General features: G+C 69.3%; 50 protein-coding genes and 1 tRNA gene (2 of these 51 cut by a window edge). 22 read left to right on the top strand and 29 right to left on the bottom strand.

The genetic code is table 11. From position 1 onward, the window contains the following. Positions 1–420: the beginning of a VTT domain-containing protein gene (locus DS837_RS15155; protein WP_149165514.1), read on the bottom strand. Its footprint begins 1,965 nt before the window's first position; only the first 420 of its 2,385 coding nucleotides appear in the window; its start codon is at positions 418–420; the stop codon falls past the left edge of the window. A 272-nt stretch (positions 421–692) separates the two neighbouring features. Here DS837_RS15155 and DS837_RS15150 point away from each other — a divergent pair, with 272 nt between their 5' ends. The 4 genes from DS837_RS15150 (at position 693) to DS837_RS15135 (ending at position 6,420) form a co-directional block, all read left to right on the top strand. Next, on the top strand, positions 693–1,403 hold the full coding sequence (locus DS837_RS15150; RefSeq protein ID WP_170295865.1) for an ABC transporter permease subunit: 711 nt from the start codon (positions 693–695) through the stop codon (positions 1,401–1,403). Then, positions 1,403–2,206 carry an ABC transporter permease subunit gene (locus DS837_RS15145; protein ID WP_149165512.1) on the top strand — a complete coding sequence of 268 codons (804 nt, stop codon included), beginning with the start codon at positions 1,403–1,405 and terminating at the stop codon, positions 2,204–2,206. Before DS837_RS15150 ends, DS837_RS15145 begins: the two co-directional genes overlap by 1 nt. After that, positions 2,203–3,933, top strand: coding sequence for an oligopeptide/dipeptide ABC transporter ATP-binding protein (locus DS837_RS15140; protein ID WP_149165511.1), 1,731 nt, complete (start codon positions 2,203–2,205; stop codon positions 3,931–3,933). Before DS837_RS15145 ends, DS837_RS15140 begins: the two co-directional genes overlap by 4 nt. A 186-nt stretch (positions 3,934–4,119) precedes the next feature. Continuing rightward, complete coding sequence (locus DS837_RS15135) at positions 4,120–6,420, top strand: mechanosensitive ion channel domain-containing protein (RefSeq protein ID WP_247889940.1); 2,301 nt, start codon at positions 4,120–4,122, stop codon at positions 6,418–6,420. A 44-nt stretch (positions 6,421–6,464) separates the two neighbouring features. Here the strand turns inward: DS837_RS15135 and DS837_RS15130 are convergent, their stop codons facing one another. Beyond that, positions 6,465–8,144, bottom strand: coding sequence for a response regulator (locus DS837_RS15130; RefSeq protein WP_247889939.1), 1,680 nt, complete (start codon positions 8,142–8,144; stop codon positions 6,465–6,467). 254 nt (positions 8,145–8,398) lie between these two features. Between DS837_RS15130 and DS837_RS15125 the strand changes: the two genes are divergently transcribed. Next, positions 8,399–9,109 (top strand): orotate phosphoribosyltransferase, encoded by a 711-nt coding sequence (locus DS837_RS15125; protein ID WP_149165509.1) that lies wholly within the window; start codon positions 8,399–8,401, stop codon positions 9,107–9,109. Positions 9,110–9,157: 48 nt separating this feature from the next. Here the strand turns inward: DS837_RS15125 and DS837_RS15120 are convergent, their stop codons facing one another. The 3 genes from DS837_RS15120 to DS837_RS15110 all read right to left on the bottom strand — a co-directional run bounded on the left by DS837_RS15120 (position 9,158) and on the right by DS837_RS15110 (position 13,585). Continuing rightward, entirely contained in the window at positions 9,158–10,984 is a 1,827-nt protein-coding gene (locus tag DS837_RS15120) for a glycoside hydrolase family 17 protein (RefSeq protein ID WP_149165508.1), read from the bottom strand. Positions 10,985–11,186: 202 nt separating this feature from the next. After that, the gene (locus DS837_RS15115; protein WP_149165507.1) at positions 11,187–11,960 is read right to left on the bottom strand and encodes a ferredoxin--NADP reductase; all 774 of its coding nucleotides are present in this window, start codon (positions 11,958–11,960) and stop codon (positions 11,187–11,189) included. A gap of 182 nt (positions 11,961–12,142) precedes the next feature. Continuing rightward, entirely contained in the window at positions 12,143–13,585 is a 1,443-nt protein-coding gene (locus DS837_RS15110; RefSeq protein ID WP_149165506.1) for a helix-turn-helix domain-containing protein, read from the bottom strand. Between the two features lie 188 nt (positions 13,586–13,773). On the opposite strand from DS837_RS15110, the gene aceA reads away from it, so the two are divergent. Beyond that, positions 13,774–15,051, top strand: coding sequence for an isocitrate lyase (gene aceA, locus DS837_RS15105; protein ID WP_145623284.1), 1,278 nt, complete (start codon positions 13,774–13,776; stop codon positions 15,049–15,051). Positions 15,052–15,720: 669 nt separating this feature from the next. Continuing rightward, positions 15,721–16,284, top strand: coding sequence for a DJ-1/PfpI family protein (locus DS837_RS15100; protein WP_149165505.1), 564 nt, complete (start codon positions 15,721–15,723; stop codon positions 16,282–16,284). 156 nt (positions 16,285–16,440) lie between these two features. On the opposite strand, the gene DS837_RS15095 is transcribed toward DS837_RS15100, so the two are convergent. Continuing rightward, the gene (locus tag DS837_RS15095; RefSeq protein WP_170295864.1) at positions 16,441–18,321 is read right to left on the bottom strand and encodes a sensor histidine kinase; all 1,881 of its coding nucleotides are present in this window, start codon (positions 18,319–18,321) and stop codon (positions 16,441–16,443) included. A gap of 340 nt (positions 18,322–18,661) precedes the next feature. Between DS837_RS15095 and DS837_RS15090 the strand changes: the two genes are divergently transcribed. The 5 genes from DS837_RS15090 to DS837_RS15070 all read left to right on the top strand — a co-directional run bounded on the left by DS837_RS15090 (position 18,662) and on the right by DS837_RS15070 (position 23,001). Then, on the top strand, positions 18,662–19,354 hold the full coding sequence (locus DS837_RS15090; protein WP_149165503.1) for a sulfite oxidase-like oxidoreductase: 693 nt from the start codon (positions 18,662–18,664) through the stop codon (positions 19,352–19,354). 226 nt (positions 19,355–19,580) lie between these two features. Next, positions 19,581–21,302 (top strand): 2-oxoacid:acceptor oxidoreductase subunit alpha, encoded by a 1,722-nt coding sequence (locus tag DS837_RS15085; protein WP_149165502.1) that lies wholly within the window; start codon positions 19,581–19,583, stop codon positions 21,300–21,302. A gap of 20 nt (positions 21,303–21,322) precedes the next feature. Further along, the gene (locus DS837_RS15080) at positions 21,323–22,165 is read left to right on the top strand and encodes a 2-oxoacid:ferredoxin oxidoreductase subunit beta (RefSeq protein ID WP_149165501.1); all 843 of its coding nucleotides are present in this window, start codon (positions 21,323–21,325) and stop codon (positions 22,163–22,165) included. Then, positions 22,162–22,695, top strand: a complete 534-nt coding sequence (locus DS837_RS15075; protein WP_103040092.1) for a ferritin-like domain-containing protein — start codon at positions 22,162–22,164, stop codon at positions 22,693–22,695. The genes DS837_RS15080 and DS837_RS15075 overlap by 4 nt, the downstream gene beginning before the upstream one ends. A gap of 99 nt (positions 22,696–22,794) precedes the next feature. Beyond that, positions 22,795–23,001, top strand: coding sequence for a DUF1289 domain-containing protein (locus DS837_RS15070; RefSeq protein WP_149165500.1), 207 nt, complete (start codon positions 22,795–22,797; stop codon positions 22,999–23,001). Between the two features lie 24 nt (positions 23,002–23,025). On the opposite strand, the gene DS837_RS15065 is transcribed toward DS837_RS15070, so the two are convergent. Then, positions 23,026–23,493: a PA2169 family four-helix-bundle protein gene (locus DS837_RS15065; protein WP_149165499.1), complete on the bottom strand. Its 468-nt coding sequence runs from the start codon at positions 23,491–23,493 to the stop codon at positions 23,026–23,028. A 191-nt stretch (positions 23,494–23,684) separates the two neighbouring features. On the opposite strand from DS837_RS15065, the gene DS837_RS15060 reads away from it, so the two are divergent. Then, complete coding sequence (locus DS837_RS15060) at positions 23,685–24,200, top strand: YciE/YciF ferroxidase family protein (RefSeq protein WP_149165498.1); 516 nt, start codon at positions 23,685–23,687, stop codon at positions 24,198–24,200. 57 nt (positions 24,201–24,257) lie between these two features. Here the strand turns inward: DS837_RS15060 and DS837_RS15055 are convergent, their stop codons facing one another. Then, positions 24,258–24,809 carry a YgjV family protein gene (locus tag DS837_RS15055; protein WP_149165497.1) on the bottom strand — a complete coding sequence of 184 codons (552 nt, stop codon included), beginning with the start codon at positions 24,807–24,809 and terminating at the stop codon, positions 24,258–24,260. 658 nt (positions 24,810–25,467) lie between these two features. Between DS837_RS15055 and DS837_RS15050 the strand changes: the two genes are divergently transcribed. Next, the gene (locus DS837_RS15050; RefSeq protein ID WP_149165496.1) at positions 25,468–25,647 is read left to right on the top strand and encodes a hypothetical protein; all 180 of its coding nucleotides are present in this window, start codon (positions 25,468–25,470) and stop codon (positions 25,645–25,647) included. A 77-nt stretch (positions 25,648–25,724) separates the two neighbouring features. Here the strand turns inward: DS837_RS15050 and DS837_RS15045 are convergent. Continuing rightward, a tRNA-Arg gene (locus DS837_RS15045) sits at positions 25,725–25,801 on the bottom strand. A 170-nt stretch (positions 25,802–25,971) separates the two neighbouring features. On the opposite strand from DS837_RS15045, the gene gpt reads away from it, so the two are divergent. Beyond that, positions 25,972–26,472 carry a xanthine phosphoribosyltransferase gene (gene gpt / locus DS837_RS15040; RefSeq protein ID WP_149165495.1) on the top strand — a complete coding sequence of 167 codons (501 nt, stop codon included), beginning with the start codon at positions 25,972–25,974 and terminating at the stop codon, positions 26,470–26,472. A gap of 198 nt (positions 26,473–26,670) precedes the next feature. Here the strand turns inward: gpt and DS837_RS15035 are convergent, their stop codons facing one another. From DS837_RS15035 to DS837_RS15020, 4 genes are all read right to left on the bottom strand, one after another. Next, positions 26,671–27,504: an ABC transporter permease gene (locus tag DS837_RS15035; RefSeq protein WP_211102238.1), complete on the bottom strand. Its 834-nt coding sequence runs from the start codon at positions 27,502–27,504 to the stop codon at positions 26,671–26,673. A gap of 8 nt (positions 27,505–27,512) precedes the next feature. Next, the gene (locus tag DS837_RS15030; RefSeq protein ID WP_038530008.1) at positions 27,513–28,460 is read right to left on the bottom strand and encodes an ABC transporter permease; all 948 of its coding nucleotides are present in this window, start codon (positions 28,458–28,460) and stop codon (positions 27,513–27,515) included. Positions 28,461–28,500: 40 nt separating this feature from the next. Next, the gene (locus DS837_RS15025; protein WP_149165494.1) at positions 28,501–30,027 is read right to left on the bottom strand and encodes an ABC transporter substrate-binding protein; all 1,527 of its coding nucleotides are present in this window, start codon (positions 30,025–30,027) and stop codon (positions 28,501–28,503) included. A gap of 88 nt (positions 30,028–30,115) precedes the next feature. Continuing rightward, positions 30,116–30,862 (bottom strand): creatininase family protein, encoded by a 747-nt coding sequence (locus tag DS837_RS15020; protein ID WP_149165493.1) that lies wholly within the window; start codon positions 30,860–30,862, stop codon positions 30,116–30,118. A 214-nt stretch (positions 30,863–31,076) separates the two neighbouring features. On the opposite strand from DS837_RS15020, the gene DS837_RS15015 reads away from it, so the two are divergent. Together DS837_RS15015 and DS837_RS15010 are read left to right on the top strand one after the other, a co-directional pair. Further along, positions 31,077–31,631 carry a hypothetical protein gene (locus tag DS837_RS15015; protein ID WP_149165492.1) on the top strand — a complete coding sequence of 185 codons (555 nt, stop codon included), beginning with the start codon at positions 31,077–31,079 and terminating at the stop codon, positions 31,629–31,631. A gap of 280 nt (positions 31,632–31,911) precedes the next feature. Next, positions 31,912–33,444: a YifB family Mg chelatase-like AAA ATPase gene (locus tag DS837_RS15010; protein WP_149165491.1), complete on the top strand. Its 1,533-nt coding sequence runs from the start codon at positions 31,912–31,914 to the stop codon at positions 33,442–33,444. 19 nt (positions 33,445–33,463) lie between these two features. Here the strand turns inward: DS837_RS15010 and DS837_RS15005 are convergent, their stop codons facing one another. The 5 genes from DS837_RS15005 to glnK form a co-directional block, all read right to left on the bottom strand. Further along, positions 33,464–34,084 carry an HdeD family acid-resistance protein gene (locus DS837_RS15005; RefSeq protein WP_149165490.1) on the bottom strand — a complete coding sequence of 207 codons (621 nt, stop codon included), beginning with the start codon at positions 34,082–34,084 and terminating at the stop codon, positions 33,464–33,466. 152 nt (positions 34,085–34,236) lie between these two features. Continuing rightward, positions 34,237–34,899, bottom strand: a complete 663-nt coding sequence (locus DS837_RS15000; RefSeq protein WP_149165489.1) for a LolA family protein — start codon at positions 34,897–34,899, stop codon at positions 34,237–34,239. 192 nt (positions 34,900–35,091) lie between these two features. Next, positions 35,092–37,617, bottom strand: a complete 2,526-nt coding sequence (locus tag DS837_RS14995) for a DNA translocase FtsK (RefSeq protein WP_149165488.1) — start codon at positions 37,615–37,617, stop codon at positions 35,092–35,094. A gap of 86 nt (positions 37,618–37,703) precedes the next feature. After that, positions 37,704–38,951, bottom strand: a complete 1,248-nt coding sequence (locus tag DS837_RS14990) for an aminotransferase class I/II-fold pyridoxal phosphate-dependent enzyme (RefSeq protein WP_247889938.1) — start codon at positions 38,949–38,951, stop codon at positions 37,704–37,706. 351 nt (positions 38,952–39,302) lie between these two features. After that, positions 39,303–39,641 carry a P-II family nitrogen regulator gene (gene glnK / locus DS837_RS14985; protein WP_149165486.1) on the bottom strand — a complete coding sequence of 113 codons (339 nt, stop codon included), beginning with the start codon at positions 39,639–39,641 and terminating at the stop codon, positions 39,303–39,305. A gap of 319 nt (positions 39,642–39,960) precedes the next feature. Here glnK and DS837_RS14980 point away from each other — a divergent pair, with 319 nt between their 5' ends. After that, positions 39,961–41,211 carry a UbiH/UbiF/VisC/COQ6 family ubiquinone biosynthesis hydroxylase gene (locus DS837_RS14980; protein WP_149165485.1) on the top strand — a complete coding sequence of 417 codons (1,251 nt, stop codon included), beginning with the start codon at positions 39,961–39,963 and terminating at the stop codon, positions 41,209–41,211. Between the two features lie 15 nt (positions 41,212–41,226). Here the strand turns inward: DS837_RS14980 and thpR are convergent, their stop codons facing one another. Genes thpR through DS837_RS14960 form a run of 4 tightly spaced genes read right to left on the bottom strand, consistent with a single transcriptional unit; the run spans position 41,227 to position 44,626 of the window. Next, positions 41,227–41,763 (bottom strand): RNA 2',3'-cyclic phosphodiesterase, encoded by a 537-nt coding sequence (gene thpR, locus DS837_RS14975; protein WP_149165484.1) that lies wholly within the window; start codon positions 41,761–41,763, stop codon positions 41,227–41,229. Positions 41,764–41,779: 16 nt separating this feature from the next. Continuing rightward, positions 41,780–42,823: an NADP(H)-dependent aldo-keto reductase gene (locus DS837_RS14970; protein WP_149165483.1), complete on the bottom strand. Its 1,044-nt coding sequence runs from the start codon at positions 42,821–42,823 to the stop codon at positions 41,780–41,782. Positions 42,824–42,836: 13 nt separating this feature from the next. Further along, positions 42,837–44,012 (bottom strand): FIST signal transduction protein, encoded by a 1,176-nt coding sequence (locus DS837_RS14965; RefSeq protein ID WP_149165482.1) that lies wholly within the window; start codon positions 44,010–44,012, stop codon positions 42,837–42,839. 5 nt (positions 44,013–44,017) lie between these two features. Further along, complete coding sequence (locus DS837_RS14960) at positions 44,018–44,626, bottom strand: arylesterase (RefSeq protein ID WP_247889937.1); 609 nt, start codon at positions 44,624–44,626, stop codon at positions 44,018–44,020. Between the two features lie 133 nt (positions 44,627–44,759). On the opposite strand from DS837_RS14960, the gene DS837_RS14955 reads away from it, so the two are divergent. After that, positions 44,760–45,494, top strand: coding sequence for an ABC transporter ATP-binding protein (locus DS837_RS14955; RefSeq protein ID WP_149165481.1), 735 nt, complete (start codon positions 44,760–44,762; stop codon positions 45,492–45,494). 168 nt (positions 45,495–45,662) lie between these two features. Beyond that, positions 45,663–48,188: an ABC transporter permease gene (locus DS837_RS14950; RefSeq protein WP_149165480.1), complete on the top strand. Its 2,526-nt coding sequence runs from the start codon at positions 45,663–45,665 to the stop codon at positions 48,186–48,188. Between the two features lie 12 nt (positions 48,189–48,200). On the opposite strand, the gene DS837_RS14945 is transcribed toward DS837_RS14950, so the two are convergent. From DS837_RS14945 to dnaK, 3 genes are all read right to left on the bottom strand, one after another. Next, positions 48,201–49,328: a diguanylate cyclase gene (locus DS837_RS14945; RefSeq protein ID WP_149165479.1), complete on the bottom strand. Its 1,128-nt coding sequence runs from the start codon at positions 49,326–49,328 to the stop codon at positions 48,201–48,203. Between the two features lie 307 nt (positions 49,329–49,635). Next, positions 49,636–50,781 (bottom strand): molecular chaperone DnaJ, encoded by a 1,146-nt coding sequence (gene dnaJ, locus DS837_RS14940; RefSeq protein ID WP_149165478.1) that lies wholly within the window; start codon positions 50,779–50,781, stop codon positions 49,636–49,638. 162 nt (positions 50,782–50,943) lie between these two features. Then, positions 50,944–53,013, bottom strand: a complete 2,070-nt coding sequence (dnaK, locus tag DS837_RS14935) for a molecular chaperone DnaK (protein WP_282187571.1) — start codon at positions 53,011–53,013, stop codon at positions 50,944–50,946. Between the two features lie 400 nt (positions 53,014–53,413). Here dnaK and DS837_RS14930 point away from each other — a divergent pair, with 400 nt between their 5' ends. Then, a complete protein-coding gene (locus DS837_RS14930) occupies positions 53,414–53,617 on the top strand; it encodes a hypothetical protein (RefSeq protein WP_035670647.1) in 204 nt (67 codons plus the stop codon). Between the two features lie 145 nt (positions 53,618–53,762). Here the strand turns inward: DS837_RS14930 and DS837_RS14925 are convergent, their stop codons facing one another. Continuing rightward, positions 53,763–54,266: a hypothetical protein gene (locus DS837_RS14925; RefSeq protein WP_149165476.1), complete on the bottom strand. Its 504-nt coding sequence runs from the start codon at positions 54,264–54,266 to the stop codon at positions 53,763–53,765. Positions 54,267–54,359: 93 nt separating this feature from the next. Between DS837_RS14925 and DS837_RS14920 the strand changes: the two genes are divergently transcribed. Further along, a complete protein-coding gene (locus DS837_RS14920; protein ID WP_149165475.1) occupies positions 54,360–55,256 on the top strand; it encodes a DUF1848 domain-containing protein in 897 nt (298 codons plus the stop codon). Between the two features lie 34 nt (positions 55,257–55,290). On the opposite strand, the gene DS837_RS14915 is transcribed toward DS837_RS14920, so the two are convergent. The 3 genes from DS837_RS14915 to hrcA form a co-directional block, all read right to left on the bottom strand. Continuing rightward, positions 55,291–55,656 (bottom strand): response regulator, encoded by a 366-nt coding sequence (locus tag DS837_RS14915; protein ID WP_149165474.1) that lies wholly within the window; start codon positions 55,654–55,656, stop codon positions 55,291–55,293. Between the two features lie 251 nt (positions 55,657–55,907). Next, the gene (grpE, locus tag DS837_RS14910) at positions 55,908–56,516 is read right to left on the bottom strand and encodes a nucleotide exchange factor GrpE (RefSeq protein ID WP_149165473.1); all 609 of its coding nucleotides are present in this window, start codon (positions 56,514–56,516) and stop codon (positions 55,908–55,910) included. Between the two features lie 64 nt (positions 56,517–56,580). Then, positions 56,581–56,592, bottom strand: the end of a protein-coding gene (gene hrcA, locus DS837_RS14905; RefSeq protein ID WP_035670634.1) for a heat-inducible transcriptional repressor HrcA. 1,029 nt of this gene lie beyond the right edge of the window; 12 of the gene's 1,041 nt are visible here — the last part of the coding sequence; its start codon lies off the right edge, out of view; the stop codon is at positions 56,581–56,583.

Raw genomic sequence — 56,592 nt, 5'->3', positions numbered from 1 at the left:
CGACCAGCGGGCCAGATCGAACAGCTCGGCAAAGTCCCACTTCAGCACATGGATGGTCAGGTCCGGGCGGGTCGCGGCCAGCCAGTTCAGCAGGTTGCCCAGCTTGTCGGGGCGGCGCGGGTGGCGTGCCTGCGGGGTCAGCCGGATGCGGGCGTCGAAGTCCCAGGCGGTCAGGTAGATGCTGCGCCGCGCCTGCCGCATCGCCGCCTTGGCGAGCGCGAAGTAATCCTCCCCATCGACGATGACCCCGACCCGCTCCGCCCGCTCCACCCGCCAGCAGGTGCGGCCCGGCACCAGCAGCGGGCCCGCGGCCATCACGGAGGACACCGGAAGCGGCGTTGCGGGGAGGGATGGCTGGGCGACGGACGGCTGGTCGGGCATGGGACGCGGCTGGACCGGGGTTCCTGCGGGGATCGGCATCGGGGGTTCACATATGGTGCGTCCGGGACGGGCTGCGACCGGCCAGGAAGGCGAATGCCCGAACAACACCGCAGCCGCCCAACCCTCCCCACCCCCCGCCGAGAGGCGAAATTCCATTGCCCGACCGGCCGGGACCTGGGTACCGTCAGGAGGAATCCATTCGTGTCCGCCATTGTCCCGTGTCTCATTTGTCATGGCCCGCCTGTTGTGATCCGCTTGTCCGCTCCTCCGTCGACTCCCCCCGTCACGGCCACCCTCCCTCGGCAGGGCCGATGCTGAGGCTCGTCCTGCGCCGGGTGCTGGCCGTGGTGCCGGCCCTGCTGGGCCTCGCGCTCGCCGCCGCCGTGGTGGCCGCGCTGGCGGGACCCGGCTGGGCGCCGGCGCTGGGCACCGTGCTGGCCGCCCTGCCGGCGACGCTGGCGCTGGTTTTGCCGGCGCTGGCGCTGGGGACCGTGCTCGGCGCCCTGCTCGGCGCGATGGGCGGAGCGGGCGGCGCCGTGCTGGGCGGGGTGGGTCCGGTCATGCCGGGCTTTCTGCTGGCCGCGGTCTTCACCGCCACGCTGGCGAAGGCGCCTTTCCTGCTGGCCCTTGCCGCCCTCGCCCTGCCCGCCGCTGCCCAGGCCGCGACGCTTGCCGGCCGGGCGCGGGCCGGGGCGGAGGACACCGTTCTGCTGGCGGCCCGTGGGCGGGGAATCGACGGCTCCGCCCTGCTCTGGCGGCTCACTCTGCCGCTCGGCCTGTCGGCGGCGGCGGGCAGCCTGCGCAGCGCCGCGGCCGGAACGGTGACCGCGGCCGTGGCGGTGGAAAGCCTGTTCGGGACCGGCTTTTCCGGTGCCGGGCGGCTGTTCGTCGAGGCGGCGCGCGCCGGGGATACCGGCATGGCCTTCGCCGCGCTCGCCGGGCTGTGCGGCCTCGCCGTGCTGCTGGGCGCCCTGGGCGGCGCGCTGCGCGGCTGGATCGACCCGCGCGCCCGGATGGCCTGATGCACGGACCCGCCGGCACCGACTCTCATTGGCGCGACGGCCCCTGGCAGAAAGCCGGGCAGCGGCTGACCGCGCATCGGCCCGCCGCCGCGGGGCTGACCGTTCTCGCGGCCCTGATGCTGGCGGTCGCGGCCGGCCTCGTCGCCGGGGGCGGCCCGGTGGGGGCGGCGCTGGCCGCCGGGCACCAGAGCCTGACCTTCGCGCTGCTCGCCGGGCTGGGCGGGGCCACCCTCGGCCTGTTCTGGGCCGCCGCCGCGGTGGCTCTGGGCGAGCGGGCGGAGCGGATGATGATGGCGCCTGCCGCCGCCCTGACCGGCCTGCCCCTGGCGCTGGTCCTGCCGCTGGCCGGCGGATTGCTGGGTCCGGAGCGCGGACTGGCGCCGATGGCGGTGGTGACCGCCCTGATCGCCGCCCCGGCGGTCGCCGTCATCGCGCGGGACGAGCTGCGCGCCCTGCTGCGCCGGGAGTTCCTGAGCGCCGCCCAGGCCGCCGGAATTCCCAACGGACGCCGGCTGCGCCGCCACATCCTGCCCAACGCGGTCCTGCCGCTCGCCGCCGCGGCCTGGACCGCCCTTCCCCGCGCCCTGATGGCGGAAAGCCTCGCCAGCCTGCTCGGCCTCGGCCTGCCGGAGGGGGTGACCGGCTGGGGAACCGCCATCGGCGCGGCGGCACGCGCGGGCGACGCCGTGGCGCTGGCTGGGCCGGCGCTGCTGCTGGCGCTGACCCTGTGGGCGCTGCACGGGGTGGGCGACGGGATGCGGCTGGCCTTCTCAACAGCCGCCACCGCAGGAGGGCGCCGGTGAGCGGAACGGACGACGGCGCGCCGCTGCGGGTGGAGGGGCTGTCCCTGCTGACCAGCCGCGATATCCTGCTCGACCGGCTGAGCTTCGCCGTCGAGCCCGGCGAGGTGCTGGCCCTGTCGGGCGGCGCCGGGGCGGGCAAGACGCTGCTGCTGCGCGCGCTGGCCGGGCTGGCCCCGAAAGGCGTCACGGTGCTGGGGGACATCCAGATCCGGGGGCGGCGCATCCTGGTCACCCAGGACGGCGCCCTGGACCCGCTTCGCACGCTGGGCGCCCAGTTCGTGGAGTTGCTGTCCCGACAGTCCGGGTTGGACGAGCGCGCCGCCCTGCGCCGTGCCGCCGAGGCGCTGGAGCGCTTCCAGGTGCCAGCCGCCGCGCGCCGGTTGGCGCTCCACCCGCACGAGCTGGGCGAGGCGATGCGCTGGCGGGCCGCGCTGGCGCTGGCCATGGCGGCGGAGCCGGCGCTGCTGCTCGCCGACGCCCCCGCCGCCGCACTCGACCCCACCCAGCGCGTCCGCCTGCTGAGCGACCTCGCCGCCTGGACGCGCGAGGCCGGGACGGCGCTGCTGCTGGCCGGACGCCCGCAACCCGATCCGGTTCCTTCCGGTCTGGCCCGCTCCAATCTGGCCGACCGCCGCCTGATCCTGGCCCAAGGGCGTCTGGAAGCGCCGGAGGAGGAGCCCGCCCCCGCCCCGCCCCCGATGGAGCCGGCGCCCTCCGGCCCGCCCATCCTGTCGGTGCGCGACCTGCGCGTCGCCTTCCCGCTGGGGCGGGGCTGGCGCGGCGAGGAGCGCTGGCTGACCGTCCTGGACGGCCTGTCCATCGAACTGGCCGAGGGCGAGACGCTGGCCCTGCTCGGCGAGACGGGCAGCGGCAAGTCGGTGCTGGCCCGCGCCATCCTGCGGCTGGTGCCGCCGGTCGGCGGTCAGGTGTCCTGGCTGGGCACCGACCTCGCCGCCGCCCCGCCGGAGGCGATGCGCCGGGCGCGGCGGGATCTGCAAATCCTCTTCCCCGATCCGCTGGCCGCCTTCGACCCGCTGATGACCATCGGCGCGCAGCTCGCCGAGACGCTGGAGTCGCTGCATCCTTCCCGCTCCGCCGCCCAATCCACAGCCGACCGCGCCGCGCGGCTGGCCGAGGCGCTGGAGGAGGTCGGGCTTCCCGCGGCGGTCCTCGACCTTTATCCCGGTTCGCTCCGTCCGGCCGAGGCGGCGCGCGCCGGGCTGGCCCGCGCCCTGCTGCCGGAGCCGCGCCTGCTGGTCTGCGACGAACCGGCGGCGACGCTCGACGGGGCGGAGCGGGCCGACTTCCTGGCCCTGCTGCAGGCGATCCGCCGCCGCCGCCGGCTGGCCCTGCTCTACGCCACCCAGGACGCCGGGGAGGGCTTGCGGATGGCCCGGCGGGTGCTGGTGCTCCTGCTCGGCCGGATCGTCGAGTCGGCGGACCGCGCGGTTCTGGCGGCCGGAGCGCGCCACCCCTACAGCCGCGCGCTGATCGCGGCGGCCGGCTTGGCCCGACCGGCGCTGCACGGCGATCCGCCCTCCCCCCTGCGCCCGCCGACCGGCTGCGCCCTGCGGCTGCGCTGCCCGCTCGCCCATGACGGCTGCGCCCAGGTCCCCCCGACGCTCGCCCCCGTGGCGCCGGGCCACCGAGTCGCCTGCCATGTCGCGCAGGACGACGCGCAAGACGGTGCTCAAGACGACGCCCAGGTTGGCGGAAAAGCCCCCTGAACCCCTGTCCGGAGCCCGCCGACGCTTCGGGCGGGGCCGCAATTCCGTCCCAAAAAGGTCTGAAACTGCGCGGGTTGGCAAGGAGGCGGGCACGGGATAACGTCGCCGGCCTTCACGCCCGCATTGCTGAAATCACGGAAAAGGACAGGGATGCTTCGCGCACGCACCCGGTGGACGGTCCCCTGCATGGGCGCACTCGCCGTCCTTCTGCTGCTTCTCGCCGGCCTCGCCGCGCCGTCGCTGGCCGCCGGCCCGGTTCCGGGGGCCGCCATGCCGGCCCCCGCCGCCGCGGCCCCCGCGGAATCCGCCGCCTCGCCCGATCCGACGCCCGAGCAGATGCAGGCGATGATCACGACGCTGGAGGACCCGGCAGCCCGCACCCGGCTGGTCGAGCAGCTGAAGGCGCTGGTCGCCGCGCAGAGAGGGCTGGAGCAGGCAAAGGCCGAGGAGGCCCCGGCGGCCAGCACCCTGCCCGAGACCATCGGCGCCAGCGCCCTGTCCTTCCTGGCCGAGCGCATGGACGTGCTGAGCCGCCAGCTCGTCCAGGTCGGCAACGTGTTCAAGGAGCTGCCCGGCGCCATCGAGTGGGCGAACCGGCAGATGGTCGACCCGTCCGCCCGCGACCGCTGGGTGCAGATCGCCATCCAGCTGACGATGATCCTGACCGCCGGTCTGGCGATCGAGCGCTTCGTCGGCTGGCTGCTCGCCCGCCCGCGCAACGCGCTGGCCGCCCGCCGGGGCACCACGGTGCTGGTGCGCTTGCCGCTGCTGCTCGGCCGCGCGCTGCTGGAGCTGGCGCCCATCGCCGCCTTCATCGTCGTCGCCTACGCCATCCTGTCGGTCAGCGAGCCGGGGCCGCGCGTCCGGCTGGTCGCGCTGGCGGTCATCAACGCCACCGTCATCCTGCAGATCCTGCTGGTCGCCGCCCGCATCCTGATCTCGCCCTTCGCGCCGTCCCTGCGGATGGTGCGGGTGGGCGACGCCAACGCGCTGCGCCTCTACCGCTGGGTCCGCCGGGTGGCCGCGGTCGGCGTCTACGGCTATTTCCTGGCGGAGGGCGCCTATGTGCTGGGTCTGCCGCTGGGCGCCTACGGGGCGCTGCTGAAGCTGCTGGGGCTGGCCATCGCCGGCATGCTGATCGCGCTGATCCTGCAGAACCGCCGCATCGTCGCCGACTGGATGCACGGCAACCCGCTGTCCGGCGACGGCGACCCGACGGCCACCGCGGAGCGCGAGGCGGAAGGCCAGGGCGCCGTCCTGCGCTCCGCCCGCCGCCGCTTCGCCGACGTCTGGCACGTGCTGGCGATCATCTACGTGGTGGTGACCTTCGGCGTCTGGGTGCTGAACGTCTATGGCGGGTTCGAGTATCTGGCCCGCGCCACCGGCACCACCATCCTGGTCGCTGTAGTCGCCCGGCTGCTGGTGAACGGCATCAACCGCGGCCTGCGCCGCGGTCTGCGCATGGTTCCGGACAGCCAGGGCGCCCTGCCGCCGCTGAAGGACCGCGCCTCCCTCTACCTGCCCTTCCTGCACCGTGTGGTGAAGACGGTGATCTGGGTCGGCGCGGCGATGATGATCCTCTACGGCTGGGGCTTCGACACGCTGGCCTGGACGGACACGCGGCTGGGCCAGCGCATCCTGCGCAGCACGGTCACCATCGGCCTTCTGCTTGTCGGCTCCATCGTCGCCTGGGAGGTGGTCAGCGCGATGATCGAGCGCTTCCTCGCCTCCACCGACCGCAACGGCACGCGGATCGAGCGCAGCGCGCGGGTGCGCACCCTGCTGCCGCTGCTGCGCAACGCCTTCCTGGTGGTGCTGGTGACCATGGTGTCGCTGATCACCCTGTCGGAGCTGGGCGTCAACATCGCGCCGCTGCTGGCCGGTGCCGGTGTGGTCGGTCTGGCCGTCGGCTTCGGGTCGCAGACCCTGGTCAAGGACATCATCACCGGCCTGTTCATCCTGTTCGAGGACAGCATCTCCATCGGCGACGTGGTGGATGTGGGCGGCGGCCATTCCGGCGTGGTCGAGGCCATCTCCATCCGCTCCATCCGGCTGCGCGACGGGTCGGGCGCCATCCACACGGTGCCCTTCAACTCGGTCAGCACCGTCAAGAACATGTCGAAGGACTTCTCCTACGCCCTGTTCGAGGTGCGGGTCGCCTACCGCGAGGACCCCGACCGCGTGATCGAGCTGCTGAAGGACATCGGCACCAGCCTGCAGACCGACGCGCTGTTCGCGCCCGACATCATGGCGCCGCTGGAGGTGATGGGCCTGGACAAGTTCCAGCCCGACTCGACCCAGCTGATCACCGCGCGCTTCAAGACCCGCCCGACCCGGCAGTGGGGCGTGTCGCGCGAGTTCAACCGCCGCATGAGGAAGCGCTTCGAGGAGTTGGGGGTGGAGGTGCCGACCGGCTCCATGCAGCTCATCGTCGGCGGCAACCACCCCGACCGCGCGCTGGCCGAGGCGCTCAGCCAAGGTTCTTAAAAAGGCCGGGGCTCGCACATGGAACGGTGCGGCCGGGGGGTGCTCTACGCCTCCGGCCCGCCGCGCTCCAGGACCGCGACGAAGGCGCTGACGACGCGCGGGTCGAAGTGCCGGCCCGCCTCGGCGCGGATCAGATCGACCACCGCTGCCAACTCCCACGCCTCCTTGTAGGGGCGGCGGTGCAGCAGGGCGTCGTAGACGTCGGCGACCGCCACGATGCGGCCCGACAGCGGGATGGCGTCGCCCGCCAGCCCGTGGGGATAGCCGGTGCCGTCGAACTTCTCGTGGTGGCTCTCGGCGATCTCCGCCCCCATCGACAGGTAGCTGCGGCCGCCGACCGGGCCGGAGGCGTCGCGCAGGATGCGCCCGCCGATGGTCGCGTGCTCCCGCATCTGGGTGATTTCCTCGGGAGCCAGCTTGCCGGGCTTGCGCAGGATCTGGTCGGGGATGGCGACCTTGCCGACGTCGTGCAGCATGCTGGCCAGCCCGATCAGCTCGCAGAAAAGGTCGTCCGCCGCGCCGCCGCAAGCGCCCTGCGCCTGGAGTTCCCGCGCGATGGCGGTGGCCCAGCGGCCGATGCGCCGGACATGCTCCCCGGTGACCTCGTCCTTGTATTCGGCCAGCTTGCCCAGGGCGTGCACCGTGGCGATCTGGGCGAGGCGGAGCTGTTCGTAGAGGGCCACGTTGTCGAACCCGACCGACATCCGGGAGCAGAAGATCTCCAGCAGCCGACGCTCGACGTCGGGCAGGCCGCCATGCCCGCCGATGAACAGCGCGACGGGGCCGGGGCTCCGGGTCTGGAACGGTGCGACGCTGTGGTCGTCGCGGTGCAGGCTGCAGCCCCGCGCCAGGGCGGCGGCGATGTCGGCGCAGGCCGCGTCCGGCAGCACGGCGCCGACCGGTCGGCCGGCGGCATCGGCGAAGACGCCGGTTCCGCACAGCACCACCGCCTCCCACGACCGGCCGTGCGGCGGGCTTTCCGAATTGGGACCTTCCGGATTGGGGCCTTCCGGATTTAGGCCGGACGGCACCGCGCACAGGAAGGCGCCGGCCGCCCGCGGCAGCAGGGCGGCGACCCGCTCCACCACGCCGACGGCGAAGCGGTCCATGGAGCGCTGCTCGAACAGGGTGCCGGCGGCGTCGACGATCGTCTCCAGCCCCTGCCGGTTCCGCTCGATCGTGTCGATGTGCTGGTAGGAGCGCAGGGCGGCCACCGTGGTGGTGAACAGCTTCTGGGCGGTCAGCTCGCTCTTGGCCTTGTAGTCGTTGATGTCGTAGCTGACGATCACCCGCCGTTCCGGCGCCTGGCCGGGCTGGCCGGTGCGCAGGATGATGCGGACCCGCCGGTTGCCCAGCACCTCCCGGATGTGGTGGACCAGACGCAGGCCGGCGTCCTCCGTCTCCATCACCACGTCCAGCAGGACGGCGGCGATGTCGGGATGGTCGTTCAGGATCGCCCGCGCCTCGCCCCCCGAATGGGCGGACAGGAAATGCAGGCGCCGCCCGTCGAAGGTCACGTCGTTCAGCACGACGCGGGTGATCGCGTGCACCTCCGGATCGTCGTCGACGATCAGCAGCTTCCAGGGAGCGGCGGCGGGGCCGGACGTCGCGGACAATGGATCTGGAGCGTCCTCGTCGGCGAACAGCAGGTCGTCGTCCTCGTCCTGGCCCCAGCCCTGGATGTCCGACATCGCCGCTCCCCGCCCCGCTCTGCCAAGCTGCATGGCTACAATTCGATTCTCTTTTTCAACGTTTGTGGCGGGCCGTGTCAACCACCCCGGCGCCTTCACACACACGACTGCAGGCGGAGGGAGGCTGCGGCGCGTTGTCTTCCTCCGTTCCGGCTACCACCAAAGCGCCCAGCCCGGCGCGTGTGGAGGGGTTGCGGCCCGCCCCGAACGGGGGATCATCGGGAGAAAGGTGTGAGGCGAAAAAAACCGAAGCTGAGAAAACAACGGGAAAACGACGGGGGCAGGGCATGATACCGGACGCTTGGGACATCGAACTGCGCGAAGGGGCCATCAGCGTGGCCCGCCATCTGATCGAAACCGGCTGCGTCCGGTACGACCCGGACCATCTGTGCCGCCACGGGTCGGGGCTGGTCAGCCCGGTTCATCTGGAGGGGCGGCGGCTGCTCTCCTACCCCGCGGTGCGCGACGAGGTGCTCGACTTCGCGCTGCGGATGATCGAACAGGAGATCGGCGACGGCGAGTTGGACGCCATCGCCGCCGCCGAGGGGGCCGGCGTGCCCTGGGCCGCGCTGATCGCCGACCGGATGGAGCTTCCCCTCGTTTTCGTGCGCAAGGAAGCGCCGGAGGGCCAGCAGGATTACAAGCACCGGATCGAAGGGCGGGTGGAGCCGGGTTGGCGCGTGCTCCTGGTCGAGCAGATCGCCGCCGACGGCCACCGCAAAGCCCGCTTCGCCCAGCCGCTGAAGGAGGCGGGCTGCGACGTGCGCGACCTGTTCGTGCTGTTCCAATACGGGATTTTCGACGAGATCCAGGAGCATCTGGCCCCGCTGGGCATCACGATGCACGCGCTGGCGACCTGGTGGGACGTGCTGGAGGTGGCGAACCGCGGCCATTACCTGGACGGGCAGGCCCAGGGCGAAATCCACGCCTATCTGCACGACCCCAAGCGCTGGACCGCGGAGCACCAGAAAGGCCGGAAAAGCGAGAAGGCGGCCTGAAGCGGGTCCTATCCCCTCTCCCACGCCAAGCGGGAGAGGGGGAACCGGTCACTGCCCGGCGATGCGGGCCCACTGGTGGCCGGCGCGGGCGGTTTCGCCACAGCGGGCGGCCAGGACGGCGGCGGCGTAGGGCACCGCCAGCAAAAGCTGAAGACCGGCCCAGGACAGCGCTTCCCAGTTCGGGCTGGTCCACACCACCTCGTGCAGGGCCTCCATGATGGGAAGCTGCCCGTAGATCAGCGACTCCATCGGAACCACGCCTTCCGCCAGCACGGTCAGCAGCGCGCCGAGCAGCAGCAGGGCGGCCAGCGCCGACTCCAGCGGCAGGCGGCGGACGGCGCCGCACAGGCCGCTCGCCGGAGCATCGGCCACCGGGGAATCGGCGACTGGGACGGCGGGGCGGAACAACCCGCCGATTCCCCAGGCGGCCAGCGCTCCCGTGCCCTCCGGGCGCCGCGTGGCGCGCATGGCGCCGAGCGCCAGCAGGCCGAGCGCCGGCAGAGCGAAGTACCCATTGGGGAAGTCGCGGTAGCGTCCGTCAAAGACGATCAGGAAGCTCCAGGCGATCCCCAACAGGGCGAGCACGACGGCGGCGGCCTTGCCCACCGTCTCCAGCCGCGACAGCGCCGGACGGCCGCGCAGCGGGGCCAGCGGCTCCAGCGCCAGACCGCCGCTGCCCAGCGCCCGCCTGGCGGCCAGCAGAACGGCCATCGACAGCACGGCCGTCGCCGCCAGCATGACGACGGACAGCGCCACGTCCTGCGGGTAGTGCTTGCCGTGCAGGGCGCCCCAGACGGCGTGGACGAACAGGGTGGACAGCGCCTGCGCCAGGAAGGCCAGAGCGGCGAAGGCCCCGGCGGTCAGCGGACGGCCGCGCAGCGTCAGCCCGATGACGAGCGCCAACGCGAGGCCGGAGGAGACGCCGAACAGCATCGGCCATTGGCGGTTCTCCACCACCGGCCCGGCCAGGGCGAACTTCGCCTGACGGTCGGCGGTGTAGAGGCCCCAGTGGCCGCCCACCGTGCCCTCCAGCTTGGCCTTCCAGCCCTGGTCGAAGGCCTCGATCACGTTGTAGTCGAAGCCTTCCTGCTCGGCGAGGCGGACGAAGCCGTTGACGAACTTGGCCTTGTTGACCAGCCCGGTGACCGCGGCGCCGCGCGACCGGCCTTCCGTCGGCCAGCCGGTCTCGCCGACCAGGATCGGCTTGCCGGGGAAGCGCTGGGCGATGGTGCGGTAGCTGCCGCGGATGCGCTCCATGGCGCCGGCCACGTCGGTCGGCACGTCCTCCCAATAGGGCAGCAGGTGGATGGTCAGGTAATCGACGTGATCGGCGATCTGCGGGTATTTCAGCCACCACTCCCACACGTCGGCGTAGGACACCGGCTGCTTCACCGCCGCCTTCACGCGGTCGATGTAGCCGGCCACCTGCTCCGGCGTCAGCTCGCGGCGCAGCAGCACCTCGTTGCCGACGATCACGCGGGTGATGACGTCCGGGTAGCGGTTGGCGAGGTCGATGAGGGAGGTGACCTCCTTCTCGTTCTTGTCGAGCCGCGACGACAGCCACGCCCCCATGGTGACCTGCATGCCGTGGCGGCGCGCCAGCTCCGGCACCACCTCCAGCCCCTCCAGCGAGGTGTAGGTGCGCACCCCCGCCACCTGCGGGGCGAGGGCCGCCAGGTCCTCGTCGATCTGCTCCACACTGGGGAAGGTCTGCGTCAGCGGGCTCTGCCCGTCGCGGAAGGGCGCGAAGGACACGCTTTTCAGCTTGCCACCGGGCGGCGGGTCGAGCGGCACCGGCTGGTTCGGCAGCAACCAGACGGCAAAATTCGCGAGGCCGGCCACGAGCAGCACGGCGAGGATCGTGATGAGGCGCATGGAGGGGATGTCTACACCAAATGCGGGATCGGCAAAACGGTCTGGCGAACCGGGTAGCTCCAGAAGGAAAACGGGCGCGCCCCCGGAGGGAGACGCGCCCGTCAAGGACCAATCCGGCCCAACCGGGCCGGCTGGAGTTGATGACGTGCCATCGTCACGATCCATCAACGAACCACGGCCCGCTTTATTCCAGCGATTCCGCTCAGCGTTCCACAAAAGCCTTTTCGATCACGTAATGACCGGGTTCACCGTTGTGGCCCATGGAGAAGCCCAGCTCGTTCATGATGCCGCTGGTCTCGTCCAGCATGGCCGGGCTGCCGCAGATCATCACGCGGTCGACCTCGCGGTCGAAGGGGGCCAGACCGACGTCCGAGAACAGCTTGCCGTTGCGGATCAGGTCGGTGATGCGGCCCTGGTTGCGGAACGGCTCGCGCGTCACGGTCGGGTAATAGATCAGCTTCTGCTTGACGTCCTCCCCGAAGAACTCGTTCTCCGGCAGGACGGTGTTGATGATGTCGCCGTACGCCAGTTCGCCCACCGTACGCGTCGTGTGGGTCAGGATCACCTTGTCGAACCGGGCGTACATCTCCGGGTCCTTGATGATGCTGAGGAACGGGGCGAGGCCCGTGCCGGTGCTGAGCAGGTACAGGTTGCGGCCCGGCAGCAGGTTGTCGGTGACCAGCGTGCCCGTCGCCTTGCGGTTGACCAGCAGCGTGTCGCCTTCCTTCAGATGCTGGAGGCGCGAGGTCAGCGGGCCGTCCTGCACCTTGATCGAGAAGAACTCCAGCGTCTCCTCGTAGCTGGCGCTGACCAGGCTGTAGGCGCGCAGCAGCGGCCGGCCGTTCACCTCCAGGCCGATCATGGTGAACTGTCCGGGATCGAAACGGAACGAGGGATCGCGCGTGGTGGTGAAGCTGAACAGCGTGTCCGTCCAGTGGTGAACGCGCAGGACGCGCTCATGAATCAGATTGCTCATGGAATCCGCAGGTCCGTTTCGGTGACCGGCATGCTGTGGCCGGTGTCGTTTCAGAAGCCAAGCCGTGCCGCATTGCAGCACATCTCTTTAACAACAAATTCGTCAACAGACCACTAATTTATACCAACAATTTTGTTGTGGCTTTTCGGTTACCACAAGACGATATTGCAAAATAAACGGCCCTACTCTCCCGCCGGCGGGGCGAAGAGATAGGGCGACAAACCACGCAGATTCTCATCGACAATCAGGCGATGGTTCAGCGGCGGGAAGGCACGCTGCGAGCAATCCAGCCGCGGACAGAGCCGGCAATTCACACCGATGGGCGTCGCCGCCTCGGTGTTTTCCAGATCCACACCGTCCGCATAGGTGATCTGCGCCGCGTGCTGGAGGTCGCAGCCCAGCGCGATGGCGAACTGCTGCGGCGGGCTGCGGAAGCCGCCGCCGGCCTTTACCACCGTGCGGGCGATGGAGAAGTAGGTGGTGCCGTCGGGCATCTGCGCCAGCTGGCTGTGAATCTTTCCCGGCGTTCGGAAGGCCTCGTAGACGATCCAGCGGGCGCAGCCGCCGCCGAAGCGCGCCAGATGGAAGCCGGCGCCGGAAAAGCGCTTGGACACATTGCCGGCGCTGTCCACCCGCATCAGGAAGAAGGGAACGCCCTTCGCCCCCGGCCGCTGCAGCGTGGTCAGCCGCTGGCAGACCTGCTCGAACGAGGCATCGAACCGGCGCCGCAATATTTCGATGTCGTATCGAACCTGATTGGCCGCCTCCCAGAAACGGGCGTAGGGCATCACCACCGCCGCCGCGAAATAGTTGGCGAGGCCAATGCGGGCCAGCCGCCGCGCCTCATCGCCGGTCAGACCCGATGCCTCCACGATGTGGTTCAGCAGGTCGCGGTGGCGCAGCAGGGCGATCTGGCAGGCGAGCTGGAAATTGCGCCCGGACGGCGCCAGCATCTCCGACAGCAGGATGCGCCGCCCGTGCCGGTCGAACCGGCGCACCGCATAGCCCATGATGTCGGAGGGCAGCAGCCGGACGCGGACGCTGTGGTTGTTCAGCAGATAGTCGGTCAGGCCCCGGTAGAGGTCGCCCTTCTCCAGCCGGCCCTCCTGCCACAGCTCCTCCGCCGCCGTCTCGAGCTCGGCGAAATGGTTGGAATGGGCCTGGAACAGGTCGCGCACCTCGTCCTGCGGGAAGGAGGAGGTCTGGACCAGATGCAGCTTCTCGCGGTCGGCCACCCGTTCCGACAGGGTCTGCAGGTCGTCGCGGCTGGTGCGGAAGGCGCGGTAGAGCGCCACCACCGCCTGCCCCAGCGTCGGGGCGACCGCCGCCAGTTCGCGGAAGTCCTGGTTCTTGATGTCGGAGCCGTCGAACAGCGGGTCGGCGAAGACCTCGCGCAGGCCGGCGACGAGGCGGCTCTCCTCGTCCTCCGCGAAGCTTTGCAGATCCACCCCGAACTGCTGGCCCAGCTTCAGCAGCAGCGGCACGGTGACCGGGCGCTGGTTGTGCTCGATCAGGTTCAGGTAGCTGGGGGAGATGCCCAGCTGCTCGGCCATCTGGGCCTGGGTCAGCCCATGGTCGCGGCGCAGCCGACGCACCTTCGGACCCAGCATCGCCTTCTTGTCCATGACCGCCCCAACTCCAGCTGAGCAGATTTACAATATTTACTGATTTACAGAGCTTTTCGGACGGCAGTTTACAAACAGACCCTTTTACAAACAAGGGCATGTTGCAAGGCAGCGAAGAGCGTTTTAGTTGTTTTGTCAGGGCAGCGCTCAAAAGCAGCGCAACGGTGACGAAAAGAAGGAAAACGACCATGTCGCTCGATGAAAAGACCAAGGCCGCTCTCCGCGCCGCGCGCTTCGAAGGCATCAAGCGCGATTACACCCAGGACGACGTGAAGCGCCTCAGCGGCTCGGTCAAGATCGAGTACACGCTGGCCGAGATGGGCGCCCAGCGCCTGTGGGAGCTGCTGAACACCGAGCCGTACATCAACACGCTGGGCGCCCTGACCGGCAACCAGGCGATGCAGGCGGTGAAGGCCGGCCTGAAGGCCATCTACCTGTCGGGTTGGCAGGTCGCCGGCGACGCCAACCTGGCCGGCCAGATGTACCCGGACCAGAGCCTGTACCCGGCCAACTCGGTGCCGGCGGTGGTCGAGCGCATCAACAACACCTTCAAGCGCGCCGACGAGATCCAGACGGCCGAGGGCAAGGGCGACACCTACTGGTTCGCGCCGATCATCGCGGATGCCGAGGCCGGCTTCGGCGGCCCGCTGAACGTCTTCGAGCTGATGAAGGCGATGATCAAGGCCGGCGCCTCGGGCGTCCACTTCGAGGACCAGCTCGCGTCGGAGAAGAAGTGCGGCCATCTCGGCGGCAAGGTGCTGATCCCGACGCAGCAGCACATCCGCACGCTGAACGCCGCCCGTCTGGCCGCCGACACCATGGGCACCTCGACCATCGTGCTCTGCCGCACCGACGCGGAGTCCGCCCAGCTCATCACCTCGGACGTTGACGAGCGCGACCATCCCTTCATCGACTTCGACGCCGGCCGCACCTCGGAAGGCTTCTTCCGCCTGAAGAAGGGCACGGGCGTCGAGCATTGCATCGCCCGCGGCCTGTCCTACGCCCCCTACTCCGACCTGCTGTGGTGGGAGACCTCCCGCCCGAACCTGGAGGAGGCCAAGCGCTTCGCCGAGGCGATCCGCAAGGAGTTCCCGAACAAGCTTCTGGCCTACAACTGCTCGCCGAGCTTCAACTGGAAGGCCAACCTGGACGAGGCGGACATCGCCAAGTTCCAGCGCGAGATCGGCGCCATGGGCTACAAGTTCCAGTTCGTGACGCTGGCCGGCTTCCACAGCCTGAACTACTCGGCCTTCAAGCTGGCAAAGGGCTACGCGGCGCGCGGCATGGCCGCCTACTCGGAGTTGCAGGAGGCGGAATTCGCGGCGGAGGCCGAAGGCTACACCGCGACCAAGCACCAGCGCGAGGTCGGCACCGGCTACTTCGATGCGGTCGCCACGGCGATCTCGGGCGGCCAGTCCTCCACCACCGCCTACAAGGACTCCACCGAGGCCGATCAGTTCCATTGATCGAAAGGCTGGGCGCGTCCGGTTCCATCCGCCGGACGCACCCGCTTTGAACGAGACAGCACTTTGCCCCCTGCAAAGTGTGAAAGGGTCATACGGCCGCCCATCGCGGCAGCCTCCCCGGCTCGGGCCGTATGACCGGTTTGCGCCGATCCTGTGGACGGTTGGCTTCGGCCCGCCGCCCCGGTGACCGGTGGTTCCCGATCCGGTGTGCGAGCCGGATCTCTTCGAACGGCTGACGCTATTGACTTCAAACGGCCGGGGGTCCGCCCCCGGCCGCTTCTTTTTGCGCCCGCTGCTTGTCACAGCCGCGCCATGACGGCATGGCTGACCTGCGCCATGCCAACCGCCACAATCGGGAAATCGTGATTAAGTCTTGAGCGCAACCGCGAAATCGCCGCGCCGGTTGCCCTTCCCCGCGGTGGGGAAGCTGCGTTGCAGTGCGGAATAAGCCATTGACTTGGGACCTCGTTGCCGCCACTTGTGTTCCATGCTCACCACAAACCGATCAGGGGCGTGACCGCCCCCCGCCGGACCTCACCTGACGAGGGCCGGCTGCGGGTCCCATCGCCGCGCAAAGCCTTGCGCGGCGTGCGCCGTTTCTTTTCCCCAACGGCGCATTCTTCGCGATGGCCCGCGCACACTGGTTGAACGATGAAAGGACAAGACAGTATGGATCAACCCCTCGCAGGAAAGAGCATTGCCATTCTCGTCGCCAACGGCTTTGAGGAACTGGAGATGACGGAGCCGCAACGGGCTCTCCTCAAGACCGGCGCTACTCTTCGTACGATTTCTCCCGAACAGGGTCTGGTGAACGGCTGGCACGGCAAGTCCTGGGGCCATTACTTCCCGGTGGACAAGCAGGTCGGTGAGGTTCTGGGGGCCGACTATGACATGCTGCTGCTGCCGGGTGGCGAGCGCAGCGTCACCAAGCTCCAGCAGAGCGCGCACACCCGCCGCATCGTCGGCCATTTCCTGGACGCCGGCAAGCCGATCGCCGCGATCGACCAGGGCATCCAGCTCCTGGCCATCCCGGGCAAGCTGAAGGGCCGCACGCTGGCCGCCCCCGAGGCCGTCCGCGCCGAGCTGGAAGCCGCCGGCGGCAAGATCAGCGACGAGGCCCTGGTGGTGGACAACGTGACCATCACGGCGCTGGGCCATGACGAGTTGGCCGCCTTCGTCGAGCAGATCGTCAAGGTCTTCTCCGAGGCCGCCGCCATGCGCAAGGCCGCCTGAGGCCAAGCCAGCTTAAGGCCAAGCCACCGCGCCTCGACAGGCTGCCCGTCTTTCCTGCGGGTTTCGTCGTGTGAGTCCACGGCCGCCGCGCGTCCAGCGCGTGCGGCCGTTGCGCGTTTCAGGGGGCGCGTTTCAGGGGGGCGCGTTTTTCAGCCCTCAGAACGGCCGCGTGCCTCCGCCGACCCGGCAGGGCGGGAAGGTCAGGCGCACGGTCGTTCCGGCCCCGAGCCGGCTGTCGATGTGGAAGGTGCCGCCGTGCAGCGCGATCAGCGCGCGGGTCAGCGGCAGCCCCAGGCCGGAGCCGCGCTCCGCCGCCCGGTCGCGGCCGTGGTTGTTCTGACCCTGGTTGCGGCCATGCACCTGCCCGAAGGCGTCCAGCGCCACCGGAATTTGTTCGGGCCGCATGCCGATGCCGTTGTCGGTGACGGTCAAGGCGATGCCGCCGTCCTCCGTCAGCTCGCCGCGCACCCACACGCGCCCGTTTTTGGGGGGGGCGAACTTGATGGCGTTGCCGATCAGGTTGGTCAGCATCTGCCGGATCTGCGAGGCGTCGCCGTGCAGGCTCGGCAGATCGTCGGGAATCTCCATGCACAGCGACACCGCCGACTCGCACGCCCGCGGCTGCATCATGCCGAAGGTCAGGTCGACCAGCAGGGAGAGATTGCAGGCCTCCTCGTGCAGGTCCATCCGCCCCGCCTCGATCCGCGCGAGGTCGAGGAGATTGTTGATGAGGTCCAGCATGTAGACGCCGGCCGCCGCGATCTGCCCGGCATACTCGCGGTAGCGCGGGTTGTTCGGCCCCATCATCTCGTCATGGATGATCTGGGCGAAGCCGAGCACGGCGTTCAACGGCGTGCGCAGCTCATGGCTCAGGTGGTGGACATAGTCGGACTTGCGCTGGTTGGCCTGTTCGGCCTCGTCGCGGGCGTCGCTCAGCTCCGCCTCGCGGGCCTTCAGGTCGGTGATGTCGGCGCGGATGCCGACAGTCCCGCCCTCGTAGGTCCGCCACTCCTCGATGCGAATCCAGCGCCCGTCGTGAAGCTGCACCTCCATCGGCGGTCCGGCGCTGCGGTGCTGCTCGATGCGCCGCTCGATCCAGCCCTCCAGGTCGCCGTCCGGCACCTGATAGACGCCCCGCTCCACCCCGCCGCGCAGCACCTCTTCGAACCGCGCCCCCGGCGTGATGAGGTCGGTGTTGGCGGAAAACAGCTCCCGATAGCGGCCGTTGCACAGCACCAGCCGGTCCTGGGCGTCGTACAGCACGAAGCCCTCGGTGATGCATTCGATGGCGTCGGACAGCAGATGGTGGGCGCGCCGGGCCGCGCTTTCCGCCTCCACCCGCTCCGTGACGTTGCGGATGCTGCACATCACACGGTCGCTGTCGGGCAGCGCGACCAGCCGCGCTTCGAAGAATTTGGTGGCCCCCCTCTGCTCTGAGGGCGGCGGCAGCGAGAAGTCCAGGCCGATGACCGTCTGCCCCTCGTTCAGCCGCCCCAGCCCGGCGGCCAGCAGCCCGGCGGCGGGCTCGGGCAGCGCCTCCTGCACCCGGTGGGCCAGGAAGCGCTCGGCGGGCACGTTCAGGTCGCCGGGGCTGGCGGCGGCGAAGTCGAGGATGGTGCCGTCGCGCAGCAGTTCGAAGCGGATGTCGGGATAGGCGTAGGACAGCGCGATGAGCTGCTCGTTCAGCCGCATCATCTCCTGCCGGGCGCCGCTGTCGGCGGGGGCTTCGGCCAGGATCAGCCCGCTCGGACGCGGCGCCGGAGCCAGCCGGAGATCCACCTCCAGCGGCAGGGACAGGGGGGCGTGGATGGTCGCCCGCACGTCCACCGTCCGCCCCGCGGCGGCCTGCTGCAGCGCGGCGGAGAAACGGCTGGACAGGCTGACCCGGACGGCGGCGGCGGGCGCGTCGCGCTCCAGGCCGATCAGCGCGCGGGCGGCGGCGTTCAGCCACAGGGTCAGCCCATCGGGATCGAGCAGCCACAGCGGCGTGGCGAGCGCGTCCAGCCATTGCAATCCGGCCATATCTTCCCGCGTCATCTCCGGCCCGCCCCTATCCAACCCGCCCCTATCCAACCCAGGGGACGCCGCATCGGCTTGCGGGATGACGGGCAGAGCGGCGGTCATGGGCGGCAACATGGCAGGTAATGCATGGCGGACATGCTATCAGAGCAAGGCAGGGCGTGAACAGGGGCAGGGCAACCGTCCGAACCGTCTATTTCCGGCCCAAGCGTGGAAAACGGGACGGAAAGGGTAGCGGTTCAGCCTTTCGCACCGCAAGAAACCGCGGGATCGGCGCTGACACCGGCGCCCATCCATGCATAAATCGGCACCGCTCACCAGAGGCATCGCTGCCGATCCACCCTTTCGGAGGGCCGCCATGGCCGACGAGATTCCTCAAGATGGCCCGCAGGACATCCCGCAGGACGGCCAGATCCGCGACAAGCTGATCGCCACCAAGCAGCAATGGGCCCGCGAGGGCCGGGGCCTGACCGGTGAGACCGCCGACCCGGCGCGCGACCGCCTGCCGCCGGGCCAGCGCTTGGTGGAAACCTGGCCGGTGCTCGATCTCGGCATCCTGCCGCGGGTGACCGAGACGACCTGGACCCTGGCGGTGGACGGGCTGGTCGACACCCCCGTCACCTGGAGCTGGGCGGACCTGCAGGCCCAGCCGCGGGAGCGCGTCGTCTCCGACATCCACTGCGTCACCACATGGTCGCGCTACGACAACCAGTGGGAGGGCGTGTCCACGCGGCACCTGCTGTCGGTCGTCCGGCCGCGGCCCGAAGCGCGCTTCATCCTCTGCCACTCCTCGGACGGCTACACCACCAACCTGCCGCTGGACGCCTTCGCGGCGGAGGACGCGCTGCTCGCCACCGGCTGGGAGGGCCAGCCGATCAGCCGCGACCATGGCGGACCCGTCCGAGTCGTCGTGCCGAAGCTCTATTTCTGGAAGAGCGCCAAGTGGGTGAAGCGAATCGAGTTCCTGGCGGAGGATCGCCGCGGCTATTGGGAAGTCCGCGGCTATCACAATGACGCCGACCCCTGGCGGGAAGAACGCTACAGCGAGTAGCGTGCGACGGCGCCCGCCATTCCGGTCCAGAAACAATCCCGGCAACAGTCGGTGCCAAGGGATGACCGGTCACCAATCAAGACTTGGTCGGACCATTCCATGACGTGACTTCGCAAAATCGTGACGTCTCGCGTCTGATTTGCGCCAGATCATTTCCCTGTTCCGCAATGCTGACGTAGCCGTACGGGCGTCGGGCGACTCACATTCGGACGCAAGGGATTAACCAATGACAGTGGACTCGGTCACGATTGCCCTGGTGGGCAGCGGTGGCGCCGGCGCGATGACCGCCGGACAGATGCTGCTGGATGCCGCCGCCAACGTGGGATGGTACGGATTGATGTCGCGATCGACCGGCCCGCAGATCCGTGGCGGTGAAGCCGCCGCCCTCGTTCGCCTGTCGCCGACACCCGTTCATGGTCCGGGGGACCGTTTCGACATCATCATCGCTTTCGACTGGCAGAATGTGGAGCGCTTCGCGGCCGAGCTTCCCCTGTCGGAGAAGAGCGTCATCATCACCGACCCCAGCCAGGGCGAGGTGCCCGCGGTCCTGGCCGCCAGCGGCGCCAAGCAGGTCGAGCTGCCGATCAAGGAGCTGGCCGGGCGCATCCCCGGCGGGCGCGTCAACATGGTGGGGCTGGGCGCCGTCGCGGCGATCGTCGGCCTGCCGCGCGCCGGCATCGACGCGGTGATCCAGAAGGCGCTGGGCAAGAAGGGCGAGGCCGCCATCCAGGCGTCCAACGCCGGCATCGACGCCGGGTCCAAGGAGGCCGCCGGCTGGAACCTCGGCTTGGAACTGGCCGCCCCCAACAAAGAGGGCGCCACCCGCTGGAACATCTCCGGCAACGAGGCCGCCGGGCTGGGCGCGCTGAAGGGCGGGGTGAAGTTCTGCGCCGCCTATCCGATCACGCCGGCGACCGAGATCCTGGAATGGCTGGCCCCCAACCTCGCCAGGACCGGCGGCAAGCTGGTCCAGGCGGAGGATGAGCTGGCTTCCATCGCCATGTGCCTGGGCGCCTCCTTCAGCGGCGTGCCCTCGATCACCGCGACCGCCGGCCCCGGCCTGTCGCTCATGACCGAATGCATCGGCCTCGGCGTGGCCTCCGAGACCCCGGTGGTGATCGTCGACGTGCAGCGCGGCGGCCCCTCCACCGGCATCCCGACCAAGTCCGAACAGTCCGACCTGAACATCGCCGTCTACGGCCTGCACGGCGACGCCCCGCATCTGGTGGTCGGCCCGACCTCGATCGCCGACTGCCTGTTCACCACCCAGTGGGCGGTGCATCTGGCCGAGGCGCTGCAGACCCCGGCCATCGTGCTGTCCGATCAGGCGATGGGCCAGTCCCGCGCCATCGTCGACAAGCCGGCCGACGCCCCCCACAAGGCCAACCGGCTGCTGGCGAGCGATCTCGGCGGCGAGGGCAAGTACCGGCGCTACGCCGACACCGAATCGGGCGTCTCCCCCGCCGCCATCCCCGGCATGCCGGGCGGCGAGCACACCGCCGACGGGCTGGAGCATGCGGAGAACGCCCTGCCCTCCTCGCAGGCGTCCGATCACCAGAAGCAGCTCGACAAACGGCTGCGCAAGCTGACCTCCCACGACTATGGCGACGCCTGGGCCGACATCGAGGGCGAGGGCGAGATCGCCGTCGTCACCTGGGGCTCCGCCACCGGCCCGTCGCGCGAGGCGGTGCGCCGGCTGGAGGCCGCCGGCACCAAGGCCCGGCTGGTCGCCATCCGCCTGATCTCCCCGGTCCAGCCGGCCAAGCTGGCCGCGGCGCTGGACGGCGTCACGAAGGTCCTGGTCGTCGAGCAGACGCACGGCGCCCAGTTCCACAAGTTCCTCCGCGGGCATTACGACCTGCCGGGCGCGGTGTCGGTGTTCAGCCGCCCCGGCCCGCTGCCGATCCGCGCCCGCGAGGTTCACGAGACGCTTCTTTCCCTGATCTGACCGGCCGGAGCACGAAATCCATGGATACCCATCTGACCGACGATGTCGTGGGCCCGCTGCCCGGCGACTACAAATCCGACGTGAAGCCCATCTGGTGCCCCGGCTGTGGCGACTATTCCGTGCTGGCCGGCATCACCCGCGCCATGGCGACCATGGGGCTGGAGCGCCACGACACCGTCGTGGTGTCGGGCATCGGCTGCTCGTCGCGCATCCCCGCCTACACCAGCGTCTACGGCTACCACACGGTGCACGGCCGCTCGCTGGCCGTGGCGTCCGGCGTGAAGCTGGCCCGGCCCGAGCTGAACGTGCTGATCTTCGGCGGCGACGGCGACGGCTTCTCGATCGGCGGCAACCACTTCCTGCACGCCTGCCGCCGCAACGTCGACATGACCTACATCGTCATGGACAACCAGGTCTACGGCATGACCAAGGGTCAGGCCTCGCCGACCACCGAGGCCGACTGGTGCGAGTCGAAGCTGACCCCGGAAGGCCCGGGCGTCAACCCGATCCAACCGGTCGCCCTGGCGCTGGCCTGCGGCGCGAACTTCGTCGCCCGCGGCTTCTCCAACAACCCGAACGAGGTCGCCCGCCTGATCGTGGAAGGCGTGAAGCACCCCGGCTTCTCGGTCATCCACATCCTGTCCCCCTGCGTCACCTTCCGCCCCGAGCAGCGCGGCTGGAAGAGCACGGTCCACCCCTACGGCCGCGAGCCGACGGACGACCCGAACGAGGCGATGCGCGCCGTCCTCGAGGACGACGGGTTCGGCCTCGGCATCTTCCTCGCCGGCAACCGTCGTCCGTTCCAGCCGGGATCGACGGCCACCCACAGCATCGCCCAGATCGAAGAGGGGTTCGCGGTATGAAGACGAAAGTCCTGAACGGGGCCGCCAACGTCGGTCTGTTCCTGGCCCACGCGCTGGCGCTGGAGATCGAGGCGGCGGAGCGCTACACCGAACTGGCCGACAGCATGGAAGCCCACAACAATGTGGAGGTCGCCAAGCTGTTCCGCGATCTGTCCACCTACTCGGCCAAACACGCCGAAGAGGTGAAGCAGATCGCCAGGGAGCACGGCGCGCTGCCCAAGGTCGCCCCCTGGGAGTTCCAGTGGGACGCCACCACCGAATCGCCGGAGGCCGCGGCCTTCGAGAACGCCCACTATCTGATGAAGCCGCACCACGCGCTGAAGATGGCGCTGCTGAGCGAGCATCAGGGCAACAACTACTACGCCTCGGTCGCCGCCGAGACGAAGGACCCGGAGGTCGCCCGCCTCGCCCGCGAGTTCGCGGAAGAGGAGGCCGGCCACGTCGCCCTGGTCCGCAAATGGCTGGAGCGCTACCCGGCCCCGAAGGACGACTGGTCGGACGATCCCGACCCGCCCAACATCTCCGACTGAAACGATCGGGCAAAAGGCCTTTAAGATTGAGGCGGAGAGCCGCCGGATGGTAAGGACGGGACGGCCCAGCGCCGTCCCGTTTCCTTTTGGCCTTTGGTAATGACCGCCGGAACCCCCGACACCGCGCCCGCCGTCCTCGTCCCGTCCCCCTGCATCAGCGTGTGCAAGCTGACCGCCGACCGCGCCTATTGCATCGGCTGCCTGCGCACGCTGGAGGAAATCCGCGGCTGGAAGCACATGGACGCCGACCAGAAGCGCGCCCTGCTGGCGGATCTGGAGAACCGGCAGGCCGCCGCCGCGGAGTGACCGTCCCTAAACCGGCTTCTTTCGTCAGGCCGCCGCACCGCGCAGCAGGGTCATGCGGTCGCGGTCGGCGCGGATGCGGTCGAGATGCTGCACCGCCACCGCGGTGATCGGCAAAGGCAGTTCCTTGGCCAAGGCCTCCTCGTAGGCACGGACGCATTCGCCCTCGCCGCGCTGCACCTCGGCCAGGATCGCCTCGCGGTCGTGGCCCAGCACATTGGTCTTGAGTTCCAAAAAGAAGCGGTGCGCGCCGCCCATCACGGTGCCGCCCATGTCCGGCGCCCCGCCCTGTTCGGCGACGAGGCGCTGCACCTCCCGCACGATGGCGCCGCGCTGGGCGGCGAGATCGTTGAACAGCGCCTTCAGATCCTCGTCCTCCAAAGCTTCCGCGGCCTGACGATAGGCTTCGTGGCTGTCCTCGACGATGCGGATCAGATCGTTAAGGGTATCGACGATCTGGTCTTTTCCCATCATGGCCGGTTCATTTGCCGACATGGCCGCTCCCTCCCCTGGCAGTCTGCCCATCCGCTTTGAAAAACCTCCCGCCCCGGTGAAGGTTCCTTGATGCATCCGAAGGGGGCTCCGGTCGGTCGGGCCGCATCGCCCGATGGTGACGAACCGCCGTCCCGCCTGTTGTCGCTCCATCCCCAATGGACTGTCCGATAACGCAACGAGGGAGAGGACCTGTGGCCAACACCACCAAGGAAACCCTGATCGACTGGCTCCGCGACGCCCACGCCATGGAAAGCCAAGCCGTCGAGATGCTGGAGCGGCAGGCGGAGCGCATCAAGAACTACCCGGACGTCCTCGCCAAGGTGCAGGAGCACATCGAGGTGTCGAACCGGCAGGCCGACCGGCTGAAGCAGTGCCTGCAGCGTCTGGGCACCGACACCTCGGCCATCAAGACCGGCGTCGCCATGCTGATCGGCAACGCGCAGTCGCTGTCCGGGGTCGTGGCGTCGGACGAGATCGTGAAGGCGTCGATCTTCGACTATTCCTTCGAGCATTTCGAGATCGCCAACTACCGCGCCCTGATCTCCGCCGCGGAACAGGCCGGGGAGCCGGAGATCGCCCGCATGCTGCAGCCGAGCCTGGACGAGGAGCTGGAGATGGCGGCGTGGCTGGAACAGCGCCTGCCGCAGCTCACCAAGACCTATCTGGAGCGCCGGGAAACCGCCGGCGTCGCCGAAGCGAAGCGCTGATACCAAAACATCGTCAAAGCCGCGCCGGGGCGCCGTCCCCGGCGCGGTTTCCGTTCGTCAATGCACCGCCAGCGCCGAATGCCGGCGAACCGCCGGGCGGGCGCGCCACAGGCTGAGCAGATGGCCGGACAGGGTCATCGCGTCCGACGCCAGCCCGAAAGCCGAACCGGCCAGCGCGTTGTGGCCGGCCCCGACCACCGTCGAGGACAGGAAGAACAGCCGCATCCGCCCGACCGTGCTCTGCCAGCGACCGATGGTGCCCAGAACGAAGCCCGCTGCCGACAGGGCGGACATCGGACCCTGCCACGTCGCCGCCGCGACGGCCAGCGCCGCCGGGACGGTCAGGGCGAACAGCACGCCCAGCCAGCGGGGCCGCCGTTCCGGATAGGCGGCGGCCATCTGCACGAGGCCGAGCGCGCACATCAGCATCCCCGTATGGGCACCCAGAGCGAAGAAGTGGACGACGAACAACGCGCCGGCCCCGGCCTGCGCGGTCAGGATCGCCCGCCGGTCCTGAAGCAGCGTGGACAGGACGCCCAACGCCAGACCGGCAAGCCCGCTCACCGCGACCAGCGACAGGGACGGCAGGTAGTGCAACAGGAAAACCATGGATAACGCCTTCACCCTTCGGAAAATGCTGCGCCGCAGCAAAAAGCCGCGGCGAAGGGGGCGGACGCTAGGCGCGGATGGTTAACCGGCTGTGAATCGGGGTGTGATCAAGAGTGGGCGTCCCGTCCCGCCGCACTGACTCGGGATAAAGGCAAAAAGCGTTTAATGCCAACGATCTCGCAACCCATGGCCTGACCATGGGCATACCCCTGTGGTCGGGGGCACCCCATGGGCATTTCACCTTTGCGACGTTTCCCCGGAACGGCTGGGCCGTCATTCTTCGCACCGCAAGATGACACGCTCAACAACACACGCTCTCGACGCCGTGCCTTCCCGAAACGCCGTGCCTGAGACGCCTCTGGAATAAGACGCTCTGGATGAGATGCCCTATGACCCAGCTGACGAAACGGGACGCCGCACGTCTTCCCGCACCACCCACCTGTTGCCATTGCGGGAAACCTTTGCGGGCCGGGGAACCGCATTGGGCCGGCGATAGCGAGAACCGCCCCTGGCATTATGGCTGCGCCGAGCGGGTCGGCCTGACCATGTCCTGGACGCGGGTCCGCCATCGCCGCGCGATCGTCGCGGGAGCATGACCGCGCCGCCCTGTTACCTCCCTGACCGAGATTGATCGGCAGGACTTCAAAAAGGGGGAAGCATGAAGGGGACACCACAAAGCATCTGGCTGTCCATGGCCAACCGGTCGGCCAGTCAGGCGATCGGTTTCTGGAGCGGCGTGTTCAACGCCGCCGCCCGGCGCAACCAGACCACCCTGTTCAACGCCATGGCCAAACCGCCCAAGGCGAAGCGGACGACACCGAAAAAGAAAAGCCGCTGAGACAAGCGCCAGCGAGGCAAGCACCAGAAAGCACAAAAGCCGCCCAAGGGCGGCTTTCTTGTGCAAACTGGAAGGAATGGCGCGCCCGAAGAGATTCGAACTCCTGACCCCCAGATTCGTAGTCTGGTGCTCTATCCAGCTGAGCTACGGGCGCATTCCTGTTTGTCTTCCCGGCGGCGGCTGTAACCGTCCGTCGTCGAGGCGCGCAACTTACTCAAAAGGATTCCGGGCTGCAAGACCTTTTTTCGCCTTTTCACGCGGTCGATTGCCCGGCGGTGGGGCTTGCGGTATAAGCGGCGCACGTTTCTTTCGGAGTCCATAGCCGTGCCAGAAGCCGTTCCGTTCAACAAGCACTTCCCGGTGTCGTGGGAGGAGCTTCACCGCAACGCCAAGGCGTTGGCCTGGCGCCTGATCGACAAGGGTCCGTGGAAGGGCATCATCGCCATCACCCGCGGCGGTCTCGTCCCGGCGGCGATCATCGCGCGCGAGCTGGAACTGCGCATGATCGACACCGTCTGCGTCTCCAGCTACGACCATCAGAACCAGCGCGAGGCGATGGTGCTGAAGGGCGTGGAGGGCGCCAACGCCGGAGACGGCGAGGGCTGGCTGATCATCGACGATCTGGTCGACACCGGCAAGACCGCGGTGGTCGTGCGCAAGATGCTGCCGAAGGCGCATTTCGCCACCGTCTACGCCAAGCCGCTGGGCCGCCCGCTGGTCGACACCTTCATCACCGAGGTGAGCCAGGACACCTGGATCCACTTCCCGTGGGACATCGAGCTGCAATTCTCCCAGCCGATCGCCAAGCAGCACCGCGGCACCTGAAACGTCCCTCTCCCGCCCCGGGAGAGGGTGGCCCAAAGGGCCGGGTGAGGGTCGGACAAGGATCAACGCGCTGATTCTCGACGGTACCCTCACCCTCCCGCCGCTTTGCGGCGGGTCCCTCCCTCTCCCGGGACGGGAGAGGGGACTGTGGTGACCTCGCCTGACACTTGACACAAGCCTAACTCTCTTGTGTCAAGTCTACAGCAACCCCGCCGAGCGGTGGCGCGGGTCCAGCGCGTCGCGCAGCCCGTCGCCCAACAGGTTCAGCCCCAGCACCGTCACCGCGATGGCCGCCCCGGGAAAGATCGCCTGGAGGGGCGAGGTGAACAGGAAGGTCTGCGCGTCGCCCAGCATCTTGCCCCAGGAGGGCGAGGGCGGCTGGATGCCCAGCCCCAGATAGCTCAGCGCCGCCTCGTTCAGCACCGCCACGGCGAACAGCACCGTCCCCTGGACGATCACCACCCCGGCGATGTTGGGCAGCACGTGCACCAGCGTCACCGACAGCGGCCCGCGCCCCAGCGCCAGCGCGGCGCGCACGAAGTCCCGCCGCCAGACGGCCAGCGCCGCCCCGCGCGCCACCCGCGCGAAGACCGCGGCGTTGAACAGGCCGAGCGCCAGCACGACGTTCACCGCCCCCGCCCCCAGCGCCGCCGTCAGCAGGATCGCCGTCAGCACCGCCGGAAAGGCGAACAGCAGGTCGCCCAGCCGCGCCACCGCCTCGTCCCCCCAGCGTCCCCAAGCGGAGGCGGCCAGCCCCAGCGGCACGCCCAAAACAGCGCCGAGCGCCACCGCCGCCGCCCCGACGGCCAGCGAGTTGCGGGCGCCGACCAGGATCATCGACAGCACATCGCGTCCGAAATGGTCGGTGCCCAGCCAATGGACCGGCCCCGGCGGGCGCAGCCGGGCGACCACCCGCACCTGCTCCGCCGGGAAGGGCGTCCAGACCAGCGACAGCAGCGCCGCCCCCACCACCAGCGCGGTGAGCAGTCCGCCCAGCAGCAGGCTGACCGGCAGGCGCCTCAGCCGTCTCATGAACACTGTCATGCCGTCACCCGCGGGCGCGGGTCGATGGCGGCGCAGGCGATGTCGACCAGCGCGTTGACCGCCACCACCGTGACCGCCAGCAGCACGACGACGCTCTGCACCACGATCAGGTCGTGCTGGCCGATGGCCTGATAGAGCAGCCGGCCCAGCCCCGGCAGGGTGAAGACGTTCTCCACCACCACTGCCCCGGCGACGAGGAAGGAAAATTGCAGACCCAGGATGGTGGCGACGGGGATCAGCGCGTTGGGCAGCACATGGCGTCGCAGCACCACCCGGCGCGGCAGGCCCTTGGCGACCGCCGTGCGCACATACTCCTCGCGCAGCGTGTCGAGCGCCGCGGTGCGGGTGATGCGCGCCAGGATCGCCGCCTCCGGCAGGGCCAGCGCCACGGCGGGCAGCAGCAGCGCCTTCAGCGCCGGCCCCGCCCCGGCCTCCCACCCCGGAAAGCCGCCGGCGGAGAACCAGCCCAGCCGCACGGAGAACAGCAAAATCAACAGGATGGCGAACCAGAAGCCGGGCACCGCGATGCCCATCTGCCCGAAGGCCATGACCGCCCAATCCCCCGCCCGCCCCTGCCGTCCCGCAGCGAACAGGCCCAGCGGAATGGCGATTCCCGCCGAGAGGACCAAAGCCAGCCCGGCCAGCGGCAGGGTGATGGCCAGCCGGTCGGCGACCAGCCCGGCGACCGGGCGCGCGTAGGTCAGGCTGGTCCCGAAATCGCCGTGCAGCATGCCGCCCACCCAGCCGGCGTAGCGGACGGGCCAGGGTCGGTCGAGCCCCATCTGGGCGCGCAGGGCGGCCACCGCCTCCGGCTGCGCGCTGGTGCCCAGCATCACCAGGGCGGGGTCGCCGGGGATCGCCTCCAGCACGGCGAAGACCACCAGCGTGGCCAGCCACGCCGTCAGCGCCAGGGTGAGCAGACGGCGCACCAGGAAGGCGAGCACGCGGGTCAGCCCCCGCCGGGTCCGGTCCGGCCGCGCCGGATCACTTCCACCGGACGCCCGTCACGTCGTTGGCCTGAATCGGGCGGTTGACCCACATGCCCTGCACCGCCGACTTCTGCACGGTGGCCGAGGGCAGCATGAAGAGGAAGCCGTTCACCGCGTCCTCGGCCAGGATGCGCTGCTGCTCGCCGTAGAGGGCGTTGCGCTTGGCGGGGTCCTGGGCGCGGTCCAGTTCCGCTCCCACGGCGTTGAAACGCTCGCTGCGGTAGTTGAAGTAGTAGTCGGGGCGCCCGTAGATGTCGATGTCCAGCGGCTCCGTGTGGGCGATCAGGGTCAGGTCGTAATCCTTGCCCTTGAACACCTTCTCCAGCCAGGGCGCCCATTCCATCGGCTCGATCGTCACGCGGACGCCGACCTCGGCCAGCATGGCGGCGATCAGCTCGCCGGAGCGGCGGGCGTAGATCGGCGGCGGCAGGCGCAGCGTCGTCGCGAACCCGTCGGGAAGGCCGGCCTCGGCGAGCAGCGCCTTGGCCTTGTCCGGGTCGTAGGGGTAGAGGCCGGTCAGGTCGACGTAGCCGGCGCGGTGCGGCGGGAAGTGGCTGCCGATGGCGGCCCCGTTGCCGAACAGCACCCCGTCGATCAGCGTCTTGCGGTCGATGGCGTGGGCCATCGCCCGGCGCACCCGCAGGTCGTCGAAGGGCTTGCGGGCGTTGTTGGTGCCGAGGATCGTCTCCCCCTCCGTCGTGCCGACCATGACGGTGAAGGCACCGTCGTCGCGGAACTGGGGCAGCGCCTCGTAGGTGTCGAACTGCGGGAAGCTGTCGATGTCGCCGGCCTTCAGCGCGGCGACCTGGGCCGCCGGGTCGCTGATGAAGCGGAAGGTGACGCGCTCCAGCGCCGGCTTCGGCCCGTCATAGTCGGGGTTGCGCACCAGCACCACCCGGTCGCCGGCCACCCAGCGCTCGAACTTGAAGGGGCCGGTGCCGACCGGGGTCTGCTTGTTGGCGCCCGCCGACTCCGGCGCGACGATGGCGGCGTCGCCCGACGCCATGTGGAAGAGGAACAGCCCGTCGGGCCGCGACAGGGTGACCGTCACGGTCTGGGCGTCCGCTGCTTCCACCCCGGCGATGGCGGCGAAATAGCCCTTCTGCGCGTTGACCGAGTCGGCGCCGCGCGCGCGGTCGAGCGAGAACTTCACGTCCGCCGAATCGGCGTCGGTGCCGTCGTGGAACTTCGCCCCCTTGCGCAGGTGGAAGGTGTAGGTCAGCCCGTCCGCCGACACCTCCCATTTTTCGGCGAGGCCCGGCACCACCTTGCCTTCGGCGTCGATGCGGGTCAGCGGCTCGAACAGGTTGGCGTAGGTCACCTCGTCGATGGCCGCGGCGGCGCCCGCGGTGGGGTCGAGGTGCGGCGGCTCCAGCCGCATCCCGACCACCAAGTCAGTACGGGCCGGATCGGTCCTGGGGGCCGCCTGCGCGAGGACCGGACCGGCGGCCAGCGCGCCGGCCAGCCCGAGGACCGCTCCCATGGTGATGGCGAGCGCGGTGCGCCTCTGGCGGTTCGGCATGACGGCTGTTTCCCCCAATCGTTGTCTCGGCGCGGGATGATGCGGTGAAGCCCCGCCCGAGTTCAAGACCGCAGGCAGGCTTTTCCGCTCAGGCCTCCGCCAGGAAGGCGCCGTACTGGCGCGAAATCGCCTCCACCGCCGTCTCGAACAGACGCTTGCCATGCTCCGGCGAGGCGAGGCCGGGGGCGGAGCCGATGCGCCCGTCCGGATGGCGGCGGCGGAAGTCGCGGGCGTCGTAGAAGCCGCCGGGCGACGCGGTCTCCGGGTCCATCGCCGCCGTCTTGATCGCCTCGGGATAGGCGTACTGGGTCAGCGACACCTCGCTGGGCGTGGCGTGGGAGCCCTCCTTGCCGCCGAACAGCTCCCGCGACAGGCGCCCGATCTCCTGGTTCTCCCACCAGTTGACCAGGGTGCAGCGCAGTTCCGGCGCCTGCCGGCCGCGCAGGGCGCGGTTCTCCGCGTAGATCTCGTAGAAGGCGGCACGGACCGACGCGACGTTGCCGCCATGGCCGTTGACGAAGAAGAAGCGCTCGAACCCATGCTCGGCCAGCGACATCACATAGTCGCGCAGCAGGGCGATCAGGGTGGAGGGCTTCAGCGTCATCGAGCCGGCGAAGTCCATGTGGTGCACGGCCATGCCCACCGGGATGGTCGGCCCGACCATGGCCCCGGTGGCGTCGCCGACGCCGCGGGCCACGACCTCGGCGCAGATGGCGTCGGTGCCGATCAGGCCGTTCGGCCCATGCTGCTCGGTGGAGCCGATGGGCAGGATGATGCCCTTGGAGGTCTTCAGATAGGTCTCGGCCTCGGCCCAGGTGCTGAGAAGAAGCTGCACGGTCCCGGTCCCTCGTTCGGTGTGTCGTCTGCCAAAGATAGGGCGGATCGCCCGGCTTCCCAAAAGTCCGTTGCCGGCGCCCTCACGGAGGAGGGGCCGGGTCGAGTGGAAATTCTACCAGCACGACGTGCATTTGAGAATTTCTGATCATTTATATACAATTTTATGGCGCCCTTCACTCCATCCGGCCCAACCGAAACCCGAGGTCAATGACATGCATGCCGAGGCAGACGCCGCTGATAGCAAGGATGATGTGTTTGTCGCCTACGCCTCACGGCCACGGCAGCTTCTCATTTTATCGGTGCAAACCTTTTCAGCAGCTTGGGGATTTTATCTGTTCAAAATTTCCGAGATGTCGGCGCTTGGTGCGTGGCTGGGCATTGCCACAATCGTTGTTTCCGTCATGGCATCAGCAGAAACCATATCCCTTTTGATCTGCAAGGGTCCGATGATCAAAGCAGACGCAGACGGATTGTTCATTCATGGACAGACCATACAGCCGGTACCATGGGAGAACATTGCGGCGGCCGATCATGGGATGGTGCTGAACACGCCTGGTGTTCCAACCACATACATATTGAAGGTCGCGGAAGCTGGCAGGCATCGTCTTCGGCCAAGTTATGCCAGCGCCTATACAAGGGGTCGACTGCGGCTCAGCAGCTTTGGCTCCACCGCATCGGGAAATGACGTCCGACACATTCTGAAAATCCATGTTCCGCATTTGCTCTGGCACATCGCATCGGACAAGGCGGACAGGAGAGTTGTATAAAATCCACACAAATCCATTTCACGGGTTTTCCGGAAATCGGAACGTGGAGGTGGCGATTGCTAGTCCGGTCTGGGCTGGTCGCCTTTCATCTTCTCCCGTCCGAGATGGAAAGGCTTCATAAGCGTGTGTCAATCAACGGACCGGTTGACGCAACTCATTTGACGGTGGCCGGATGGGACCGGAAGTGCGCGCGACAGCACCATGAGCGCACCCGTCGCGCTGGCATGTTTTCCGAAGCTTCCATACACTCGCGTGCATTTCCCAAAGCATGGCGTCTGGCATGGTTGCGCGGATCAACACGGTTGCGTTTCAGGGCATCGAGGTTCTGGACATCGACGTTCAGGTTCAGATGTCCGGCGGCATCGTCGCCTTCACCGTGGTCGGTCTGCCCGACAAGGCGGTGGCCGAGAGCCGGGAGCGAGTGCGGGCGGCGTTGCACGCGCTTGGCCTCGCCCTGCCGGCCAAGCGGATCACCGTCAACCTCGCCCCAGCGGACGTGCTGAAGGAGGGCAGCCATTTCGATCTGCCCATCGCGCTGGCCCTGCTCACCGTCATGGGCGTGCTGCCCGACCTGGAGATGAGCCGCTACTGCGCGCTGGGCGAACTGGCGCTGGACGGGGCGCTGACCCCGGTGGCCGGGGTGCTGCCGGCGGCGATCAACGCGCTGGCCCACGACCGCGGGCTGATCTGCCCGGAGGCCTGCGGCGGCGAAGCCGCCTGGGCGGGCGAGGGGCTGGACGTGCTGGCGCCCGCCACGCTGCTCGCCCTCATCAACCACTTCCGCGGCCAGCAGGTGCTGACCCGCCCCCGCCCGCGCATCCAGGAATGCGCCGAGGCGCCGCTCGACCTGCGCGACGTGAAGGGCAACGAGACGGCCAAGCGCGCGCTGGAGGTCGCCGCTGCCGGATCGCACAATCTGTTGATGATCGGGCCGCCCGGCTCCGGCAAGTCGATGCTGGCGGCGAGGTTGCCGGGCCTCTTGCCGCCGCTCGACCCGGCGGAGGCGTTGGAGGTGTCGATGATCCACAGCGTCGCCGGACTGCTGGAGGGCGGCAAACTGCTGCGCCAGCGCCCCTACCGGTCACCGCACCAGTCGGCCAGCCTGCCCGCCCTGGTCGGCGGCGGCTCGCGCGCCAAGCCGGGGGAAATCTCGCTGGCCCACAAGGGCGTGCTGTTCCTCGACGAGCTTCCCGAATTCCCGCGCGGCACGCTGGAGGCGCTGCGCCAGCCCTTGGAGACCGGCAAGGCCGTCGTCAGCCGGGTGAACCACCATGTGACCTACCCGGCGCGGGTGCAGTTGATCGCGGCAATGAATCCCTGCCGCTGCGGGCATCTCGACGACGCGTCGCTGGCCTGCGCCCGTGCGCCGAAATGCGCCGCCGACTACCAGTCGAAAATCAGCGGGCCGCTGTTCGACCGCATCGACCTGCACATCGACGTGCCTGCCGTCAGCCCCGCCGACCTCAGCCTGCCGCCGCCCGCCGAGGGCAGCGCCGACGTGGCCGCCCGCGTCGCTCTGGCCCGCGCCATACAGGCGGAGCGCTACGCCGGCTTCGGCCCCTTTTCCGAGGGCCGTGCGGTGCGCACCAACGCCGAGGCGGACGGCGAACTGCTGGAGAAGGCCGCCGCCCCCGACCAGCCGGGCCGCGCCCTGCTGACCGAGGCGGCGGAGCGGCTGAAGCTGTCGGCCCGCGGCTATCACCGCGTCATGCGCGTCGCCCGCACACTGGCCGATCTGGACGGCGGGGGCGGCGTGCGCCGCCCGCACATCGCCGAGGCGCTCGGCTACCGCCGCATCGCCCCCGGTCGATAGGCTTGGGTCCGCTGAACGTTTACTCCGCCGCCACGGCGTTGCCGTGGTTGGAAGGGTGGTTCCGGTCGTGCAGGCAGCGGCGCAGGCGGACGGCGGTGATGATGGCCAGCGCGCCATAGGCGATCAGATAGCTGCCCACGCCCAGCGCCACGGCCAGCAGGCCCAGCGACGGCAGGACCCACATGCCGAAGCCGAACAGCACCGACAGGGCACCGGCCACGCCCCAGGCCCATTTGCCGTGGGTGCGGTGCATGCGCCACGCGGTCATGATCTTGGCGAAGCCGGTGATGACCGACCAGGCGGCGATCACGAAGATCAGCGCGAACAGGCTCGCCTCCGGCCACAGCAGGGCCACGGCGCCCGCCACCAGACTGACCACGCCGTCGAGGATGAAAGGCAGGCTGCGCTCCTGCGCCTGCGCGGCGCGGACGCCGCCGATGATGGCGAACAGCCCGTCCATCAGCAGGTAGGCCGCGAGCAGAACCGCCAGGGTGGCGACCGTCGCCCCTGGCAGAAGGAAAGCCAGCAGGCCGAGCATCACCGCCGCGGCCCCGCGCAACGCCAGCGCCCACCAGTTGCGCGCCAGCAGATCGTTCATGCCCTGGACCCGCCGGGCCTCGTACACCGCCTCCGTCGCCATGTCTCGTCTCCCCTCATCCGTTCGAGTGCACCGGGCGCGGGTGAGCGCGCCCGATACATCACGGCAACAGAATCAGGAGGACATCGTTGCGGCGGCGGGTTGTCGCGGTGGCGGGATTCGCGCGAAATCCGTGCGGATCGGCCGGGGGCGGATCAGTTGTTGCGGCCGTAGTCGCTCTTGCTGGGCTCGATGAAGTAGAACAGCTTCGAGTCGAACTGCATGCCCTCGCGCGGGTTCATCAGCGCCACCTCGGTCGTCAGCCCCTGGGCGTCCAGCACCCGCCATTTGCGGAGCTGGAAGGGCCGGTCCTCGAAAACCAGCGTCAGGGTGCCCTTGCCGGGGTCCTTGGTCTCGGTCAGGCTGATCTCCACCAGCCCCGGCGCCTGATAGACCCCGGTCACCGTCACGTCGCCGGACAGCCGGATGTTCTTGCGCAGGATGAAGTCGGCCAGCGTGCTGCCGATGGGGGCGCTGGACTGCTGCCGCATCTCGCCGTCCCAATAGAAGATGAAGGCGCCGTCGGCGACGACGAAGTCCTTCACCGGCGGGTCGTATTCCAGCCGCATCCGGCCGGGACGCGCGAGGTAGAAGGTGCCGGCCGTCTGGTGGCCGTTCGGAGCGACCTGCACGAACTTCGATTGCAGCGTGCCGATGCCGTTCAGATAGTTTTCCGCCTGGGCCACCAGCGCCTGGTCCTGGGTGGACAGGGCGGCGGCGCGCGGCGCGGCGAGCGCGGGGACGGCGCCAGCCATGGTCATGGCGACGGAGGCGGAGAGAGCGGCGGCAGCCAGAATGCGGCGGAACGGGATCTTCATGATGCCTGCTAGGTAACCGGACGTTCCGGGCGGAAATGGGGCGCGGCGGTGGTGGTTCCAAGGAGAAAGAGCGCTTAACCCCCTCCCCAACCCTCCCCCTCTTCGAGGGAGAGGAGGCATGGGCGAAGCGGCGGCAGTCCCCTCCACCTCGAAGAGGGGGAGGGGGAGGACTAGGGAGGGGGCAACCGCCGTTCACTCCTCAATGTTGCGGGCCAGAACCTCGCGCTTGCCGGCGTGGTTGGGCTTGCTGACCACGCCCTCGGTCTCCATCCGCTCGATCAGGCGGGCGGCGGAGTTGTAGCCGATGCGGAGCTGGCGCTGGATAAAGCTGGTCGACGCCTTGCGCTCGCGGCAGACCACCGCCACCGCCTTGTCGTAGAGGTCGTCGCCCGACCCGCCGCCGGCGCCCGACCCGTCGTCGAAGGAGCCGCCGTCCTCGTCGTCCTCCTCGGTGATGGAGTCGACGTAGCTCGGCTCGCCCTGGGTCTTGAGGAACTTCACCACCTGCTCGACCTCGCCGTCGGCGACGAAGGGGCCGTGGACGCGGGTGATGCGGCCGCCGCCGGCCATGTAGAGCATGTCGCCCTGGCCGAGCAGCTGCTCCGCCCCCTGCTCCCCCAGGATGGTGCGGCTGTCGATCTTGCTGGTCACCTGGAAGCTGATGCGGGTCGGGAAGTTGGCCTTGATGGTGCCGGTGATGACGTCCACCGACGGGCGCTGCGTCGCCATGATCAGGTGGATGCCGGCGGCGCGGGCCATCTGGGCCAGCCGCTGGATCGCCGCCTCGATGTCCTTGCCCGCCACCAGCATCAGGTCGGCCATCTCGTCCACGATGACCACGATGTAGGGCAGCTCCTTCAGATCGAGCGGCTGCTCCTCGAAGATCGGCTTGCCGGTGTCGGGGTCGAAGCCGGTCTGGACGCGGCGGGTCAGCAGCTCGCCGTCGGCGCGGGCTTCGCGCAGGCGGGCGTTGTAGCCCTCGATGTTGCGCACGCCCAGCTTGGACATGTTGCGGTAGCGGTCCTCCATCTCCCGCACCGTCCATTTCAGGGCGACCACGGCCTTCTTCGGATCGGTGACGACCGGCGTCAGCAGATGGGGGATGCCCTCATAGACCGACAGCTCCAGCATCTTGGGGTCGATCATGATGAAGCGGCAGCGGTCGGGCGGCAGACGGTAGAGCAGCGACAGGATCATCGTGTTGATCGCCACCGACTTGCCCGAGCCCGTCGTGCCGGCGACCAGCAGGTGCGGGAAGCGGGCGAGGTCGGCCACCACCGACTGGCCCCCGATGTCCTTGCCCAGCGCCAGCAGCAGCTTGCCCGCCGTCTTGTCGAAGACGTCGCCGGCCAGCAGCTCGCGCAGCAGCACCGTTTCGCGCTTGGCGTTGGGCAGCTCGATGCCGATGACGTTGCGGCCCGGCACCACGGCGACGCGGACCGACACCGCGCTCATCGAGCGGGCGATGTCGTCGGCCAGACCGATGACGCGGGACGACTTGGTGCCGGGCGCCGGCTCCAGCTCGTAGAGCGTGACGACCGGGCCGGGATGGACCTTCTGCACCTCGCCGCGCACGCCGAAGTCGGACAGCACGCCTTCCAGCTTCACCGCGTTCTCGCGCAGCGCCGCCTCGTCCACCTTCTCGCCGCGCACGCTGGTCGGGACGATCTGGAGCAGGTCGAGCGGCGGCAGCTCGTAGCCGTCCGCCTCCTCCAGATTGAGGGCGGCCTGCTTGGCCGGGCGCCCTTGGTCGGCGGCCTTCGTCTTGCCCCCGGCGGGCGGGGTGACCACCGGAACGGCGCGGGTCTTGGCCTCCACGCGCGGTTCGACGCTGATCGAGTCGGACAGCCGGCCGCGCGGCGCGGCGCGCAGGGTGATGGCGCCGCCGTCCTCGTCGGGCGTGTCGTCGAGAGTCGGGGCGGCGGCCTCCTTCCCCGCCGTGGCGAGGCTGGGCTCCCGGCGCAGCAGGCCGCCGGTCTGGCGGGCGGCATTGCGCGCGGCCTCCGCGCCCTTGTCGCGCACGAAGGACACGCCGGCCCGCGCGCCCCGCCCGAGGCGGGCGAGGCCGGCGGCGGTCTCGCGCAGGCTGGCCGCCCATTCGCGGATCGACAGGCCCATGGCGACGAACAGGATCAGCCCGCCGGCCACGCCGGCCACGGTGCCGACCAGCGGATTGCCGGGGCCGCCGAACAGCAGCTTGCTGACCCCGTCCAGCAGGACGATGCCGAAGCTGCCGCCGGGATGGCCGTTCAGCGGGTCTCCGCCTCCGCCGCCCATTCCGGCCAGGAACATGGCGACCAGAAGCACGCCCCACACCGCCAGCACGCTGCGGAACAGCGGGTGGCGGATGCTCTTCTGCAGGCTGAGCCGCCAGCCCCACATCATCGGGACCAGCGCCAGCAGATAGGCCGCCCAGCCCAGCGACTGGATCAGGACATCCGCCAGATGGGCGCCGAACCGGCCGAACAGGTTGTGGATGTGGGCGTCCGCCGCCGGAACCGCGTTCCACGAGGGGTCGGCCGGGTTGTAGCTGCCCAGGATGACCATCAGCACCAGACCGACCACGCCCAGCGCAAAGCCCGCCAGCTCGCGCGCCCGCGCCACCACGAAGGCGCGCGTGGCGGGCGAGAAGAAGGGCGGCTTCTCCGGCCGCGCTCCGGCGGGCCGTGCTCCGGCGCTTTTGCCGCTTCCGCTGCGGGGGCTTGCGGGTCGTGCCATGGGCAGAAGGTCCTCAAGAACGTGCTGTACCGAACCCGTCCTTCGGGGCGAAAGACCGGGGTGACGTGAGCCGAACCGGGCGGCCCTTATCCCAGAATGCGGGCGATGGCGGCGCAGGCGTGGGCGACCGTCTCGGCGTCGTTCACCAGCGCGATGCGGATGAAGGGGGCGCCGGGATTGGCCTCGCCGGGGTTGCTGCGGGTCAGGTAGGCGCCGGGCAGCACGCGGATGCCGCCCTCCGCCCACAGCCGGCGCGTCGCCTCCTCGCCGTCGCCGACCTCCAGCCACAGGAAGAAGCCGCCGTCCGGGCGGTAGTAGCCGTAGCGTCCCTTCAGCGCGGCCTCCGCCGCGTCGAACTTGGCGCGGTAGAACGCGCGGTTCTCCTCGACATGCGCCTCGTCCCGCCACAGGGCGGCGCTGGCCGCCAGCACCGGCAGCGGCATCCCGGCGTTGGAGTAGCTGCGCAGGCGGGTGAAGCGGGACATCAGCTCCGGATCGCCGGCCACGAAGCCCGACCGCAGCCCGGCGGCGCTCGACCGCTTGGACAGGGAATGGAAGACCAGGATGTTCGCCCAGGGGCCTGCCTTATGATCGGGGCCTTCATGGTTGAGGCCCGCGGCGACCTGGAGCGCGCCGACCGGCGGCGTGTCCAGATAGATCTCGGCGTAGCACTCGTCCACCGCCAGGATGAAGCCGTAGCGCCGTGCCAGCCCGATCGCCCGCTCCAGATAGGCGGCGTCGGCCGCCGCCCCCTGCGGGTTGGCCGGGGTGCAGAGGTAGAACAGCGCCGTGCGCTCCAGCAGCTCCGGCGTCAGCGCGTCGAGGTCGGGCAGGAAGCCGGTTTCGCGGGTGGAGGGCAGGAACACCGGCTCCGCCCCCGCGAGCAGCGCCGCCCCCTCGTAGGGCGCGTAGAAGGGGTTGGGCATCAGCACCGCCGGCTGCCGGCCCGCCTTGCTCGGCGGCACGGCCAGCAGGGCGAGCAGGAACAGCGCCTCGCGCGTGCCGGACACCGGCAGGACAGACTTTTCGGCGTCGAACAGCCCGTCCGGCAGGGCGTAGCGGCGGGTCAGCCAAGCGCCCACCGCCTCGCGGAACTCCGGCGTGCCGCCGACCGGCGGGTATTTGCCCCACAGATGGGCGTTGGCGCGCAGCGTCTCGTCGATGATGGCCGGCGGCTGGTGCTGCGGCTCGCCCACCGACATCAGGATCGGCTCGGCGTTGGCGCGCGGCGTCACCCCGGACAGCAGCGCCGCCAGCCGGGTGAAGGGGTAGTCCGACAGCCGGTCGAGCCGGTCGTTGACGAGAGCGAAGGTGCCGAGGTCCGGGAGCGACATGCCGCCGAGAATCCTTTCCATGAGGACGGCCCGAGAAGGCCGGGCCGGCCCCAAGGGGCACGGCCCGTCAGGGGCCTCTGGGGGCCTCTGCCCGATACGAAACGGAAACGATCCTATCGACGGTGGAGTCCCGGCACAAGGGCACAAAACCGGACGAGGCCCGGTCAAGGGAAAGCATACGCCGCCCGTTCCGGCGGCCTTGGCGTCACAGTGGAAAGACTGGCGCGCCCGGCCTCAAGTCACCGGGCAGATCATCGATGCCCCGCTGCAAGAAAAAGCGGACGCGCCTTCCCCCCTGGCGGGAGGGGCCGGGCCACGACGCCCCGCCCTGTCCGCTTCCTCCAAAACGCCTCAGAGAGCTTCGGCGTTGGTCTCGCCGGTGCGGATGCGCACGGCCTGGGCAATGTCCAGCACGAAGATCTTGCCGTCGCCGATGCGGCCGGTGTTGGCGGCCTTCTGGATCGCTTCGACCACCTGCTCGTACTGGTCGTCGGACACCGCGACCTCGACCTTCACCTTGGGCAGGAAGCTCACGGAATACTCGGCGCCGCGGTAGATCTCGGTCTGACCCTTCTGGCGTCCGAAGCCCTTCACCTCGCTCACCGTCAGGCCCTGAATCCCGAGCGACGTCAGCGCCTCGCGCACTTCGTCGAGCTTGAACGGCTTGATGATGGCCATAACCAGTTTCATGTGGCTTCCCCTTGGGTATGCGTGTTTGCGGGCCCTTGCGGTCGCCCGGTCCCCCCTCGGCCGATCCCGCCGTGACGGCGGGTTTTCCGAACGTGACTCGAGCGTGTTCGCCTCGACCATAAAAAGCAATGTCTTCAAAAATCGTGCCGGTTGCAGAATCGGCCCTTTTCAGCGGTTTTCGGCTGTTTCGCCGATCGATTGGGCAGGTCATGCCTAATAATTACGCAATTCGGGGGCCGCGACGCAGCGCCGCTGGACATCCGGACCGAGCGGAACGATTGTTCGTACCCGTCTACACTGATCGAAGGGCAGCGCCATCATGACCGAATCGGGCACCACCGCAGCGCAGGAGATCACGACCGACGTCGTCGTGTTGGGCGGCGGACTGGCCGGGCTCAGCATGGCGGCGGCGCTGGCCACCGCGGGCGTTCCGGTGGTCTGCATCGACCGCGACAGCCCGGACCGGCAGGCGGGAGACGATTTCGACATCCGCACCACGGCGGTCGCCTACGCCTCGATGAAGGTGCTGGAGGGGGCGGGCGTGTGGAAGCACATGGAGCCCTACGCCGGCCCGATCCTGGACATCCGGGTCGCCGACCAGTTCTCGCCCCTGTTCGTCCATTACGACCACACGGAGCTGACCTGGGACGGCAAGAACCAGCCCTTCGGCTGGATTCTCGACAACAAGGACATGCGCCGCGCCCTGTTCGCCCGCGCCAAGGAACTGCCCGGCCTGCACCATCTGGCCCCCGCCCAGGCGGTGTCGATCGAGCGCAACCGCAGCGGCGCCACGGTGACGCTGGCCGACGGGCGGGTGGTCAAGGCGCGGCTGGTCGTCGGGGCCGACGGGCGCCGCTCGCTGGCGCGGGAGAGCGCCGGGATCAAGCTGCGGACCTGGGCCTACGACCAGTCCGCGATCATCTGCACGATCCGCCATTCGGAGCCGCACAACGGCGTGGCGGTGGAGCATTTCCTGCCCAACGGCCCCTTCGCCGTGCTGCCGATGACCGAGAACCGCTCCTCCATCGTGTGGAGCGAGAAGCGGTCGCTGGTCGACATGTATCTGAAGCTGCCGGAGGACCAGTTCATCGACGAGCTGACCCGGCGTTCGGGCGGCTATCTGGGCGACATCGAGCTGGTGACCCGGCGCGATGCCTGGCCGCTGTCGGTCCTGCTGGCCGAGCGCTTCATCGCCGAGCGCGTCGCCCTGATCGGCGAGGCGGCCCACGCCATCCACCCCATCGCCGGGCAGGGGCTGAACCTGGGCCTGCGCGACGTGGCGGCGCTCGCCGAGGTGATCGTGGACGCCCACCGGCTGGGGCTGGACGTCGGCTCGCCGGAGGTGCTGGCCCGCTTCCAGCGCTGGCGCCGCTTCGACACGGTGCTGCTGGCCGTGGTCTGCGACGGTCTGGTGCACCTGTTCTCCAACAACATCCCGCCGATCAAGCTGGCCCGCGACGTCGGCATGGCCGTCGTCAACCGCCTGCCGCCGCTGAAGCGCTTCTTCATGCGGCACGCGATGGGCGTGGTCGGCGAGCTGCCGCGGATGATCAAGGGCGTGCCGCTGTAAGGCGCCGCCCGCCCGTCACTCCAGTCCGTATTCCGACAGCGCCTCGTACACCGCGGCCCCCTTGCCCAGGTGGCTGCGGTAGAGCGTGAAGTGCTCCACCCGGATCGGACCGGCGCGGAACATCCCGCGCTCCTCGACGAAGCGCCCGATCCGGTCCTTCGGCGCGTCCTTCAGCCGGGCAAGCGTGACGTGGGGCGAGAATTTGCGCTCCTCCGCCGGCAGGCCGCAACGGACGATCGCCGACTCAACCTTGGACTGGAGGTGCGACAAGGCGTCGCTGCGCTCCACCCCGGCCCAGAGGACGCGGGCGTTACGGCCGCTGCCGTACACGCCCACGCCGTCCAGAACCAGATCGAAGGCCGGCGCCGCGATCTGCGCCAGCGACTCGTCGATCTCCGCCGCCTGATCCCCCGGCACCTCCCCGATGAAGCGGAGCGTCAGATGCAGGTTGTCCGCGTCGGTCCAGCGGGCGCCGGGCACGCCGCCGCCCAGCCCCGCCAGACGCCGGCGCACATCCTCCGGAAAATCGAGGGCGACGAAGAGACGGATCATTGGCTTTCCGGAACGGTTACGGGCAGGGGTCGGGATAGCGGGCGTTGACCGCCTCGATGTCCTTCATCACCTCGTCCGACAGCGTGACGTCCACCGCCGCGATGTTGGACTTGAGGTCCTCCATGGTCGTCGCGCCGATCAGCGAGGACGCCACGAAGGGCTGCCGCAGGGTGAAGGCGATGGCCATCTGCGTCGGCGACAGGCCGTGGCGCCGGGCGATGTCCAGATATTCCTTCGTCGCCACGTCGGCGTTGACGGTGGCGTAGCGCGACTTGCGGTGATCCAGCGCGCGGCGGGTGCCGGCGGGAACGGCACCGTCCAGATACTTGCCGGTCAGCGTGCCGGCGGCCAGCGGCGAATAGGCGAGAAGTCCGACATCCTCGCGCAGGGACACCTCGGCCAGACCCTGCTCGAAGGTCCGGTTGAGCAGGCTGTAGGCGTTCTGGATCGAGGCGATGCGCGGCAGGCCCTTGTCCTCCGCCAGTTTCAGGAACTGCATCACGCCCCAGGGCGACTCGTTCGACACGCCGATGTGGCGGACCTTGCCGGATGTCACCAGCTCGTCGAGCGCCGCCAGAGTCTCCTCGATGGGCGTGCCGTCCTTCTCCGGCCGGTGGACGTAGTTGCGCGCGCCGAAGCGGTTGGTCGAACGGTCAGGCCAATGGAGCTGGTACAGGTCGATGTAGTCGGTCTGGAGCCGGCGCAGGCTGGCCTCCACCGCCGCGAAGATGTTAGCGCGGTCCAGCTTCGCCTCGCCGTTGCGCACCCAGGCGAAGCCGCCGTCGGTGGCGCCGACGACCTTGCTCGCCAGGATCACCTGGTCGCGCTTGCCGGTCGCCTTGAACCAGGTGCCGATCACCTCCTCCGTACGTCCGTACGTGTCGGCGGTCGGGGGGATGGCGTACATTTCCGCCGTGTCCCAGAAATTGACGCCCTCGCCGAGCGCGTAATCCATCTGGGCGTGGCCCTCGGCCTCGCTGTTCTGGCGCCCCCAGGTCATGGTGCCCAGGCCGATGGCGCTGACCGACAGGCCGGTGCGGCCGAGCGAACGGTATTGCATCTTGATGTGGTCCTTAAAGGAACAGGGTGAGCACGCCCGTGTATCCGTACAGGCGGGCGTTGGAGATCTCGCCGCTGGCGAAGAAACCGGCCAGCGGGATATCGCCGAAGGTTTCGCGGATCAGCGCCAGTTCCTGGCTGCCCTCGCCGAACAGGCTGGGGCCACGGGCGATGCAACTGACGTAGAGGGCGCCCTTCGGGGTGGTCTTCACGCGCTTTTTCATATTCGCCAGCATGCGGCGCATGTCGGCCTCGGCGCTCTGCTGGTCGCGGCGGGTGAACAGGATGGGTTGGCCGCTCTGCACATGGTGGGCGACGGCGATCCAGCCGGCGCGCGGGTCGATAGCGATCAGGTCGCGCACCAGATAATCCGCCGTGTCGCTGCCGGCGATCGGCAGGCCGGCGAAGATGTAGCCGGACACCCGCTTGAGGTCGCGGGCCAGCAGTTCGCCGATGTCCTCCTTGAAGACCTCCAGCGCCGGGCGCCCGTCGATCTCCAGGACGACGTTGTCCTCCGCCGCGGTGATGGTGCGCACCGGCCCGATGGGCGTGCAGCCCTGGCTGAGGCCGGTGGCGACCGGCACCTGCGGCGCGAACAGCACGCCCGACACGCCGCCATCGGCCACCGGCCCGCCGACCATCGTGGCGGTGTTGCCGGGGATGGTGAATTGCGGGAACTCCGACCGCGAGGCCGACAGGCCGCCGACCAGGAAGGCCCCGGTTGATTCCGCCAGCGAAACGACCAGCCCGGCCAAGTCCTGGTGACGCGGGTCGGCGTGGGCGAGCGCCAGCATGGCGCCGTGCTTGTCCAGCCAGCCGCCGGCCATGCGGCGCAGCGGCTCCATGTCGCCCGACACCACCGGGAACAGGCGGAAGCCCTCCGGCGGCAGGCGGGCCACCATCACGGCGATGCCCGGCTTGTCGAAGATTTCCTCGTCGTTGGCGCAGACGCCGATGCCGACCGTGCCCACCCAGTCGCGGATGCCGGTGACGCCGCGCAGCAGCGTGACCATGCTGGTCGCGTGCTCGGCCAGCGCGTCGGTGATGTAGAGGAAGCCGAGGTTGCAGCCCTCCACCGCGCCCAGCTCGTCCAGGCACGCCTTGACGACGGCGCCCCATTCGGTGCCGGTGGCCGATGCGGCCTTGAAGTGGGTTTCGGTGGTGGCGGTGTCGCCGGCCAGGGTCGCCATGGGTGTCAGTCTCCGCTCTTGGCGATGCCGTCCAGAAGGCGGGCGACGTGGGGCGTGATGCGCTCCACGATCACCTTCACGCCGGCCGCGTTGGGATGGATGCCGTCGGGCTGGTTCAGCGCGGCGTCGGCCGCCACGCCCTCCAGGAAGAACGGGTAGAGCTGTACGTCGTACGTCTTCGCCAGATCCGGGTAGATGGCGTTGAAGCGGTCGCCGTACGCGCGACCCAGGCTGGGCGACGCGTACATCCCGGCCAGCAGCACGGGCAGCGTCTCGCCGGTCAGCCGCTTCAGGATGGCGTCGAGGTTGGCGCGCGCCGCGCCGGGGTCGAGCCCGCGCAGCATGTCGTTCGCCCCCAGCTCCACCAGCACGGCGTCCGGCTTGTCGGCCAGCGCCCAGTCGAGCCGCGACAGCCCGCCCGCCGTGGTGTCGCCCGACACGCCGGCGTTGACGACGGTGACGTCGTAGCCCTTCGCCCTCAGCGCCGCCTGCAACTGGGGAGTGAAGGACTGCGCTTCGGGAAGGCCGTAGCCGGCGGTCAGGCTGTCGCCGAGCGCCAGCAGGGTGTAGGGCCCCTTACCCGCGCCGTTCTGGGCGAGCGCAGGCGCGGTCATGCCGACTCCCGCGACAAGAGCGAGCGCGGCCAGCCCCGACCGAAGGAGGACCGTGTTGAAATGGCGGCGCACCATGCCATATGGCGTGAGGTTTTCCCGCCCATTCCTCCGCCCGTTCCAGAGACGCATGCCAATGTCCCGACCCGATTCCGTTGAGTCCACCATCGTCGATCTCGACGAGGTGCATCTGAGATTGGACAGCGCGGCCGGACCCGTCAACATCCTGAGAGGCCTGAATCTCCGCATCCAGCCCGGTGAACGGGTCGGCGTGGTCGGCCCGTCGGGCTCCGGCAAATCGACCATGATGATGGTCATGGCCGGGCTGGAACGCCCAACGGGCGGGACCGTGCGCGTCGCCGGACAGGATCTGGGCCGGCTGGACGAGGACGGGCTTGCGCGCTTCCGCCGCGACCATGTGGGGATCGTCTTCCAGGCTTTCCACCTCGTGCCGACGATGACCGCGCTGGAGAACGTCGCCATTCCCCTGGAATTCGCCGGGGCCCCCGACGCCTTCGACCGCGCGCGGCAGGGGCTGGAAGCGGTCGGGCTGGGCCACCGGCTGACCCACTATCCGGGCCAGCTGTCCGGCGGCGAGCAGCAGCGCGTCGCCCTGGCGCGCGCCTTCGTCGCCGAGCCGTCGCTGCTGCTGGCCGACGAGCCGACCGGCAACCTCGACATCGGCACCGGCGCCACCATCGTGGAGCTCTTGTTCGATCTCGCCGAGCGGCGCGGCACGACGCTGGTGCTGATCACCCACGACCCATCCCTGGCCGATCGTTGCGACCGGACCGTGCGCCTGATGGACGGGCGCATCGTCGACGACGGCATGGCCGCCCGCGCCGAACGCGAGCGCGTGGTGGGGGACTGAACGTCCTTTTGGGGAGTGGTCGCGTCGCGCCCCCCTCCCGACCTCCCCCCGCTTCGCAGGGGGAGGAGATAAAGCCCTCCCCTGCGAAAGTGGGGGAGGGTTGGGTGGGGGCCCGATACGACCACTCCCCATCCACCCGCAAACCCACATTCCCCGTCGGACGCCGCCATGACCAACCTCGCCCTCGCCTTCCGACTGGCCCGCCGCGAGTTGCGCGGGGGGCTGAAGGGGTTCCGCATCTTCCTCGCCTGCCTGACGCTCGGCGTCGCGGCCATCGCGGCGGTGAATTCCGTGTCCGGCGGCGTTCTGTCGGGCCTGCAGGCGGACGGACGGGCCATCCTGGGCGGCGACGTCGCGCTGCGGCAGATCTACGCACCGCCGACCGACGAACAGCGCTCCTGGCTGGAACAGGCCGGGCGCCTGTCGCAGTCGGTGGACATGCGCGCCATGGCCCGCTCCGCCGACGACCAGCGGTCCACGCTGGTCGAGCTGAAGGCGGTGGACGGCGTCTACCCGCTCTACGGCTCCGTGGCCCTGGCGCCGGAGGGTGACCTGCACACGGCGCTGGCCAACCGCGACGGGCGCTGGGGCGCGCTGGTCGAGGACGGGCTGCTCGACCGGCTGGGGCTGAAGACCGGCGACACGCTGCGCCTGGGCGAGGGCGAGTTCACCGTGCGCGGCGTCCTGACGCGGGAGCCGGACCGGGCGTCCAACGGCGCCTTCTCGCTGGGGCCGCGGGTGATGATCGGCCTGCCGTCGCTGGAGGGCACCGGCCTGCTCCAGCCCGGCAGCATCGTCTATTGGACCGCCAAGCTGGCCCTGCCGCCGGGCACCGACGTGGCGGCGTGGCAGAAGGCGCTGACGGCGCGCTTCCCCGACGCCGGCTGGCGGGTCCGCGACTTCACCAACGCCTCCCCGCAGATCGAGCGCTTCATCGACCGCATGACGCTGTTCCTGACGCTGGTCGGGCTGACCGCCCTGCTGGTCGGCGGGGTCGGGGTGGGCAACGCGGTGCGCAGCCACCTCGACTCGCGCGCCCGCACCATCGCCACGCTGAAATGCCTGGGCGCGCCGGGCGATCTGGTCTTCCAGGTCTATCTGCTGCAGATCCTGGCGCTGTCGGGCCTCGGCATCCTGCTCGGGCTGCTGCTCGGCGCGGTGGCGCCGCTGGGGCTGGGGTCGCTGCTCGACCAGGTGCTGCCGGTCCCCACCCGGATCGGCGTCTACCCGGGCGCCCTGGCGCTGGCCGCGCTCTACGGCCTGCTGACCGCCCTGACCTTCTCGCTGTGGCCGCTGGGCCGCGCGCGGGAGGTGCCGGCGGCGGCGCAGTTCCGCGATGTGGTCGCCCCCGCCGGGGGCCGACCGCGCGCGGTCTATCTGGCGGCGATGACGCTGACCGTGGCGGCTCTGGCCGGGCTGGCGGTCGCCACCGCCCACAACAAAATGTTCGCCGCCTGGTTCGTCGGCGGCTCCATCGCCACCTTCATCGCCTTCCGCGTGGCGGCGTGGCTGGTGGTGCGCGGGGCCGCGGCGGCGGGGCGCCCACGCCGTCCGGGGATGCGGCTGGCGCTCGCCAACCTGCATCGGCCCGGCAACCCGACCGGAGCGGTGGTGCTGTCGCTCGGCCTCGGCCTGACGGTGCTGGTCGCCATCGCGCTGATCGAGGGCAACTTCTCCCGCCGGGTCAACGAGACGATCCCCAAGGACGCGCCAAGCTTCTTCTTCGTGGACATCCAGCCCGACCAGTTCGAGCCGCTGAAGCAGATGGTTTCCACCTTGCCCGACACCAGCGGGTTCGAGGCGGTGCCCTCCCTGCGCGGGCGGATCGAGACGGTGGACGGCCAGCCGGCGGAGAAGGCGCTGGTCAACCCCGAGCAGTCCTGGGTGCTGTCCGGCGACCGCGGCATCACCTATTCCGCCAAGCTGCCCGAGCATTCGGAGATCGTCGCCGGGTCCTGGTGGCCGGAGGACTACAAGGGGGCGCCGCTGATCTCCATCCACCAGAATGTGGCGAGCGCCTTCGGCATCGGTCCCGGCGCGAGGATGGGGATCAACGTCCTGGGCCGCACCATCGAGGCGACGGTTGGCAACGTGCGCGCCGCCGACTTCTCGACGCTGGCCATCAACTTCGCCCTGGTCTTCGCGCCGGGCACGCTGGAGCGGGCGCCGCAGACCTGGATCGCCACCGTCCGCAGCACCCCGGCGGCGGAGCCGGAGGTGCAGCGCTCCGTCCTGCAGCGCTTCCCCAACGTGACGCTGGTCCGGGTGAAGGACGCGCTGGACACGGTGGGCACCATGCTGGGCCACATCGGCACGGCGGTGCGCGTCACCGCGGGCATCACGCTGGCCGCCGGCACGCTGGTGCTGGCCGGCGCGGTCGCCGCCGGGCACCGCCGCCGGGTCTACGACGCGGTCGTGCTGAAGGTGCTGGGCGCCACGCGGGCCGACGTGCTGAAGGCGTTCCTGCTGGAATACGGGCTGCTCGGCATCCTGACCGCGGCCATCGCCGGGGTCATCGGCACCATCACGGCCTGGGCGGTGATGACCTTCCTGATGCGCTGGGACTGGACGTTCCTGCCGTCGGCCGTGCTGACCACGGCGCTGCTGAGCACCGCCATCACGCTGGCCTTCGGCTTCCTCGGGACGTGGCGGGCGCTCGGCCAGCCCTCCGCCCCGCTGCTGCGCAACGACTGAGGGTGGAAGAGGTCAGGCCGGTTCGGGGACGCGGTCGTCGGCGACGATGCGGTTCTTGCCGGACTGCTTGGCCGCGTACATGCGCTGGTCGGCCAGATCGACCAGCCTTTCCCAGTCCACCGGGCGGTCGTGGAGGTATTCGGCGACGCCGATGCTGGCGGTCTGCGGGGTTCCGTCCGGGCGCTTGCCCAAGCCCCGCTCGTGCAGACGCTCCACCGCGGTCAGGGCGCCCTGACGGCCAGTGTTGGGCATGATGACCACGAACTCCTCGCCGCCCCAGCGGACCAGCACGTCGGACTGGCGCAGCATGGCGCGGATCGCTTCCGCCGACCGTCCGAGCTGTTTATCCCCCTGGTCGTGGCCGTACCGGTCGTTGATCGACTTGAAATTGTCCAGGTCGAAGAAGATCACCGACAGCGGATGGTCCGAACGTTGGGCGTGCGCGAACTGCAACCGCAGAAGCTCCTCCCCGATGCGGCGGGAGAAGGCGCCGGTCAGCCCGTCGTGCGACGCCTGATCGACCAGGGCCATCATGAAGTGCAGCTGGCTCATCGCCGCCAGCGTCGCCACCACCATGATGAGCACCAGCAGCCACAGGGCGCCCAGATAGGAGGGGAAGGGGAAGACCAGCGAGCCGTAGACCCCGGCCAGCATGTGCGCCGCCAGCATCGGCGTCGCGAAGGCGAGCCCTTCCAGCGCGGTCAGCGGGAAGACGCTGAGCCCCGCCACCATCACGAAGGGCAGGAAGGCGTAGCCGGCGGCCACCGCCAGCGCGCTTCCCGCAATCATGTCCTCGTTCAGCATGGGGTGCGAGGCGAGGAAGAAGATCGTCGGCACCGCGAGCAGCAGGGCCAGCCCCCGCCACGCGCTGCCCATGTCGTCGCAGATCCGGTAGCCGAGCGCCAGCGCGCCGAAGGCGAAGCTGGAGACCAGCCGCAGGCCGGCCAGATAGCCCCACAGCGGCCAGGGGAAGATGAAGACGTCGATGACGATCCACAGCGGCGTCAGCACCGCGAACACGGCCGCGACCATGCGGACGCGGGAATGGATCAGCACGGCCCGGCGACGCTGGATGATCGGGGTGTGCCCCCCGGGATGCATCAGGTCGCGCAACTGCTCGAAGGAGAGATCGCCGCTCACCGCCTGGAATGCCCTCTCCGCGAACCGTCTGAGGAGATTAAGCGCTTGTTGATACACGCGATGCCCCCCATCGGCAACGGCAATTGCTGTGATTTCCAGGGATACGTGCGTATGCGGCGCGGCCTGTGGCATCAACGCATTTGTACGTGATTTGCCGGGACAGTCTTCCCGCCGCTCGCCGCTGTCAACGCCGAAGTGGTCATACCACTGGGGCAAAAGCACGCGGCGCTCATGAAAAAGCCCGGCACGAAAAAGGCCCGGCGATGGGCCGGGCCTTTTTCTTGGGGTCGGAACGGCGCGAAGAGGCTCAGTCCTTCAGATCTTCCCAAAGCTCCTTCACCTTGGCGAAGAAGCCCTCGGACTGCGGGTGGGAACCTTCCTTGCCAGCGCTGTCGAACTCGCGCAGAAGCTCCTGCTGCTTCTTGGTCAGGTTGACCGGAGTCTCGACGACGGCCTGGATGTACATGTCGCCGCGCTGCTGGCTGCGCAGCACCGACATGCCCTTGCCCTTGATGCGGAACTGGTGGCCGGACTGGGTGCCGGGCGGCACCGTCACCTTGGTGCGGCTGCCCTCGATGGTCGGCACCTCCACGGTGCCGCCCAGCGCCGCGGTGGTCATCGGGATCGGCACCCGGCAGTGGATGTTGGCGCCGTCGCGCTGGAAGATCGGGTGCGGCGCGATGGCCAGGAAGATGTAGAGGTCGCCCGGTGGCGCGCCGCGCAACCCCGCCTCGCCCTCGCCGGCCAGACGGATGCGGGTGCCGTCCTCCACGCCCGCGGGGATGTTGACCTGAAGGGTCTTCTCCTTGCGCAGGCGCCCGGCGCCGCCGCAGCTCTTGCAGGGGTCCTTGATGACGCGGCCCTGGCCGTGGCAGGCCGGGCAGGTGCGCTCGATGGTGAAGAAGCCCTGCTGGGCGCGCACCTTGCCGTGGCCCTGGCAGGTCGGGCAGGTGACCGGCTGGGTCCCCGCCGCCGCACCGGAGCCGCTGCAGGAATCGCAGGCGACGGTGGAGGGAACGCGGACGTTGGCCGTGGTGCCCTTGAAGGCCTCCTCCAGCCCGATCTCCAGATTGTAGCGCAGATCCTGGCCGCGGCCCGACGCGCCGCCGCCACCGCGGCGCCCGCCCATGAATTCCCCGAACATCTCGTCGAAGATGTCGGCGAAGCCGCCGCCGCCGCCGCCGAAATCGAAGCCGCCGAAGCCGCCGCCGGCTCCGCCGCGCCCGTTCTCGAAGGCGCCGTGGCCGAAGCGGTCGTAGGCCGCGCGCTTCTGCTCGTCCTTCAGGACGTCGTAGGCTTCGCTGATTTCCTTGAACTTGTGCTCGGCGTCCTTGTCACCCTGGTTGCGGTCCGGGTGATACTGCATCGCCATCTTGCGGTACGCTTTTTTGATCTCGTCCGCGCTGGCGCCCTTCGCCACCCCGAGCAGCTCGTAATAGTCCTGTTTCGCCATGGGCCCCGACCGCCTTCACATACTAATAGACCAATCATATCTCCGGCCCGCCACCGCAGGACGGATGACGGGCCGGACGATACTGCATGGCGCCGGGTTCTCCCGGCTGTGACACCGGAGGCAACGGGCGGCTGCCCGACGATTGCCTCCGGTTCCGAACGCTTAGGCCGACTTCTTCTTGTCGTCGTCCACTTCCTCGAAGTCGGCGTCGACCACGCCCGGCTCGTTCGGGGCGGCGCCCGCCGCACCGGCGGCACCGGCACCGGGGGCCTCGCCCTGGCCGGCCTTGTACATGGCCTCGCCCAGCTTCATCGACACCTGGGCCAGAGCCTCGGTCTTCGCCTTCACGGCCTCCAGGTCCTCGCCGTCCATGACCGACTTCAGCTCGGCCACGGCGGCCTCGGCGGCGGTCTTGTCGGCGGCGGGGATCTTGTCGCCGTTCTCCTTGATCGTCCGCTCGGTGGTGTGGATCAGGGCGTCCGCGTGGTTGCGGGCGTCCACCAGCTCGCGCCGCTTCTTGTCGTCGGCGGCGTGGGCTTCGGCGTCCTTCACCATCTTGTTGATGTCGGCGTCCGACAGGCCGCCCGACGCCTGGATGCGGATCTGCTGCTCCTTGCCGGTGGCCTTGTCCTTCGCCGTGACGCTGACGATGCCGTTGGCGTCGATGTCGAAGGTCACCTCGACCTGCGGCACGCCGCGCGGGGCCGGCGGGATGCCGACGAGGTCGAACTGGCCGAGCATCTTGTTGTCCGCGGCCATCTCGCGCTCGCCCTGGAAGACGCGGATGGTCACCGCGTTCTGGTTGTCCTCGGCGGTCGAGAAGGTCTGGGACTTCTTGGTCGGGATCGTCGTGTTGCGGTCGATCAGGCGGGTGAACACGCCGCCCAGCGTCTCGATGCCCAGCGACAGCGGGGTGACGTCGAGCAGCAGGACGTCCTTGACCTCGCCCTTCAGCACGCCGCCCTGGATGGCGGCGCCGATGGCGACCACCTCGTCCGGGTTCACGCCGCGATGCGGTTCACGGCCGAAGAACTGCTTCACCGCCTCGATGACCTTGGGCATGCGGGTCATGCCGCCGACCAGGATCACCTCGTCGATCTCGTTGGCCTTCAGGCCGGCGTCGCGCAGAGCGGCCTTGCAGGGCTCGATCGTGCGGGCGACCAGCTCGTCGACCAGGGCTTCCAGCTTGGCGCGGGTCAGCTTGACGTTCAGGTGCTTCGGGCCGGACTGGTCGGCGGTGATGAAGGGCAGGTTGACCTCGGTCTGCATGGCCGAGGACAGCTCGATCTTCGCCTTCTCGGCGGCTTCCTTCAGGCGCTGCAGGGCCAGACGGTCCTTGCGCAGGTCGATGCCCTGCTCCTTCTGGAACTCGTCGGCGAGGTAGTCGATGATGCGGGCGTCGAAGTCCTCACCACCGAGGAAGGTGTCGCCGTTGGTCGACTTCACCTCGAACACGCCGTCGCCGATCTCCAGAACGGACACGTCGAAGGTGCCGCCGCCGAGGTCGTACACGGCGATGGTGCCGGCGCCCTTCTTCTCCATGCCGTAGGCCAGAGCGGCCGCCGTCGGCTCGTTGATGATGCGCAGCACTTCCAGGCCGGCGATCTTACCGGCGTCCTTGGTCGCCTGGCGCTGGCTGTCGTTGAAGTAGGCCGGGACGGTGATGACCGCCTGGGTCACCTTCTCGCCCAGATAGTTCTCCGCCGTCTCCTTCATCTTCTGCAGGATGAAGGCGCTGATCTGCGACGGGCTGTACTTCTTGCCGACGGCTTCCACCCAGGCGTCGCCGTTGTCGCCGGGAATGATCTTGTAGGGGACGAGGCCCTGGTCCTTCTTGGTCAGCGGATCGTCGTAGCGGCGGCCGATCAGACGCTTGATCGCGAAGAGGGTGTTCTCGGGATTCGTCACCGCCTGACGCTTGGCCGGCTGGCCGACCAGACGCTCCGCGTTCTGCGCGAAGGCGACCATGGACGGCGTGGTGCGCGTGCCTTCGGCGTTTTCGATCACCTTGGCGCTGGAGCCTTCCATGACGGCCACGCAGGAGTTCGTGGTGCCGAGGTCGATGCCAATGACTTTGCTCATGTTCAGCCTCTGTTGTTCGGCAGATGCGTGGCGGCCCGTTTGGTCCGGCACCGCCGCGATCCCCTTGGGGTCGGTGGAACGGTTGGGTGGATTCACGTCTGTCGCCGGAGATATAGGCAGGTGCGTTTCGGGCTGCAACGTCCTGGTCATTCCGCCAACCGTCAAAAGACCAAAAGGTGACGCGCACGCCGGGGCATATCGTCGCGCCCGTGGCTTCGCGTCGCAAGTGAATACCAGGGTATTCAGAAGCATAAGGCGTGCAACGTCATTCCCTCATCCCGCCAAGACGCCGGAAAGCGCTCTGTTACAGGGCTTTAACACAAGCAAAACCCCGCATCCCAGCCATGTTAACTTTTCATTAACAAGTAATGGTGTGCATTCTTGTGCGCAATCAATTGCCGGTTCCTCCGTTTCTTTGTTGTCTCAAGATTCTAATAGTGGAGATCCGAAGGAAATATGATATATCCCTCCAAGGCAAAGGGGGCCGCTGTTGTTCGCAGGCATGGCTTTCCGAAGCGGGACCGTGTGCAGTATTCCATGGGGGATCAAGATGATGGACGAACGGCGCGACATGGCTCTGGCCATCAAGTCCTGCCTCGACAGCCTTATGGACGACGCGACGAAGTGTGATCTGGACGATCTGGCGCGCTTCATCAGCCTGGCCGCCATGGCGGCGGAGGAAGCGGCCATGGCCTTCGATCCGAAGGCGGCACAGTTGAAGGCCCTGATGTCCGGCGGCGCCGGCCATTGCTGATCGCCCGAACGTTGATTGCCTGAACGTTGATCGCCCGAACCGGCGCGGGAACGCCGGGGATGCCGGGTTCGAACAACCTGGCCGAAAAAGAAAAAGCCGCCCCCGACAGGGCGGCTTCCTTAACGTCCGGGCGCCTCCCAGACGCTCACAAAATCTCCGCCGCGCGGATCGCCCCGTCGAGCAGGGCCAGCGTGCCGGCGCAGGACTCGTCCCCGTCCATGACCATGGGCAGGCGGTAGCTGAACATGGCGGCGGCCGCCTTGCCGTCCCGCTCCGCCCCGACCAGCCACAGGTAATGGGCGTCGGTGCCGCCGTCCTCCTCCGTCATCATCACCGCCTGGGCCAGCACGCCGTCGTCACCCCACGGCTCGACGATCCGGTCGCTGGCCCGCGGGTCGTCGGGGCGCACGAAGCGCAGCGCCATCTCGCGCAGCACCGCCACGGCGCCGTCCGGCCCGTCCTTGGGCGCCACCCGGTCGGTGACCAGCCGCAGCACGCCGCCCGCCGGGGCCGGGGGATGAAAGGCGGCCACGGCATGACCCTCATGCTCCTCCACCTCCGGGCGCCAGCCGTCCGGCAGCCGGAACCGCACCAGCCCTTCCCATTCCACGCTATGGCCCACGCTGTGGCCGTCCTGTCCGCCCGTCACGGCATCCTCCCCTGATCCTGTGCCGGCACTTTAGGCCGAAGCGCCGGCGAATCCAGCCTTGATCGCGGCCCGCCGAGCCACCATGGTTCGGCGATGATCGTTTCCGCCAGCTACAAGACGGACATCCCCGCCTTTTACGGGCGCTGGTTCCTGAACCGGCTGGAGGCCGGGCACTGCCGCATGGTCAACCCCTATGGCGGCCAGACCTACCGCATCGGCCTGACCCGCGCGGAGGTCGACGGCTTCGTCTTCTGGACCAAGAATCTCGGCCCCTTCCTTCCGGCGCTGGAGGAGGTGTCGGAGCGCGGCTTTCCCTTCGTCGTCCAGTACAGCGTCACCGGCCTGCCGGGTGCGCTGGAACGCTCCGTCCCCGACGCGGAGCGCGCGGTGGAGCATATGGCCCGGCTGCGCGACCGCTGGGGGCCGCGCGCCGCCGTCTGGCGCTACGACCCCATCGTGATGGCGCCCATGGTGAAGGCAGACGCAACGCCGCCGTCCTGGCACCGCGCGACCTTTGCCCGGCTGGCCGGCCGGATGCGCGGCCTGACCGACGAGGCGGTGGTGTCCTTCCTCCAGCCCTACCGCAAGACGGCGCGCAACCTGGACGCCGCCGGTGTGCCCTGGCGCGACCCGGCCCCGGAGGAGAAGCGCGCCCTGCTGGCCGATCTGGCCGAAATCGCCGCGGAGCACGGCATGGCGCTGACGCTGTGCACCCAGCCGGAGCTGGCCGGCATCCCCGGAACGGCGCCGGCCCGCTGCGTCGACGCGCAACGGCTGTCCGACGTCGCCGGGCGGCCCGTCGCGGCCAAGGAGAAGGGCAACCGCCCCGGCTGCCTGTGCGCGGAAAGCCGCGACATCGGGGATTACGACACCTGTCCGCACGGCTGCGTCTATTGCTACGCCGTCGCCAACCGCAACACGGCGCAGCGGCGCTTCGCCGCCCACGATCCGGCGGGGGAGTTCCTGTTCACGCGGGAGCGGGCGGGATAAGGCCCCCCGGCCCGCCGTCTCGACGCCTTCCCGGTTACGGGCAGACCTTCTTCACGGTCTCGACCAGCTTGTCCGGGTTGAAGGGCTTGACCAGCCAGCCGGTGGCCCCGGCCTCGCGGCCGGCGGTCTTCTTGGCGGGATCGGCCTCGGTGGTCAGCAGCAGGACGGGGGTCGCGCGGTTGAGCGCGCTGCCGCGGATGGCCCGGGTCAAGGCCAGACCGTCCATGCCCGGCATGTTCAGGTCGGTGATGATGCAGTCGAACTTCTGCCGGTTGACCTCCGCCAGACCGGCGCTGCCGTCCGCCGCCTCGGTGACGCCGTAGCCGGCGTTGCGCAGCGTGAAGGCGACCATGTCGCGGATGGTCTTGGAGTCGTCGACGGTCAGGATGGTCTTGGCCACGGGTCCGGTTCCCTGAATGAGCGGCGGCCTGGAACAGGCGGTTCATTGTGCGCCGCGATAATCCCAGATGCGAATAGGGGCCAGATGCGAATAGGGGATTGATCCGCCCGGCGCAAGTTCTTCGGTATCTTAGGATCAGCGGAAGGACGGCACCCGTTCGAAAAGGAGCGGCGCGGCAAGCCGAAGCCCCCGCGCCGCAAGACGTGCCGCCTGCCGTCCGGAGGAAGGTCAGGCCATCCTCCGGAGGACGATCAGGCTTTCGTATCGACGTGCTGGCCGCCCATTTCGTGAGGACCGGCCTTGGCGACGCCCACCATGGCCTCGCGCAGCAGGCGGCCATGGATGGTGTAGCCGGGCTGGAGAACCTGCACGACGGTGCCGGCAGGCTTGCCAGTGCTCTCGATCTCGAACATCACCTGATGGAAGTTCGGGTCGAACAGCTCGCCGGTCGGGTCGATCTTTTTGATGCCCGCGCGCTCGAAGGCGGAGATGAGCTGGCGCTCCGTCGCCTCCACGCCGACGGAGAGGCTCTTCAGCACGTCGTCGTTCTCGCGGCCCTCGGCGGGGACGGCCTCCAGCGCGCGGCGCAGGTTGTCGGCCACCGTCACCAGCTCCTTGGCGAAGCTGGACACGGCGAACTTGCTGGCGTCCTCACGGTCGCGCTGGGCGCGGCGGCGGGTGTTCTCCACCTCGGCCATCTGGCGCAGGAGCTGGTCCTTCAGGCTGGCGACCTCGGCCTCAAGCTGGGCCACGCGATCCCCGGCACCGGCGTCCGCGGCCTTGTCCTGGGCGGACTTGTCCTGGACGGCTTCGGTCTGCTCCACCTCGGCTTCGGCGGGCTTGTTCTGCTCTTCGCTCATGGCTCTCTCGTTGTCGTCTTGGGTCGTCGTCTGGTGGGAAATGGGTGAAGCATTGCCAAGGGCGTCACCCGACAAG

The organism is Azospirillum brasilense, assembly GCF_008365405.1.
GTDB lineage: Bacteria > Pseudomonadota > Alphaproteobacteria > Azospirillales > Azospirillaceae > Azospirillum > Azospirillum brasilense_D.
This window is presented reverse-complemented; position numbering and strand designations above follow the sequence as displayed.

Coding starts and splice junctions, on each gene's coding strand:
- DS837_RS15150 (WP_170295865.1), top strand. CDS start 693: ATGCTGAGGCTCGTCCTGCGCCGGGTGCTGGCCGTGGTGCCGGCCCTG.
- DS837_RS15145 (WP_149165512.1), top strand. CDS start 1,403: ATGCACGGACCCGCCGGCACCGACTCTCATTGGCGCGACGGCCCCTGG.
- DS837_RS15135 (WP_247889940.1), top strand. CDS start 4,120: ATGGGCGCACTCGCCGTCCTTCTGCTGCTTCTCGCCGGCCTCGCCGCG.
- DS837_RS15130 (WP_247889939.1), bottom strand. CDS start 8,144: ATGCAGCTTGGCAGAGCGGGGCGGGGAGCGGCGATGTCGGACATCCAG.
- DS837_RS15125 (WP_149165509.1), top strand. CDS start 8,399: ATGATACCGGACGCTTGGGACATCGAACTGCGCGAAGGGGCCATCAGC.
- DS837_RS15120 (WP_149165508.1), bottom strand. CDS start 10,984: ATGCGCCTCATCACGATCCTCGCCGTGCTGCTCGTGGCCGGCCTCGCG.
- DS837_RS15115 (WP_149165507.1), bottom strand. CDS start 11,960: ATGAGCAATCTGATTCATGAGCGCGTCCTGCGCGTTCACCACTGGACG.
- DS837_RS15110 (WP_149165506.1), bottom strand. CDS start 13,585: ATGGACAAGAAGGCGATGCTGGGTCCGAAGGTGCGTCGGCTGCGCCGC.
- aceA (WP_145623284.1), top strand. CDS start 13,774: ATGTCGCTCGATGAAAAGACCAAGGCCGCTCTCCGCGCCGCGCGCTTC.
- DS837_RS15100 (WP_149165505.1), top strand. CDS start 15,721: ATGGATCAACCCCTCGCAGGAAAGAGCATTGCCATTCTCGTCGCCAAC.
- DS837_RS15095 (WP_170295864.1), bottom strand. CDS start 18,321: ATGACGCGGGAAGATATGGCCGGATTGCAATGGCTGGACGCGCTCGCC.
- DS837_RS15090 (WP_149165503.1), top strand. CDS start 18,662: ATGGCCGACGAGATTCCTCAAGATGGCCCGCAGGACATCCCGCAGGAC.
- DS837_RS15085 (WP_149165502.1), top strand. CDS start 19,581: ATGACAGTGGACTCGGTCACGATTGCCCTGGTGGGCAGCGGTGGCGCC.
- DS837_RS15080 (WP_149165501.1), top strand. CDS start 21,323: ATGGATACCCATCTGACCGACGATGTCGTGGGCCCGCTGCCCGGCGAC.
- DS837_RS15075 (WP_103040092.1), top strand. CDS start 22,162: ATGAAGACGAAAGTCCTGAACGGGGCCGCCAACGTCGGTCTGTTCCTG.
- DS837_RS15070 (WP_149165500.1), top strand. CDS start 22,795: ATGACCGCCGGAACCCCCGACACCGCGCCCGCCGTCCTCGTCCCGTCC.
- DS837_RS15065 (WP_149165499.1), bottom strand. CDS start 23,493: ATGTCGGCAAATGAACCGGCCATGATGGGAAAAGACCAGATCGTCGAT.
- DS837_RS15055 (WP_149165497.1), bottom strand. CDS start 24,809: ATGGTTTTCCTGTTGCACTACCTGCCGTCCCTGTCGCTGGTCGCGGTG.
- DS837_RS15050 (WP_149165496.1), top strand. CDS start 25,468: ATGAAGGGGACACCACAAAGCATCTGGCTGTCCATGGCCAACCGGTCG.
- DS837_RS15035 (WP_211102238.1), bottom strand. CDS start 27,504: ATGAGACGGCTGAGGCGCCTGCCGGTCAGCCTGCTGCTGGGCGGACTG.
- DS837_RS15025 (WP_149165494.1), bottom strand. CDS start 30,027: ATGCCGAACCGCCAGAGGCGCACCGCGCTCGCCATCACCATGGGAGCG.
- DS837_RS15015 (WP_149165492.1), top strand. CDS start 31,077: ATGCATGCCGAGGCAGACGCCGCTGATAGCAAGGATGATGTGTTTGTC.
- DS837_RS15010 (WP_149165491.1), top strand. CDS start 31,912: ATGGTTGCGCGGATCAACACGGTTGCGTTTCAGGGCATCGAGGTTCTG.
- DS837_RS15005 (WP_149165490.1), bottom strand. CDS start 34,084: ATGGCGACGGAGGCGGTGTACGAGGCCCGGCGGGTCCAGGGCATGAAC.
- DS837_RS15000 (WP_149165489.1), bottom strand. CDS start 34,899: ATGAAGATCCCGTTCCGCCGCATTCTGGCTGCCGCCGCTCTCTCCGCC.
- DS837_RS14995 (WP_149165488.1), bottom strand. CDS start 37,617: ATGGCACGACCCGCAAGCCCCCGCAGCGGAAGCGGCAAAAGCGCCGGA.
- DS837_RS14990 (WP_247889938.1), bottom strand. CDS start 38,951: ATGTCGCTCCCGGACCTCGGCACCTTCGCTCTCGTCAACGACCGGCTC.
- glnK (WP_149165486.1), bottom strand. CDS start 39,641: ATGAAACTGGTTATGGCCATCATCAAGCCGTTCAAGCTCGACGAAGTG.
- DS837_RS14980 (WP_149165485.1), top strand. CDS start 39,961: ATGACCGAATCGGGCACCACCGCAGCGCAGGAGATCACGACCGACGTC.
- thpR (WP_149165484.1), bottom strand. CDS start 41,763: ATGATCCGTCTCTTCGTCGCCCTCGATTTTCCGGAGGATGTGCGCCGG.
- DS837_RS14970 (WP_149165483.1), bottom strand. CDS start 42,823: ATGCAATACCGTTCGCTCGGCCGCACCGGCCTGTCGGTCAGCGCCATC.
- DS837_RS14965 (WP_149165482.1), bottom strand. CDS start 44,012: ATGGCGACCCTGGCCGGCGACACCGCCACCACCGAAACCCACTTCAAG.
- DS837_RS14960 (WP_247889937.1), bottom strand. CDS start 44,626: ATGACCGCGCCTGCGCTCGCCCAGAACGGCGCGGGTAAGGGGCCCTAC.
- DS837_RS14955 (WP_149165481.1), top strand. CDS start 44,760: ATGTCCCGACCCGATTCCGTTGAGTCCACCATCGTCGATCTCGACGAG.
- DS837_RS14950 (WP_149165480.1), top strand. CDS start 45,663: ATGACCAACCTCGCCCTCGCCTTCCGACTGGCCCGCCGCGAGTTGCGC.
- dnaJ (WP_149165478.1), bottom strand. CDS start 50,781: ATGGCGAAACAGGACTATTACGAGCTGCTCGGGGTGGCGAAGGGCGCC.
- dnaK (WP_282187571.1), bottom strand. CDS start 53,013: ATGACCAGGACGTTGCAGCCCGAAACGCACCTGCCTATATCTCCGGCG.
- DS837_RS14930 (WP_035670647.1), top strand. CDS start 53,414: ATGATGGACGAACGGCGCGACATGGCTCTGGCCATCAAGTCCTGCCTC.
- DS837_RS14920 (WP_149165475.1), top strand. CDS start 54,360: ATGATCGTTTCCGCCAGCTACAAGACGGACATCCCCGCCTTTTACGGG.
- grpE (WP_149165473.1), bottom strand. CDS start 56,516: ATGAGCGAAGAGCAGAACAAGCCCGCCGAAGCCGAGGTGGAGCAGACC.